This window comes from Kocuria carniphila, assembly GCF_004136555.1.
In the GTDB taxonomy this organism is placed as follows: Bacteria; Actinomycetota; Actinomycetes; order Actinomycetales; family Micrococcaceae; genus Kocuria; species Kocuria carniphila.
On the sequence record NZ_NOIT01000002.1, the window covers coordinates 170,589 to 227,419 of the forward strand.

The 56,831-nt window shown below is 64.5% G+C and carries 54 protein-coding genes (2 of these 54 cut by a window edge); 33 read left to right on the plus strand and 21 right to left on the minus strand.

The genetic code is table 11. The annotated features are described in order from the left end of the window. Window positions 1-88, minus strand: the beginning of a protein-coding gene (aroQ, locus tag EWV37_RS02220; protein WP_095796440.1) for a type II 3-dehydroquinate dehydratase. 377 nt of this gene lie to the left of the window's left edge; only the first 88 of its 465 coding nucleotides appear in the window; its start codon is at window positions 86-88; its stop codon lies beyond the left edge, outside the window. A gap of 98 nt (window positions 89-186) precedes the next feature. Beyond that, window positions 187-2,139, minus strand: coding sequence for an acetate--CoA ligase (gene acs / locus EWV37_RS02225; RefSeq protein ID WP_129699604.1), 1,953 nt, complete (start codon window positions 2,137-2,139; stop codon window positions 187-189). A 203-nt stretch (window positions 2,140-2,342) separates the two neighbouring features. On the opposite strand from acs, the gene nth reads away from it, so the two are divergent. Together nth and EWV37_RS02235 are read left to right on the plus strand one after the other, a co-directional pair. Continuing rightward, the gene (gene nth / locus EWV37_RS02230; RefSeq protein ID WP_129699644.1) at window positions 2,343-3,206 is read left to right on the plus strand and encodes an endonuclease III; all 864 of its coding nucleotides are present in this window, start codon (window positions 2,343-2,345) and stop codon (window positions 3,204-3,206) included. A gap of 17 nt (window positions 3,207-3,223) precedes the next feature. Beyond that, a complete protein-coding gene (locus EWV37_RS02235; RefSeq protein WP_095796443.1) occupies window positions 3,224-3,991 on the plus strand; it encodes an NUDIX hydrolase in 768 nt (255 codons plus the stop codon). Window positions 3,992-4,059: 68 nt separating this feature from the next. Here EWV37_RS02235 and EWV37_RS02240 read toward each other — a convergent pair whose 3' ends face one another. The 3 genes from EWV37_RS02240 to EWV37_RS02250 form a co-directional block, all read right to left on the minus strand. Beyond that, the gene (locus EWV37_RS02240) at window positions 4,060-5,826 is read right to left on the minus strand and encodes a bifunctional 3'-5' exonuclease/DNA polymerase (protein WP_095796444.1); all 1,767 of its coding nucleotides are present in this window, start codon (window positions 5,824-5,826) and stop codon (window positions 4,060-4,062) included. Between the two features lie 96 nt (window positions 5,827-5,922). Continuing rightward, window positions 5,923-6,477, minus strand: coding sequence for a DUF1697 domain-containing protein (locus tag EWV37_RS02245; RefSeq protein WP_129699605.1), 555 nt, complete (start codon window positions 6,475-6,477; stop codon window positions 5,923-5,925). Between the two features lie 9 nt (window positions 6,478-6,486). After that, a complete protein-coding gene (locus EWV37_RS02250) occupies window positions 6,487-7,902 on the minus strand; it encodes an aldehyde dehydrogenase family protein (RefSeq protein WP_129699606.1) in 1,416 nt (471 codons plus the stop codon). A gap of 84 nt (window positions 7,903-7,986) precedes the next feature. Between EWV37_RS02250 and EWV37_RS02255 the strand changes: the two genes are divergently transcribed. Then, the gene (locus EWV37_RS02255; RefSeq protein ID WP_016996314.1) at window positions 7,987-8,661 is read left to right on the plus strand and encodes a peptidyl-tRNA hydrolase; all 675 of its coding nucleotides are present in this window, start codon (window positions 7,987-7,989) and stop codon (window positions 8,659-8,661) included. A 33-nt stretch (window positions 8,662-8,694) separates the two neighbouring features. Here EWV37_RS02255 and EWV37_RS02260 read toward each other — a convergent pair whose 3' ends face one another. Further along, entirely contained in the window at window positions 8,695-9,393 is a 699-nt protein-coding gene (locus tag EWV37_RS02260) for a Type 1 glutamine amidotransferase-like domain-containing protein (RefSeq protein WP_095796447.1), read from the minus strand. 278 nt (window positions 9,394-9,671) lie between these two features. Between EWV37_RS02260 and ssd the strand changes: the two genes are divergently transcribed. The 7 genes from ssd (at window position 9,672) to EWV37_RS02295 (ending at window position 14,567) form a co-directional block, all read left to right on the plus strand. Next, entirely contained in the window at window positions 9,672-10,682 is a 1,011-nt protein-coding gene (gene ssd, locus EWV37_RS02265) for a septum site-determining protein Ssd (RefSeq protein ID WP_238663008.1), read from the plus strand. After that, window positions 10,679-11,893: a TadA family conjugal transfer-associated ATPase gene (locus EWV37_RS02270; protein WP_129699607.1), complete on the plus strand. Its 1,215-nt coding sequence runs from the start codon at window positions 10,679-10,681 to the stop codon at window positions 11,891-11,893. The genes ssd and EWV37_RS02270 overlap by 4 nt, the downstream gene beginning before the upstream one ends. After that, window positions 11,890-12,681, plus strand: a complete 792-nt coding sequence (locus tag EWV37_RS02275) for a type II secretion system F family protein (RefSeq protein ID WP_129699608.1) — start codon at window positions 11,890-11,892, stop codon at window positions 12,679-12,681. The genes EWV37_RS02270 and EWV37_RS02275 overlap by 4 nt, the downstream gene beginning before the upstream one ends. Further along, complete coding sequence (locus EWV37_RS02280) at window positions 12,678-13,271, plus strand: type II secretion system F family protein (RefSeq protein WP_095796450.1); 594 nt, start codon at window positions 12,678-12,680, stop codon at window positions 13,269-13,271. The genes EWV37_RS02275 and EWV37_RS02280 overlap by 4 nt, the downstream gene beginning before the upstream one ends. An 80-nt stretch (window positions 13,272-13,351) precedes the next feature. Further along, window positions 13,352-13,600, plus strand: a complete 249-nt coding sequence (locus EWV37_RS02285) for a DUF4244 domain-containing protein (RefSeq protein ID WP_238663009.1) — start codon at window positions 13,352-13,354, stop codon at window positions 13,598-13,600. Window positions 13,601-13,777: 177 nt separating this feature from the next. Beyond that, entirely contained in the window at window positions 13,778-14,113 is a 336-nt protein-coding gene (locus EWV37_RS02290) for a TadE family type IV pilus minor pilin (RefSeq protein WP_238663010.1), read from the plus strand. Continuing rightward, the gene (locus EWV37_RS02295) at window positions 14,100-14,567 is read left to right on the plus strand and encodes an Rv3654c family TadE-like protein (protein WP_256382219.1); all 468 of its coding nucleotides are present in this window, start codon (window positions 14,100-14,102) and stop codon (window positions 14,565-14,567) included. Before EWV37_RS02290 ends, EWV37_RS02295 begins: the two co-directional genes overlap by 14 nt. A 57-nt stretch (window positions 14,568-14,624) precedes the next feature. Here EWV37_RS02295 and EWV37_RS02300 read toward each other — a convergent pair whose 3' ends face one another. Then, entirely contained in the window at window positions 14,625-16,973 is a 2,349-nt protein-coding gene (locus tag EWV37_RS02300; protein ID WP_129699610.1) for a DEAD/DEAH box helicase, read from the minus strand. A 251-nt stretch (window positions 16,974-17,224) separates the two neighbouring features. Between EWV37_RS02300 and EWV37_RS02305 the strand changes: the two genes are divergently transcribed. The 7 genes from EWV37_RS02305 (at window position 17,225) to proC (ending at window position 25,744) form a co-directional block, all read left to right on the plus strand. Next, complete coding sequence (locus tag EWV37_RS02305; protein ID WP_095796455.1) at window positions 17,225-17,689, plus strand: pyridoxamine 5'-phosphate oxidase family protein; 465 nt, start codon at window positions 17,225-17,227, stop codon at window positions 17,687-17,689. 3 nt (window positions 17,690-17,692) lie between these two features. Next, a complete protein-coding gene (locus EWV37_RS02310; RefSeq protein ID WP_129699611.1) occupies window positions 17,693-19,423 on the plus strand; it encodes a DUF7059 domain-containing protein in 1,731 nt (576 codons plus the stop codon). A 10-nt stretch (window positions 19,424-19,433) separates the two neighbouring features. Further along, window positions 19,434-19,868 (plus strand): pyridoxamine 5'-phosphate oxidase family protein, encoded by a 435-nt coding sequence (locus tag EWV37_RS02315; RefSeq protein WP_095796457.1) that lies wholly within the window; start codon window positions 19,434-19,436, stop codon window positions 19,866-19,868. Between the two features lie 120 nt (window positions 19,869-19,988). Then, window positions 19,989-22,871, plus strand: a complete 2,883-nt coding sequence (gene topA, locus EWV37_RS02320) for a type I DNA topoisomerase (protein ID WP_095796458.1) — start codon at window positions 19,989-19,991, stop codon at window positions 22,869-22,871. 41 nt (window positions 22,872-22,912) lie between these two features. Continuing rightward, window positions 22,913-23,890 carry a Ppx/GppA family phosphatase gene (locus EWV37_RS02325; RefSeq protein ID WP_095796459.1) on the plus strand — a complete coding sequence of 326 codons (978 nt, stop codon included), beginning with the start codon at window positions 22,913-22,915 and terminating at the stop codon, window positions 23,888-23,890. Beyond that, entirely contained in the window at window positions 23,890-24,696 is an 807-nt protein-coding gene (locus tag EWV37_RS02330) for a sugar phosphate isomerase/epimerase family protein (protein WP_129699612.1), read from the plus strand. Before EWV37_RS02325 ends, EWV37_RS02330 begins: the two co-directional genes overlap by 1 nt. Window positions 24,697-24,904: 208 nt before the next feature. Continuing rightward, window positions 24,905-25,744 carry a pyrroline-5-carboxylate reductase gene (gene proC / locus EWV37_RS02335; RefSeq protein ID WP_129699613.1) on the plus strand — a complete coding sequence of 280 codons (840 nt, stop codon included), beginning with the start codon at window positions 24,905-24,907 and terminating at the stop codon, window positions 25,742-25,744. A 6-nt stretch (window positions 25,745-25,750) separates the two neighbouring features. Here the strand turns inward: proC and EWV37_RS02340 are convergent, their stop codons facing one another. From EWV37_RS02340 to EWV37_RS02350, 3 genes are all read right to left on the minus strand, one after another. Then, a complete protein-coding gene (locus tag EWV37_RS02340; RefSeq protein ID WP_129699614.1) occupies window positions 25,751-26,551 on the minus strand; it encodes an alpha/beta fold hydrolase in 801 nt (266 codons plus the stop codon). Window positions 26,552-26,620: 69 nt separating this feature from the next. Beyond that, window positions 26,621-27,289, minus strand: coding sequence for a potassium channel family protein (locus tag EWV37_RS02345; RefSeq protein WP_095796463.1), 669 nt, complete (start codon window positions 27,287-27,289; stop codon window positions 26,621-26,623). After that, complete coding sequence (locus EWV37_RS02350; RefSeq protein ID WP_129699615.1) at window positions 27,282-28,730, minus strand: TrkH family potassium uptake protein; 1,449 nt, start codon at window positions 28,728-28,730, stop codon at window positions 27,282-27,284. Before EWV37_RS02350 ends, EWV37_RS02345 begins: the two co-directional genes overlap by 8 nt. Window positions 28,731-28,866: 136 nt before the next feature. Between EWV37_RS02350 and EWV37_RS02355 the strand changes: the two genes are divergently transcribed. The 11 genes from EWV37_RS02355 to ccsB all read left to right on the plus strand — a co-directional run bounded on the left by EWV37_RS02355 (window position 28,867) and on the right by ccsB (window position 39,039). Next, complete coding sequence (locus EWV37_RS02355) at window positions 28,867-30,078, plus strand: acetoin utilization protein AcuC (RefSeq protein WP_238663011.1); 1,212 nt, start codon at window positions 28,867-28,869, stop codon at window positions 30,076-30,078. Window positions 30,079-30,122: 44 nt separating this feature from the next. Next, entirely contained in the window at window positions 30,123-31,067 is a 945-nt protein-coding gene (locus tag EWV37_RS02360) for an ArsR/SmtB family transcription factor (protein ID WP_095796465.1), read from the plus strand. Between the two features lie 42 nt (window positions 31,068-31,109). Continuing rightward, complete coding sequence (gene gdhA / locus EWV37_RS02365) at window positions 31,110-32,450, plus strand: NADP-specific glutamate dehydrogenase (protein ID WP_095796466.1); 1,341 nt, start codon at window positions 31,110-31,112, stop codon at window positions 32,448-32,450. A gap of 87 nt (window positions 32,451-32,537) precedes the next feature. Continuing rightward, window positions 32,538-33,323: a FadR/GntR family transcriptional regulator gene (locus EWV37_RS02370; RefSeq protein ID WP_095796648.1), complete on the plus strand. Its 786-nt coding sequence runs from the start codon at window positions 32,538-32,540 to the stop codon at window positions 33,321-33,323. Between the two features lie 153 nt (window positions 33,324-33,476). After that, entirely contained in the window at window positions 33,477-33,575 is a 99-nt protein-coding gene (locus tag EWV37_RS02375; protein WP_005504750.1) for a 30S ribosomal protein bS22, read from the plus strand. 65 nt (window positions 33,576-33,640) lie between these two features. Then, window positions 33,641-33,940 (plus strand): glutaredoxin family protein, encoded by a 300-nt coding sequence (locus tag EWV37_RS02380; protein ID WP_095796467.1) that lies wholly within the window; start codon window positions 33,641-33,643, stop codon window positions 33,938-33,940. 152 nt (window positions 33,941-34,092) lie between these two features. After that, window positions 34,093-34,764 carry a histidine phosphatase family protein gene (locus EWV37_RS02385; RefSeq protein WP_095796468.1) on the plus strand — a complete coding sequence of 224 codons (672 nt, stop codon included), beginning with the start codon at window positions 34,093-34,095 and terminating at the stop codon, window positions 34,762-34,764. A gap of 34 nt (window positions 34,765-34,798) precedes the next feature. Then, on the plus strand, window positions 34,799-35,446 hold the full coding sequence (locus EWV37_RS02390) for a TlpA family protein disulfide reductase (RefSeq protein ID WP_095796469.1): 648 nt from the start codon (window positions 34,799-34,801) through the stop codon (window positions 35,444-35,446). Next, a complete protein-coding gene (locus tag EWV37_RS02395; RefSeq protein ID WP_095796470.1) occupies window positions 35,443-36,201 on the plus strand; it encodes a cytochrome c biogenesis CcdA family protein in 759 nt (252 codons plus the stop codon). Before EWV37_RS02390 ends, EWV37_RS02395 begins: the two co-directional genes overlap by 4 nt. Further along, window positions 36,198-37,880, plus strand: a complete 1,683-nt coding sequence (gene resB / locus EWV37_RS02400) for a cytochrome c biogenesis protein ResB (protein ID WP_095796471.1) — start codon at window positions 36,198-36,200, stop codon at window positions 37,878-37,880. The genes EWV37_RS02395 and resB overlap by 4 nt, the downstream gene beginning before the upstream one ends. Before the next feature lie 7 nt (window positions 37,881-37,887). Continuing rightward, window positions 37,888-39,039, plus strand: coding sequence for a c-type cytochrome biogenesis protein CcsB (gene ccsB, locus EWV37_RS02405; protein ID WP_238663012.1), 1,152 nt, complete (start codon window positions 37,888-37,890; stop codon window positions 39,037-39,039). A 150-nt stretch (window positions 39,040-39,189) separates the two neighbouring features. On the opposite strand, the gene EWV37_RS02410 is transcribed toward ccsB, so the two are convergent. Beyond that, the gene (locus tag EWV37_RS02410; RefSeq protein WP_129699616.1) at window positions 39,190-39,783 is read right to left on the minus strand and encodes a PLDc N-terminal domain-containing protein; all 594 of its coding nucleotides are present in this window, start codon (window positions 39,781-39,783) and stop codon (window positions 39,190-39,192) included. Between the two features lie 212 nt (window positions 39,784-39,995). Here EWV37_RS02410 and EWV37_RS02415 point away from each other — a divergent pair, with 212 nt between their 5' ends. Beyond that, window positions 39,996-40,274 carry a DUF4229 domain-containing protein gene (locus EWV37_RS02415; RefSeq protein ID WP_095796473.1) on the plus strand — a complete coding sequence of 93 codons (279 nt, stop codon included), beginning with the start codon at window positions 39,996-39,998 and terminating at the stop codon, window positions 40,272-40,274. A gap of 81 nt (window positions 40,275-40,355) precedes the next feature. Here EWV37_RS02415 and EWV37_RS02420 read toward each other — a convergent pair whose 3' ends face one another. The 4 genes from EWV37_RS02420 to EWV37_RS02435 form a co-directional block, all read right to left on the minus strand. Beyond that, on the minus strand, window positions 40,356-41,237 hold the full coding sequence (locus EWV37_RS02420) for a 1,4-dihydroxy-2-naphthoate polyprenyltransferase (protein WP_095796650.1): 882 nt from the start codon (window positions 41,235-41,237) through the stop codon (window positions 40,356-40,358). A gap of 74 nt (window positions 41,238-41,311) precedes the next feature. Next, window positions 41,312-42,514 (minus strand): AMP-binding protein, encoded by a 1,203-nt coding sequence (locus EWV37_RS02425; protein ID WP_129699617.1) that lies wholly within the window; start codon window positions 42,512-42,514, stop codon window positions 41,312-41,314. After that, window positions 42,514-43,470 (minus strand): 1,4-dihydroxy-2-naphthoyl-CoA synthase, encoded by a 957-nt coding sequence (locus tag EWV37_RS02430; protein ID WP_129699618.1) that lies wholly within the window; start codon window positions 43,468-43,470, stop codon window positions 42,514-42,516. Before EWV37_RS02430 ends, EWV37_RS02425 begins: the two co-directional genes overlap by 1 nt. Window positions 43,471-43,480: 10 nt before the next feature. After that, window positions 43,481-44,002 (minus strand): DUF805 domain-containing protein, encoded by a 522-nt coding sequence (locus tag EWV37_RS02435; RefSeq protein WP_129699619.1) that lies wholly within the window; start codon window positions 44,000-44,002, stop codon window positions 43,481-43,483. 271 nt (window positions 44,003-44,273) lie between these two features. On the opposite strand from EWV37_RS02435, the gene hrpB reads away from it, so the two are divergent. Beyond that, entirely contained in the window at window positions 44,274-46,919 is a 2,646-nt protein-coding gene (gene hrpB, locus EWV37_RS02440) for an ATP-dependent helicase HrpB (protein WP_129699620.1), read from the plus strand. Between the two features lie 27 nt (window positions 46,920-46,946). On the opposite strand, the gene EWV37_RS02445 is transcribed toward hrpB, so the two are convergent. Continuing rightward, on the minus strand, window positions 46,947-47,537 hold the full coding sequence (locus EWV37_RS02445; RefSeq protein WP_095796479.1) for a TetR/AcrR family transcriptional regulator: 591 nt from the start codon (window positions 47,535-47,537) through the stop codon (window positions 46,947-46,949). A gap of 595 nt (window positions 47,538-48,132) precedes the next feature. Between EWV37_RS02445 and EWV37_RS02450 the strand changes: the two genes are divergently transcribed. Together EWV37_RS02450 and EWV37_RS02455 are read left to right on the plus strand one after the other, a co-directional pair. Beyond that, window positions 48,133-49,071 (plus strand): HpcH/HpaI aldolase/citrate lyase family protein, encoded by a 939-nt coding sequence (locus EWV37_RS02450; RefSeq protein ID WP_129699621.1) that lies wholly within the window; start codon window positions 48,133-48,135, stop codon window positions 49,069-49,071. Window positions 49,072-49,248: 177 nt separating this feature from the next. Further along, window positions 49,249-50,217, plus strand: a complete 969-nt coding sequence (locus EWV37_RS02455) for an L-lactate dehydrogenase (protein WP_095796482.1) — start codon at window positions 49,249-49,251, stop codon at window positions 50,215-50,217. 128 nt (window positions 50,218-50,345) lie between these two features. On the opposite strand, the gene EWV37_RS02460 is transcribed toward EWV37_RS02455, so the two are convergent. The 3 genes from EWV37_RS02460 to gluQRS form a co-directional block, all read right to left on the minus strand. After that, on the minus strand, window positions 50,346-51,032 hold the full coding sequence (locus EWV37_RS02460) for an FMN-binding negative transcriptional regulator (protein WP_129699622.1): 687 nt from the start codon (window positions 51,030-51,032) through the stop codon (window positions 50,346-50,348). 109 nt (window positions 51,033-51,141) lie between these two features. Next, window positions 51,142-52,683, minus strand: coding sequence for a sodium/proline symporter PutP (gene putP / locus EWV37_RS02465; protein ID WP_129699623.1), 1,542 nt, complete (start codon window positions 52,681-52,683; stop codon window positions 51,142-51,144). A gap of 104 nt (window positions 52,684-52,787) precedes the next feature. Further along, window positions 52,788-53,747, minus strand: a complete 960-nt coding sequence (gene gluQRS, locus EWV37_RS02470; RefSeq protein WP_371514522.1) for a tRNA glutamyl-Q(34) synthetase GluQRS — start codon at window positions 53,745-53,747, stop codon at window positions 52,788-52,790. Window positions 53,748-53,824: 77 nt separating this feature from the next. Here gluQRS and EWV37_RS02475 point away from each other — a divergent pair, with 77 nt between their 5' ends. Beyond that, the gene (locus EWV37_RS02475; protein ID WP_129699624.1) at window positions 53,825-54,718 is read left to right on the plus strand and encodes an MBL fold metallo-hydrolase; all 894 of its coding nucleotides are present in this window, start codon (window positions 53,825-53,827) and stop codon (window positions 54,716-54,718) included. On the opposite strand, the gene EWV37_RS02480 is transcribed toward EWV37_RS02475, so the two are convergent. Both EWV37_RS02480 and EWV37_RS02485 read right to left on the minus strand, forming a co-directional pair. Next, window positions 54,636-55,826, minus strand: a complete 1,191-nt coding sequence (locus EWV37_RS02480; RefSeq protein WP_238663013.1) for a phosphatase PAP2 family protein — start codon at window positions 55,824-55,826, stop codon at window positions 54,636-54,638. The genes EWV37_RS02475 and EWV37_RS02480 overlap by 83 nt on opposite strands. A gap of 166 nt (window positions 55,827-55,992) precedes the next feature. Beyond that, window positions 55,993-56,831, minus strand: the 3' portion of a protein-coding gene (locus tag EWV37_RS02485) for an acyl-CoA dehydrogenase family protein (protein WP_129699625.1). Its footprint extends 364 nt past the window's final position; the window shows 839 of its 1,203 coding nt (coding positions 365-1,203); its start codon lies off the right edge, out of view — the gene reads right to left on this strand; its stop codon occupies window positions 55,993-55,995.

Sequence of the window (56,831 nt, forward strand, 5' to 3'; positions counted from 1 at the left end):
GGGTGGTGTGGCCGTAGATCTCGGGCTTGCGCGTTCCGAGGGTGTTCAGGTTGGGGCCGTTCAACACGAAGATCGGGAGCTCGCTCATGCTCCCATTCAACACGACTTCAACGCGACGACGCCGCTCGGCGACCGTTTCGGACGAAAGGTCACCGAGCGGCGTCGGCGGTGGGTGAAGGCGATCGGCTACTTGGTGCCGAGCGAATCCACGATCTGCTGCATGACCGTCTGGTCCGCGAGCGTGGACACGTCGCCCACGGGACGATCCTCGGCCACGTCCTTGAGGAGGCGGCGCATGATCTTGCCGGAGCGGGTCTTGGGCAGCTCGGGGACGATCAGGACTTTCTTGGGCTTGGCAATCGGGGAGATCTCCTTGCCCACGTGAGCGCGGATCTCTTCGGAGAGTTCAGCCTGGTCGCGGCCTTCGGAGGTCGCCTGGTCCGAGAGGATGACGAACGCGAACACTGCCTGACCGGTGGTCTCGTCCGCGGCACCCACCACTGCGGCCTCGGCCACGGACGGGTGGGACACCAGAGCGGACTCGATCTCCGGGGTGGAGAGACGGTGGCCGGACACGTTCATGACGTCGTCCACGCGACCCAGGATCCAAACGTCGCCGTCGGCGTCGCGCTTGGCGCCGTCACCGGCAAAGTACTTGTCGCCGAACTGGGCCCAGTAGGTGTTGACGAAGCGATCGTCGTCACCCCAGATGGTGCGCAGCATGGACGGCCACGGCTTGCGGACGACCAGGAAACCGTCGGTCTCGTTGGGCAGGGAATTGCCGGCGTCGTCCACGACGTCCACGGCGATACCCGGCAGCGGGATCTGTGCCGAACCCGGCTTGGCCTCGGTCACGCCCGGCAGCGGGGAGATCATGATGGCGCCGGTCTCGGTCTGCCACCAGGTGTCCACGATGGGGCACTTGCCGCCACCGATGTGCTTGTGGAACCAGGTCCACGCCTCCGGGTTGATGGCCTCGCCCACGGTCCCCAGCAGGCGCAGGGTGCTGAGGTCGAATTCGGCGGGGATGTCCTCGCCCCACTTCATCATGGTGCGGATGGCGGTGGGGGAGGTGTAGAGGATGCTCACGCCGTACTTCTGCACGATCTCCCAGAAGCGGCCGCGGTGCGGGGAATCCGGGGTGCCTTCGTAGATCACCTGGGTGGCGCCGTTGAGCAGCGGACCGTAGGCGATGTAGGTGTGGCCGGTGACCCACCCGACGTCTGCGGTGCACCAGTACACGTCCGTCTCGGGCTTGAGGTCGAAGACGTTCTTGTGAGTGAAGGCAGCCTGGGTCAGGTAACCGCCGGTGGTGTGCAGGATGCCCTTGGGCTTACCGGTGGTGCCGGAGGTGTAGAGGATGAACAGGGGATCTTCAGCACCCTGCTCGGAAGGGGTGTGCTCGGTGCTTGCGGCTTCGAGAGCCTCGTGCCACCACACGTCACGGCCGTTCTCGAAGGGAACGTCGCTGCCGTTGCGCTTGACCACGAGCACGTGCTTGACGGACTCGCCACCCTTGGACAGGGCCTCGTCCACGGCGGGCTTGAGCTGGGTGGGCTTGCCACGGCGGTAGGAACCGTCCGCGGTGACCACGAGCTTGGCCTCGCCGTCGTCAATGCGGGAGCGCAGGGCGTCTGCGGAGAAGCCGCCGAAGACCACGGAGTGGATGGCACCGATACGGGCGCAGGCCAGCATGGTGATGACGGCTTCCGCGATCATGGGCATGTACACGGCCACGCGGTCGCCCTTGGAGACACCCAGAGCTTCCATGGCGTTGGCGGCCTTGGAGACCTCGTCCTTGAGCTCCGAGTAGGTGTAGGACTTGCTGTCACCGGGCTCGCCCTCGAAGTGCAGGGCCACGCGATCGCCGTTGCCGGCCTCCACGTGACGGTCCACGGCGTTGTAGGCGGCGTTGAGCTTGCCGTCCTCGAACCACTTGGCGAACGGCGGATTGGACCAGTCCAGGACCGAGTTGAACGGGGTGGACCAGCTCAGTAGATCGCGGGCCTGGTTCGCCCAGAACTCCTCACCCTGATCCTCAGCCTGCTGGTACAGCTCTGCGGTGGCGTTCGCCTGCGCGGCAAATTCCTGGCTGGGCGCGTACGTGCGCTGTTCCGATGCGTTTGAGTCCTGAGACATGGCACTCCTTCGTGTGTCGCTACATGGCCATTGACCGCGCAAGTACTCCCTGCGTGGCGCAGTTCACATTTGATCCCAGCGTAGTGGACTTCTCGTTGCCACACCCAACCGAACCGCGGGCGTGAAAAATCAAGTCGTGCTGTGACATCCCGGGCCTCGAAACGCGTTTGACCCGGGGTGCCCGGCCCAGCATGATCGAGACTATGGACAACCCCGTAGCTGCCGAGCACATCCGCCACGTCACGCCGGATGAGGCAGCCAAGGCGGCAGCGCGGCGTCGTCGGGCCGGGGAGGAAAGCTCACTCTCCGTGACCCGCCGAGCGCGGAAGATCCAGCGGATTCTCGCCGAAACCTACCCGTACGCCGTGGCCGAATTGGATTTCGACGACGCCTGGCAACTTCTCGTGGCCACGGTGCTGTCCGCGCAGACCACCGACGTGCGCGTGAACTCGGTGACGCCCATCCTGTTCGCGACCTACCCCGGGCCGCAGGAACTAGCCGAGGCCGAACCGGAATCCGTGCAGGAGATCGTGCGGCCGCTGGGCTTCTACCGCTCCAAGGCACGATCAATCCAAGCGCTCGCCAATCGCGTGGTGGACGAATACAACGGCGAGGTGCCCGGGAAACTCAAGGATCTGGTCACGCTGCCGGGGGTGGGGCGCAAGACCGCGAACGTGGTGCTCGGCAACGCGTTCGGGGTTCCGGGCGTCACCGTGGACACGCACTTCGGGCGGCTTGCCCGCAGGCTGGGATGGACCACCCAGGAGGACCCGGTCAAGGTGGAAAAGGACGTCACCGCCCTGTTTCCGCCCAAGGTTTGGACGGAGCTGTCCCACGAGCTGATCTACCATGGCCGCCGCATCTGCCATTCGCGGAAGCCCGCTTGCGGAGTGTGCCCGATCGCGGATTTGTGCCCCTCCTACGGAGAGGGCCCCACCGATCCGCAGGTGGCGCGCAAGCTACTCGCCTATGAATTGAAACCCGGCCGCGAAGAACTGTTGGACCGGTACATGAACGGTGCCACGCGGCGAGAGCTGCGGGCCGAGGGGCACACGCTCAGCGCGTGAGTCGTGAAAGGACACCCATGAAACCTACGTCGCCCGGAACCGTTCACGCCCGCGAACAATTGTTGAAGTTGGCCCAAGAGGGGCACACGGTCTACATGGAGGACCGCGAGCCGTGGCGGATCGGAGAGCTTGCCGAGGACTACCGGCAGTCTGCCGTGCTGATCCTGTTCGGTGCGCTGGACCAAGTGCCCTCGGAATACGAGGAGCACGGTGAGGGGCCGGGGCGCGACTTGGACGTGTTGCTCGTCCAACGCTCGGCGAACCTGCGCTCGCACCCCGGTCAGGTGGCGTTCCCAGGCGGTCGCCTGGATCCACCGGACGGTGAGTTGGGTGAACTGATGACCGTTCCCGGTGGCGAGGTGAGCGCTCCGCACGTGCGCGGTGCGCTGCGGGAGGCCCATGAGGAAACGGGACTGGACCCGGACGGCGTGGAGGTGCTCGGAACCTTGCACCCTGTTCCACTGCCCATCAGTAATCACATGGTTACACCCGTCATCGGGTGGTGGCAGAGCCAGTCCGAGGTGGATGTGGTCGACCATGCCGAGTCCTCGCTGGTGTTCCGGGTTCCGGTGCTGGATCTGATCAACCCCGCGCACCGTTACTACGCGACTGTGACCCGAGGGAATCAGACCTATAAATCTCCGGCCTTTGACGTGCGGGTCAACGAGACCGGCGAAACCGTCACCGTGTGGGGGTTCACCGGCATTGTGATCGATCGGATCTTGGAATGGCTTGATTGGTCGGTCGAATGGGACCACAACGACAAGCGTCCGGCTCCGCTGTAAACCCGTGACGACCTGCCCGGGAAGGCTCAGCAAGTAGCGGGCAGGAGCATGTTTGCTCTGGTCGCGGTCTACTTTGCGTCCGCGTAACTGGTGACCACGCTCGTGGCCACCGGAACTTCCACCGGTACACGGCCGAACACGGTGCGCACCGCCTGATCGGCGGCGTCCAGAACCACTTGCTTGACCTGTTCGGCTTGTTCTTGAGCGCAGTGAACCATGACCTCGTCATGCAGGAAGAAGACGAGGTGCGCGTCCAACCCTTGCCGGTGCAAGCCCTGGCGGATGTGTCCGAGCCAGGCCAACGCCCACTCGGCAGCTGATCCCTGCACCACGAAGTTCCGGGAGAACCGGCCATGGGTCCGCGCCGCTTGGGTCGCGCGGCGCTCACCGGCGGCGGTTTCCGTGGCACGTTGGATCTCGAACCACTCTGGTTCCGGAAGTGGCGACCAACGCCCGAGATAGGTGCAGACCTGTTCTCCGCGTTCACCCACGCGGGCAGCGTGTTCCACATAGCCCACGGCCCGCGGGAACATGCGGGTGAGGTGCGGCATGAAACGGCCGGCCGCTCCCTGGGTTGCTCCGTACATGGCACCGAGTAGTGCGACCTTGGCGTGGGGCCGTTCCTTCAACTCTGAGCCGCGCTCCTGTCCCTGTTGGGCGATGGATTCGTACAGATCTCGATCCCTGGAGGCCTGAGCCAGGGCATCATCGCGGGCCAGGATGGCCAGTACGCGGGGTTCCAGTTGGGCGGCGTCGGCAACGACCAGGGTGCGACCGGGATCCGCGCGCACCGCATCGCGAATGAACTTGGGGATCTGCAACGCTCCGCCGCCGCGTGCGGCCCAGCGGCCGGTGACCACGCCGCCGACCACGTATTCGGGGTGGAAGCGGCCGTTGGTGACCCACGTGTCGAGCCAGTGCCAGCCGGTTGCAGAGAAAATGCGCGACAGTTTCTTGTACTCGAGGACGGGGGCCACGATCTCTTGTCTGCGAGGATCCGGTTGCCCTGCCACCACGGTCCACTCCTTGATCACCCAGGCACGTGTGGAATCGATGTCCACACCGGCGGTGCGCAGCGCCTTGAGGAGCTCGGGAGGAGAATCGGGATTGAGCGTGGGGGCAGCCAGGACTCGGCGAATCTCCTCGGCCAGCTTCTGCATGCGGATGGGGCGTTCGCCCTCTTTCGGGCGGGGGCCCATGGCGTCGGTGAGAATCTGTTCGTGGATTCCTGGATTCCACGGGATTCCCTGGTGACGCATGGTGGCTGCCACCAGCGCACCCTGCGATTCGAGACCCAGCAGCATCTCCAACCGTTTGGGGTTGCGTGCCGTGCTCACGGCGCGGATCTGTTCGGCCAGTTCTGCGACCAAGTCATCCAGGCCGGGACCGCGGTCCGTGGCCATGGCGAACAGCGAGGTTTGTGAGTCCTCCACCGGACGAGGACGTGGACCGGGAACATGTCGGGGGTCTGCCGGTTCGATGACTGGGGTGTACTGCATAGGCCGTGACTCGCCGGAATCGGGGTCCGGTGCTCCGGACCCCGGAGCGTCAGACGCGGTGGCCAGGATCGTTGCGCACAGTCCCAAGTCCCGGCATTTGGTGGCCCACACATCTGCTTCGCACAGGAGCGCGGCGGGCACGGACGTATCCATCCAGGTCCAGACGGGCGGCTGCACGCCTGCTTCCAACGCGGCGGCTTCGCGTGTGGAGACTATGCCAGGGAATTCCTGGTCCGTGACCGTCAGTGGTTGCCCCGCCCGCTGACCGTTGGCCGTGACCACCTGCAGGGTCCAGCCTCCGGCCCCGGTTTCCGCGGGAGCCACCACTATGTGCATGCGCTCATTATCGCGTGGGGCACTGACATGCTCCGGGCGGGCTCAGCGCTCCGCAATGAGTTCGAGTTCGAAGCCGTCCGAAACGCACACACTTTTTCAGTCCGGCGCCGCCACGTCCAGCAGTTCCGCGACCTTTCGAACCGTGCGCATGTTCCGGGCGGTGATGGTCATGTCCGGCAGTTGTTTACCGAGAGCGACCGGCAGTTTGGAAGCATGGATTCCCTTGTCACTGCCGTACCAAATATAGATTTCCGATCCGTCAACCACGATGCGTTCGTCGTCGTGGATCGGTAGCGCGGCCAGATCCAGCTCGGGGACGGGACGGTCGCAGAAGTGCACTTGATACAGCTTGTCGTCGGTGGCGATGTCGCGCAGCGGATCTGCGGCCAGCACCGCCGACAGTTCTTCGAACGTCCGGTGAACGACCGGGCTCAGGACACCGAATTCCGATTCGATGGCCGCTGACAACGTTTTGGCGAACTCCGCGGGGTCGCCTTGACGAACACAGATTAGGTTGCCGCTCTGCAGGTAAGTCTTCACCTCTTGAGCGCCGAGCTGTTCCGTGAGGAGGGCACGCAGCTCTGCCATGGGAACCCTGTTGTTGGCTCCCACATTGATGCCACGCAAGAAGAAAGCCGTTGGTCGGTTCATGGTCAGATCCTACGACCCAGGTGCCCTCCGCTTCTTGTCTCCGACCGGTGAGGTGGCCCGGTCCAACACGGATTTCACCGCGCCGTGGATGGGCGGATAGATCACACCCAGCGTCTCCGGTTTCAAGGGTTTGGAGAGCACCGCCCGCTGATGAGTGAACGTGTCGCGTGACCATTTACCGTGGTAGGTCCCCTGGCCACTGGCACCCTTACCGCCGAAGGGCAGATAAGGACTACCCACATGAGCGACCGGGATCCCGATGCTGACTCCACCGGAGGGCACCTCGTCCATGATGTAGTCGCGAACGGACTTGTCCGTGGCGAAGATGTACAGGGCCAAGGGAGCGTCCCGTGTGAGCATTCGCTGCACGGCTTCCTGAGGACCGCGCACCGGCAGGATGGGCAGGACCGGGCCGAAGATTTCCTCGCTCATCACGGGATCGGATTCGGCCACGGGGTACAGGACGGTGGGCGCGATATAGCGATCCTCCCGATCCACGTCACCGCCGCACACGATCTGCTCCGAACCCTTGGCCGGGAGCATGGCACTCACGCGATCCACCGCGCCGGTGTGGATCATGCGCCCATAGTCTTCCGATTCCTGCGGCCGAGCTCCGAAACTCTCGCGCACGGCTCGCGCGAGTTCCTCCGCCAATGACGCCGCAATGTCCTGGTAAGCATAGATGTGATCCGGTGCCACACACGTCTGGCCGGCATTGACGAACTTGCCCCACACGATCCGGCGTGCGGCCGCATGAAGGTCGACATCGTTGTGCACGTATGTGGGGGACTTCCCACCCAGCTCCAGGGTCACGGGAACGAGATGGCGAGCTGCGCGTTCGGCCACCGCGGTGCCCGTGGCGGTGGAACCCGTGAAGAACACGTGATCGGGGCGGGCATCGATGAGGGCAGTGGCGGCGTCGGCCTGGCCGGTGACTACGGCGACGGCTTCTTGGTCGAAGTAGCGCGGGACCAGCTCGGCAAAGAGCTGTTCGACGGCCGAACTGATCTCACTGGGCTTGATGACCACGCAGTTACCCCCGGCCAGCGCGCCCATGAGCGGAGAAAACTGCAATTGCAGCGGGTAGTTCCACGGCGAGATGATCACCACGACACCCAGCGGGTCGTACCGCACCCACGAACGGGCGGGAAAAAACTGCAACGGCGTGCGAACCGGCTGGTCCTTGTGCCATTTCTTGAGATTGCGACGTGTGTGTTTGAGCTCGGTGATCACCGGATAGATCTCGGTCATTGTGGCCTCGAACGGAGATTTCCCCAGGTCTTCGCCCAGCGCCCTTTGCCACTGCTCCTTGTGATTGAGCAGCATCGCTTCGAGCGCGTTGAGCTGTCCCCTGCGCCATTCCACAGAGCGGGTCCGCCCGGTACGGAAGGTGCTTCGGAGCCTGGCCACAACGTCAGCGTTCATGGATTCAGGTTACGGGTGGCTCCTGACATGCACAGCAGAACACCGGTTGTGGGGAGCGCGGATGCCGCGTGACACAGTAGAAAGATGTCCGACCAGATTCCCGATGATCACGACATCCCCTGGGCCATGCAATTGGTGGTCTACAGGGATCGGCAGTCTCCTGCGCGGCAGGTGGACGTGGCCGAGACCGCCGCGCGCGCCGTCGTCGCCCTGCTTGCGGACCCGCGATCCGCACCTGACGGCCCCTGGTACCCGGCCGTGAAGCACTGGCGCGACGCGCGTATCCGCAAACTGGTGCGCCGCGCGGACGGCAAACGCTGGACCGACGTTCAGGAACTCGACGGCGTGACGGTCACCCAGGCAGGTAGCGGGGAATTCGGCGACGCCGCCGTGCGCGCCTTTGTGCCCGGCCCGGTCAAACCGCTGCCCAAGGAACTGAACAAACTTCAGGTTTCGGGCACAACTTTTCCCGACGACGGCGCTTCAAACGTTACTGACGCGAAGGTCACCGTTGAGGTGCGGCCGGGGCTCGAGATGACCAGTGGCAAGCTTGCGGCCCAGTGCGCCCACGCCGCGCAATTGGCATGGGAGGCCATGTCCGAAGCCGAGCGGGAACAGTGGCGGGCGGACGACTTCAGGGTGCGGGTCGATGAACCGCGTGAGGCGGAGTGGGCAGCTGCCACTCGGCCGGTTGCCGTGGTGGACGCCGGGCTCACCGAACTCGACGGGCCCACCGAGACGACTCGTGCGTGGTGGTAGTGGGACATCAACCGGAACGTTTTCGTGAGCGGGCTACTGTGGCTCGGCGGATTGAAGCCTGACTCCTACGTGATCCCCGGCAGGAGTAATCCACCAGGCCAGCCCAGATCCCAGGACACGAGGATACCGCGCGTCATCCAGGTGGAGGGCAGTGTCTTCGTCCACGGCGACGGCGGATGACACGCCACCGGACGCCACCACCGCAATCGCCCGAGTCAGCGTGCCCGCCTGCGAGGCGTGAACGTCAACGGTCCACGGCACGATACCGATCCCCGCTTGCACGGTGAGGGCCTCCAGATCTTCTGAACATTCGGATGCGCACACCTCAATGCCGTCCATCGTGTATCCGCCGAGAATTGCGTACTCCGCGGCAATCATCGCCCCCGCAGAGAAACCGAGGTAGGGCGCACCCTTGCCGACCAGGTCACGCAGCTGTGGCATCGAAGCCGCGAGCGCAGAGTGATAATCGGGGGTTCGTCCACCGCCCACGATGATCGCGTTGAATCGTTGCAGGTCGCCGACGTCGCCGCTGAGCGGGAGGAGATCGATCCGGTCACGCACGGCGTGAAGGAGTTCGAGGTACGGGCCAGCGCTGTGCTCAGTGGTGACGGCATCACCGGTCAGGAACAAGCCGATGCGGCCGGAGCCGAGGGCGAGGCACTTCTCGAGAAAGGGAGCCACACAGCCTGGACTCGTGGAATCGGGACCCCCACCGACGAGTGTGATGTTCATGGTGCAAGTCTGACTCGTTGACGTCCGCCTGGCGAGGGTGCACTCGCGGTGACGTAACTGCACAGGCCTGATGACTGCCGTGGAGGGTTGGTCCTGACTCCACAATCGGGACCCAAGGTGGTCCTCAAAGCGGGTGATTCGACGACCGTAAGGGCATGACCCCTCCAGCGCACAGGTCCCCGAACACGGCGGTGATTCCGCGGACGCGCAGAGCCCAGCGCACCGACCCTGACCGTGCGACCGTCGATCGACGTAGCCGCGACTTACTGGCAGCAGCCTTGACCAGAACGGTCCATCTTCTGAGCACTGATCCGCAGCTCATCGAATCCGTAGAAGCCGTGTGCGTGAGCTGTCGCGTGGAACTGACGGTCACCGACAGCCTCGCCGACACGAAGGGCGCGGACACCTTGCTGGTCGATGCGGCGTCGGAGGTCGAACGCGTTCCCAACGGAGCGATCATCGTCGCCTTGGCTTCCCACCAGTCAGCGTGGGAACTCGCGGCCCGCAGCGCGGCGAGCGCCGTCGTCGTGCTCCCCGACGCCGCCGAATGGCTGGCCGAGATGCTCGCGCGCTCCGAACACGAAACAGGCGCGATCGAGCTCGGACGTGTCCTCGGCGTGGTGGGTGCAACGGGTGGTGTGGGCGCTTCGACGCTTGCGTGCTGGCTCGCCCAAGAATTCTCGGAGACCGGTGCGCCCACCGCGGTGGTCGATGCCGACCCCGGTGCAGCGGGCCTGGACTTGGTGCTCGGAACGGAATCCGAGGACGGCCTGCGCTGGCCCGAGTTGCACCAGTTCTCGGGTGCTGTGGCGGCGGATCAGTTGTGGGCGGCCATGCCGAGCGCGGGATCTCTGCGTTACCTCTCCTGGGACCGCCAGGGCACGCACGCCTCCAGTGTTCCGGTGGGCACCGTGATCCACGCGCTGAGAAGCGCGGCGACCTATCTGGTCGTTGACCTGAATGCGGACCGCCTCGAGGAGCAGGCTCAGTGGTGCTCAACGGTGCTAGTGCTCACTCCGCGCACCGTCAGGGGAGTTCTGGCGGCGACACTGGCAGTCCAGCGCTGCGGCGAGATCCCAGTGATGACCGTCCTGACCGGGCTCAACGTGGCGGACGTGGATGCAGCCATCGTGGAATCGGCAACCGGAGTCGGTTGTGCCGGCTCCCTCACATTCGACCCACGCCTCCCTCAAGAGCTCGACAACGGTGCCGTGTTGCAGCGGGGCAAACGCGCGAAACATGCGAAAGCCGTCCGTGCCATAGCCCAGCAGGTGGAGGCGCGGTCATGAGCGGCACGGAACTCGACACTCAGTTCACGGAAGACGTCCGCAATCGTTTACTGCAGGAAGGTGGTGCCCTCACTGACGCCCGGATTGCCCGCGCCATCCAGGACACCGGCCGCGTGCTCGGAGCGGTGGGATCTATCCGGGCGGTACAGCACATCAAAGCCGAGCTCACGGGACTCGGTCCGCTCGAACCGCTCCTGCCCACCGAAGGGCTCAGCGACGTGTATGTCAACGGGCACGAGAACGTGTTCGTGGAGACCCTCGGCGGCGTGACCCGGGTGCCATCTCCTTTCGCGAATGAGGCAGATGTTCGCGCGCTCGCGGTGCGTCTCATCACGGCGGCCGGTCGTCGGCTCGACGACGCCAACCCATGCGTTGACGTGCAGACCGCCACTGGACTACGTGTCCACGCCGTGATCCCACCGGTGTCCACGAGCGGCACGTTGCTGTCCATCAGGTTTCAGGCTCCTCAGCGGTTGTCCCTGACCGACTTGGTGTCCTCGGGATCCATCCACCCGTTCATGGCGGACGTGCTGTGTACGGCCATCTCCGCAGGGGCCAACTTGATGATCAGCGGGGCCACGGGGTCCGGGAAAACCACCGTCCTATCCGCGCTGTTGTCGCAGTGCGATCCGTCCGAGCGTCTGGTACTCATCGAGGACGCAGCCGAACTGAACCCGGAGCATCCTCACGTGGTGGGGATGCAGGCCCGGCACGACAATGTGGAGGGCAGCGGCGCCGTGGACCTGGCAGCGCTGGTGCGCCAAGCCCTGCGGATGCGCCCGGATCGTCTGGTGGTCGGGGAGTGCCGCGGGGCCGAAGTCCGTGAGCTCCTCACGGCGTTGAACACCGGACACGCCGGCGCCGGAACCGTGCACGCGAACTCTGCGCAAGCTGTTCCCGCCCGCTTGGCGGCGCTGGGCTCGCTCGCCGGGATGAGCCGCGAGTCCGTCGAGTTGCAGGCTGCCAGCGCCCTTGACTTGATCGCCCACGTGAGCAGGGGAGTGGACGGCAGACGCTTGGAGACCCTGTGCACGCTCGAGCTGTCAGGCGATCAACTCATCACCCTGGCGGCGTTGAGCTGCGATGGTGGAGAACCGGTCAAGGGCCCGGGATGGCCACGTGTGGCGGAACTGTTGTCACGCCCCGCAGCTCGCGCGAGCGCATCTGACTCTGCATTTGTCGGCGCAGCACACCCGCAGGGTGCGTCATGATCCTCGCCCTGTCCGTGGGAAGTCTCATCGCCGCGGCGGGCCTGATGTGGGCCGGGGGAGCGGGTAGCCGCGCCCTCGTCGTCCACAGCGTCGGGGTCGCACGGAGCCATGACCCAGAACGCCAACGGACTTCGCTGGCCACGGTGTCCTTCGCATCCCGCCACTGGCGACGGGACCGCGCGGCGGAAGCGGCCCAATGGGTCACTCTGATCCGACGGCTGGCGGCTCTGCTCAACGCCGGTCGCAGTCCGTCCCTCGTATTCGGCCAGGCCTCCCGGGCCACGAGCCAGAGCCCCGCCAACCCCACAGCCGCCTGGATCGAACGTTTGTGCCGCGACGTACATGCGGCGTCGGAGCTGGGTGTCCCAGCCTCCGTAACCCTGGGCCGGATCGCGCAATCCACTCCGGACGTGTCTGACCACGAACTCGCTCGCTGGGCCCGCTCCGTCAGCGTGCAGCTAGCCGCGTGTTGGGAGATCTCGGAACGCTCCGGAGCATCTCTGTCGAAGACCCTGAACGGCTTGGCTGATTCTGTCGAATCACAGATCGATGCCCAGGCCGCTCGCGACAGCGCGCTCGCCGGTCCCCGAGCCACGGTGCGTGTCCTTGCGTGGCTGCCGGTCCTCGCACTCGGTCTCGGAATGCTCATGGGGACCGGCCCGATCACCACCCTGATCACCACACCGTGGGGCCGAATCGCACTTATTGCGGGAGCTGTCCTCACGGTGGCCGGTCGGTTGTGGACCCGCCAGCTCATGCGGCACGCCGAGGGGGTGGACGGACCATGACCATTGCCCTGGCCACTGGACTCTTAGTAGCCGTAGCGTTTTTCGTCTGGTCATCGCCGCGCGCGGTCGCGTTGTCCTCAACGGGTCCCGCTGGCTCGATCTCAGCACCGACCGACGACGCCGCTCTGTTGGCTTCGCACGGCAGCTCGCCCGGGTTACCCGCCGCCACACTCGTCGAGCTGACAGCAACTCAGCTTGACGCTGGACTACCTCTCGCGGAGGCAGTCTCCGTGCTGGCCCACAGCACTGCCGGGACCGGTCATCCCGAGCTTCAAAGGGTTGCCGCAGCACTTCGACTGGGTCTGGACTGGGACACCGCGTGGTCATCGGCCAACGAGTCACCCAGAGCGTTACTGGACTACCGCGATGCGCTCGAATTCACGGCGACGTCCGGGGCGGCGTCGGCGACGGTCTTGCGGGGGCAAGCCGAGCAAGTAAGGCGAGCCCAGTTCCGTCGAGCGGAACGTGCCGCAGAAGCGCTATCAGTTCGACTGGTGCTGCCGCTCGGACTGTGTTGTCTACCCGCCTTCATGTGCTGGGGCGTGCTGCCCGTGCTCATGAGTTTGCTGCCCAAGGTGTTCGCCTCATGATCCGCGGCCGAGCGCCGCCCGCGGGCCGCGACATCAACCCCAGATCCCCGCTCGAATCACCCACCACACAGGAGAACACCATGTCCCACACCACCGTCACCATCGTCCCCGCAGCTCCGCAGGTCATCCAGCCCGATGCCGTGCTGGAAGCCCACAGCACCGAACTCGTTCTTAGCTCGGATCACCCGGATCTCGGCGCATCCACCGCGGAATACGCAGTGATCGTCCTGGCAGCCGCCGCGTTCGGCGGCGTCATGGCCGCAGTGCTGTCCTCTGACTCCGTATCGGGTCTGCTGCTGGGCATCATCCAGAAGGCTCTGTCGGTGTAATCCGATGGGAGCAACACCGTTGGGTGCGCCTCGATGGTGAGGCGTGCCCAACGGACCCACCTGAGTTCTCGGAAAGGCACCGACGTGAGAACAGAGCAACCTTGGACCTCTTTTTCCACCGCTGGCTCACGGTCAGGCAGAGAGTCCAAAGACCCCTGCGATAGGGGTGCCGTCACCGTGGAAACCGCGGTCATCATGCCCGCTCTGGTGTTATTGCTTGCGGTCATGCTGGCCGCGGCGGCAGCCGGGATGACACTGGTCCGTTTCGAAGAAGCGGCTCGAGCGTCTGCCAGGGCCGCTGCTCGAGGGGAAACCGTGGCCGTCGCCCAAGAGCGAGCACGAGAGATCGCAGGGGATGATTCCACGGTGACCGTTGCCGCCGGCTCCGACCGGGTCAACGTGACGGTCAGCGGACCGGCACCGGGGATCCTGGGCCAGTGGAGTAGCTGGACACTTCAAGCTGATGCCATGGCCGTGACCGAAGGAGCGAGGAACGCAGATGTGGGCCCGTAGTGTTCCGGAAGCGGACAGGTGTCGTTCGGTCTGGTCGAGTCCGCATCGGGATCGCCAGACGGCCGCACGTGGGAGTTCCAAGAGTCGGAACCACCCCGATGAAGGGTCAGGAACTGTCCACGGCATGACCATCGCCGTGCTCATGTGTGCGCTGCTGATCGTGATCCTGTTGCTCGGGCAGGCGGGCATCTCGATGCACCGGGCCGCCAAAGCCGCAGACCTCGCCGCGCTCGCTGCAGCCGACACGGCCCGGGGCTTAGCGAGCGGCGTGCCTTGCGACGTGGCCCGGGCCGTAGCCCAGGAGAACGGCGCGGTCATGGATCACTGCGACCTGGTGAGTCCCGAACAAACCACCGTGGATGTCCGCACGAGCATCGCGCTGTTCGGCCCATTGGAACCGCTGGGCCCGGCCATTGGAATATCACGGGCCGGACCGCCGCCGGGAGAGCCGTGATGCAGTTCGATATCGGTGAGGTGAGTTATCCGTACGCCCTCGGAGACTGCTTAGCGCTCATTCCGCTGATGTGGCAGCCGGAGCGAACCGCAGCAACCCGTTCAGCAGCTTGAGCGCGTCGGCTTTATCCAGCGGATTGTTGCGGTTTCCGCACTTGGGAGATTGCACGCAGGACGGGCAGCCGGTCTCGCATTCGCACGCGGCAATGGCATCACGGGTGGCGGTGATCCAGCGGTGAAACATGTCGTAACCGCGCTCGGCGAAACCAGCACCGCCGGGGTGGCCGTCGTGCACGAAAATGGTGGGGAGCTCGGTGTCAGCATGCAAGGCGGTCGACAGCCCACCCACATCCCAGCGGTCACACGATGCCAACAACGGGAGCAGCCCGATCATGGCGTGCTCGGCCGCGTGCAGGGAGCCGGGGATGTCCGGTTCCTCGATTCCCATGGCGGCCAATTGAGGCTGGTCCACGGTGAACCACGTGGCTGTAGTGGTCAATTGGCGCGGGGGTAACTCCAACGGTTCTTCGCCTACCACTTCGTTGGAGGCGGTGAGTTTGCGCTGGAAACTGATCACCTGGGTTGTCACGTCCACGCTGCCGCGGTGAATGGTGATGGGACCCCAGCGTTGGGTGTCAGCCACGGAACGCACTCGAACTTCCGTCACATCGCGGGCCACAGTATAGAAATCCGGGAACGCGTGCCGCACGGAGGCCACGCTGAGTTCCTCGTCCAAATCCTCGACCAGGTACGTACGGCCCTGATGCACGTACACGGCTCCGGGATGTGCTTGGTAGTGGGACTGCGGAGCACCCATGGTTCCCAGCACCGCGCCGGTCTCGGATTCGATGATCTGCACGGGCCCGCCGTCCCCGGAACGGATGGACACCATGTCCGCGGGCCGTTCGGAACGCGTCCAGAACCAGCCGCTCGGGCGCCGTCGTAAGTGGCCGGCGGCCTCAAGGGATTGCACCACATCGTGGGCGGTGGGCCCGAACAACTCGAGTTCAGTGGTCCGGATGGGGAGCTCGGCCGCCGCGGCGCACAGGTGCGGTGCGAGCACGTACGGATTGGACGCCTCGAACACCGTGGCCTCCACGGGCACGTCAAAAATCGCCTCGGGGTGGTTCACCAGGTAGGTATCGAGCGGATCGTCTCCGGCGATCAACGTGGCCAGTGCATGTTGACCAGCACGCCCCGCGCGGCCGATCTGCTGAGTGAACGAGGCTCGGGTGCCGGGCCACCCGGCGACCAGGACGGCGTCGAGCCCGGTGATGTCGATTCCCAGCTCGAGCGCAGAAGTGCTTGCAACCCCCAATAGGCGACCGTCGCGCAGGGCCTGTTCCAGTTCCCGACGTTCCTCCGGGAGGAAACCCGCCCGATACGCCGCGACTCGGTGCGCCAGCGACGGGTCAACCTCTTCGAGTTGCCGGTGCGCGATCTGAGAAATCGTCTCGGCACCCCGGCGCGACCGAATGAACGCAATCGTGCGGATCTGCTGCAGCACCAAATCAGTGAGCATGTCCGCTGACTCGGCGGTCACCGTGCGTCGTGAGGGCGCGTTGTTATCGGACCCTCCCGGCGACTGCTCCGGCTCCCACAACACCACGGTGCGCGAACCATGCGGCGAGGTATCGCGCTCCACGGCCGTCACCTCGTCAGGTGAGGCACCGATTAATCGCGCAAACGATTCCTGCGGTGATGCACTGGTCGCGGAGGCCCCCACAAAGACCGGGTCCGCCCCGTAATGAGCGGCAATCCGCTTGAGGCGCTTCATGAGCACGGCCACGTGCGAACCAAATACGCCCCGATAGGAATGAGCCTCATCGATGATCACAAAGCGCAGCCGCCGGAAGAATCGCGACCAGCCCGTGTGATTGGGCAGGATGCCGTGGTGGAGCATGTCCGGGTTGCACAGGATCACGTCCGCGTGGTCGCGAATCCAGCGGCGCTCGCCGGTGTCGGTGTCACCGTCGTAGGTGGCCGCGCGCACGTCGTCGAAACCCAGCGACCGAAGGGACATCAATTGATCCGCCGCAAGTGCCTTGGTGGGCGACAAGTACAGCGCCGTGGCTTCCTCGGGGTGGTGTAACAGTCCAGGTCGGGAGGCGATGGCAAGTTTCCCACGATGAACGGCGTTGAGCACCAGCGACTGATACACCAGTGACTTGCCGGAGGCCGTTCCGGTGGCCACGATCGCGTGCCGAGGCGCCGTCATCGCCGCGACTTGATGAGCGAACGGTTCATGAATCCCCAGCCGCTCGTACGCCCGGCGGACGGCCGGGTGGATCCACTCGGGCCACGGTGCATATTCGGCCTCGCGCGCGGGTAGTTCGCGGACATGACGAACCTGCTCGGGCTGCGGTCCGCGGCCGAGCAAATTGACCATGTCCTGGGAAGAACTCACCGTCCTATTCTTCCGTACGCAGCAACACGCATAAGCCGCCCGAAATAGTCGTCTCGCTTCCCCCGGCCATCGACGGCGTCACACGGAAACGTCCCCGACTTATAACGATCCCGTCTTGCAACGACGCCGCCGCGACCAGCCCCCGTGCCGCTCGCCCTCCACAACGGGCGCGGTTTCGTCATACGGCAGTGATCTGCGCCAATTTAGCGGTGGTCTCCCCGCTGACACGGCGCGCATGGAATTATGGGGATATGAGCACTCCGGAGCAGGGACACCCCATGAACATTGCCAAGTCACACGATCAGCAGGACGAGGCCAAGCAGCCGCCCATTCAGGAGCTTTCCGAACAGGAGAGCTGGGACCTGCTCAAGCAGGCACGTTTCGCCCGGCTGGCTACTCGCGACGGCGATGAAATCGACATCACCCCGTTGAACATCGTGACCGACGGTGAGCGCTTGTACTTCCGCTCGGCCAAGGGCACCAAGGTGCTGCAATTGCAGCTGAACCCGCACGTGACCGTGGAAATCGATCGCGCGACCGGCTCCGAGGCCCACTCAGTGGTCGTGCGCGGGACCGCACGCATGTTGACCGAGACCGAAGACATTGAGCGTGTGGAGTCGCTGGGTCTGCGCCCGTGGCTCGAGACCGAAAAGCTAGAGTTCGTGGAGATCACCCCCACCCGCGTCACCGGTCGCAAGTTCCGCCTGGGTCACTGAGCATTGACTGATTTGCCCGCTGCCGCGCCATTTAGCGCGGTGGCCGATGCGCCGCGCTCGCAGGACCCTCAGCTCATTCAGGATCTCCACCGAGACCTGGCAGACAGCAATTTCACCGTGGACGGTGTCACGGACATGCTCGGAGAGCGCGCCATGGACGCGTGGCTGCGGGAGCAACCGGTTCCTGCGCGCGTCGCCCGCGACCGCGCGAGCGAGACACAGCCGCGCCTGGCCGCGGTGATCGCGCTGTTCCTCCTGGGGGACGTCGTTCCCGCTGCGGACGTCGACGCCGCTCTGCCCACCGTGGGTGCCTCGGGGCTTGGGCGCCTTGGCCTCCTGGAATACGAGGGCGGCGGGACCAGGAGCAGCGAGCCGGACAACCTCAGCACCGCCAACGACGACACAGCCAGCAACGGCACCCCCAACGATGGGGCTGCGAACACCGACCTGGTGCGTGCGTCCGTGGATCTGCGCCCCTATTCCACCGATGTTGCGGGCGAGCTCTACGTGGTCAGCGACCTGGGAGCCTTCCAACGCCCCGGTGTGTTGCGCCGTGATCATGTGCTGGGCATTGGCGGAGCCTCACTGACGTTGGTCCGTTCCACCGAACGGCGCGACGTAGACACCGCGCTGGACGTGGGTACCGGCTGCGGCATTCAGACCTTCCACCTGCTCTCCCACGCTCGTCACGTCACGGCCACAGACCTTTCCGATCGGGCCCTGGCCACCACACGGTTCAACCTGGTGCTCAACGCCCGCGCGCTGGATCTGGACCCGTTCGACCTCGAAGCTCGTGCCACCCTGGTACAAGGCAGTCTGCTGGAACCGGTAGCGGGCCAGGAATTCGACCTGGTCGTCTCCAACCCGCCGTTTGTGATTACTCCGCGCCGCAGCAACGAAGCCGACGAGGAGCGTTTCACCTACCGCGACGGTGGCAAGGCTGGCGACCGGCTGGTCTCCGAACTGATCACCGCGCTGCCCGCCGTGATGGCTCAGGGTGCCACCGCTCATCTGCTGGCCAATTGGGAAATCCCCGACACGCCGGACACCGACCCGGAGAAGATTTGGTCCGAACGCGTCGAGGAATGGATCGCCCCGGGCGTCGGCGCATGGGTCATTCAACGCGAGATTCAGGACGTGTGCGAGTACGCGGAAACCTGGTTGCGGGACGCTTCACAGCAACGAGATATCGAAGCCTACGACGCCGCTTATCGCGACTACCTCGCGGACTTCACCTCGCGTCACGTGGGTGCGGTCGGTTTCGGCATGGTCCGCCTCGCGCGTCCGGAGCAACCCGGCGCCGAGACCGAGATCCTCCGGATTTTCGAGCACATCGACCACCCCATTCAGCAACCCATCGCGGCCACCCTGGCGGCGGAGTGGTCACGCGCGGAGGCGATGTTTCGCGGAGAGGCCGCGAGCGGCGTCGTCGCCGATGACGCCTGGCAGGACAAGCATTACTACGTCGCTCAAGACGTCACCGAGGAACGGCACGGCCGTCCCGGGGCCGAGGACCCGGCCCTGATCCTGTTGCGGCAGGGCGGTGGATTGCGCCGCACCGTGGTGCTCAGCAGCGAGGCCGCCGGTTTCGTGGGCGTGTGCGACGGCGAGCTGACGGCCCGCCAGATCCTGACCGCCCTGGGCACGCTGTTGGGGTGGGACGGCGGCCCATCGGAGCAATTGTTACGTGAAATCAGGGCACTCATCACCCACGGCGTGTTGGTGGAAGTGTAAGACTGAAGTTATGAGCACCGGCGAAACCTTTAATCCGATACTGCCCCTCGACACCACTGCCGTGTGGGAGCTTCTGGGGGAGCTTCCGTTCGGCCGCTTGGCCGTGCAGGCCGCAGGCATGGTGGACATTTTCCCAGTCAATTATGTGGCGAAGGACCGTAAGCTGTATTTCCGTACTGCACAGGGCACCAAGCTCGCGAGCCTGGTGGTCAACAATCACGTGGCTTTCGAAGTGGACCGTGTGGTCGGGGATCACGTGCAGTCCGTGGTGGTGCACGGCCGCGCACGTCGCCTGGAAACCCAGGCCGAACGCGACGCCGCCGAGCAGTTGCCACTGAAGCCCTGGGCGCCCACGTACAAGTACCACTTCGTGGTGATCGATGTTGACTCGGCCACGGGCCGTGAGTTCACCATGACCACGGAACCGGATCACGATCCGGCCTGAGCACCTGAACGAGTGGTAAAACCTCTCTTGTGAGACGGTGTGTAACCACGGGGGATTTCGTGCAGCCCCCATTGGAAGGACCAGACCCGCTCGAATCCACGGGTCATGACGAGGAGTACCGTGCCAACCAAGGCCACCAAGAACGCTGAAACCGGCAAGAGCCTGTTGATCGTGGAGTCACCATCCAAGGTGAAAACGATTGCGGGTTATCTCGGCGACGCCTACGAGGTCGAATCCTCGATGGGCCATATCCGAGACCTGCCGCAGCCTTCTGAGTTGCCCACGGACATGAAGAAGGGTCCGTACGGCAAGTTCGCGGTGGACGTGGAACACGGTTTCGACCCGTACTACGTGGTGAACCCGGACAAGAAGAAGAAGGTCACGGAGCTGCGGCGGAAGCTCAAAGATGCGGACGCCCTTTACCTCGCAACCGATGGGGATCGCGAAGGCGAGGCCATCGCGTGGCACCTATTGCAGGTGCTCAAGCCCAAGGTTCCGGTCTACCGTCTGACCTTCCCCGAAATCACCCGAGAGGCCATCGAGCGTGCCTTCGGTCAGCTGCGCGAGCTCGACAAGGATCTCGTGGACGCCCAGGAGACCCGCCGCATCCTGGACCGGCTCTACGGTTACGAGATCTCCCCGGTACTGTGGCGCAAGGTGTCCTCGGGCCTGTCAGCGGGTCGTGTGCAGTCGGTGGCCACCCGCCTGGTCGTGCAGCGCGAACGTGAGCGCATGGCCTTCGTCTCCGCCGACTACTGGGATCTCACGGGCACGTTCGCGCGTCCCGAGGGACAGGACGCAGGCCGCGGCTTCACTGCTCGCCTGTCGTCCCTGAATTCTCAGCGTGTGGCCACGGGCAAGGATTTCTCGGATCGCGGCGAACTGAAGTCCGCTCGCGACGGCGCTCTGGTCCACTTGGACGAGACCTCAGCCACCTCGCTGGCCGCCGGCCTGCAGGACGCGGAGTTCACGGTTCGGTCTCTGGAGACCAAGCCCTATACCCGTCGCCCCGCGGCGCCATTCACCACCTCCACGCTTCAGCAGGAGGCCGCGCGCAAGCTGCGCTTCACCTCCCGCACCACCATGCGCGTGGCCCAGCGGCTGTACGAGAACGGTTACATCACCTACATGCGTACGGACTCCGTGGCGCTGTCCGACCAGGCGATCAACGCTGCCCGCCGGCAAGCGAAGGAACTCTACGGCGAGGACTTCGTTCCCGGTAAGCCGCGCGTCTACTCCTCCAAGTCCAAAAATGCGCAGGAGGCCCACGAAGCCATTCGCCCCGCCGGTGACTCTTTCCGTACGCCCTCGCAGGTGCGTTCGCAGCTGTCCGTGGATGAATTCAAGCTCTACGAACTGATCTGGAAACGCACCGTGGCCTCCCAGATGCAGGACGCCAAGGGATCGACCGCCACGGTCCGGCTGGGTGCCGCTGCGTCTTCGGCCGCGGGTGAGCTTTCCGGCGCCGACGCCGAGTTCTCGGCTTCCGGTACGGTCATCACGTTCCGCGGTTTCCTGGCCGCGTACGAGGAAGGTAAGGACGAAAACCCGGAGGCGGCGGCGTCGTCGGCCAAGGCCAAGGACGAGGACAAGCGACTTCCGGTCATGGCAGAAGGTGACGCCCTGGATGCCACGGACGTCACCGCGGACGGCCACACGACCACCCCTCCGGCCCGCTATACCGAGGCTTCTTTGGTGAAGACCCTGGACGAGCTCGGCATCGGCCGCCCGTCCACCTACGCGGCCACGATCTCCACGATCATGGACCGCGGTTACGTGCAGGTGCGTGGCTCCGCGTTGATTCCATCGTGGCTGGCCTTCTCCGTGGTGCGCCTGCTGGAGGACCACTTCACCGATTACGTGGACTACGACTTCACGGCCGAACTCGAAGAGGATCTGGACCGTATCGCCCGCGGCGAGGAAGAACGGGTCAAGTGGTTGACCGGTTTCTACTTCGGCGATGGCCAGGCCGAGCACGGGCTCAAGCCCATCGTGGAGGACCTGGGCGAGATCGACGCCCGCGCCGTGAACACGATTCCCATCACGGACGAGATCATGCTGCGCGTGGGCAAGTTCGGTCCCTACCTGGAGGTGGGCGGCACGGTGGACCCGGAGACCGGTGAGATCACCGACCCGGTGCGCGCCAACGTGCCCCTGGATCTGGCTCCGGACGAGTTGGACGCCGCCAAAGCCCAGGAGCTCATGGAAATCGGCAAGGCCGACGGTCGTGAACTCGGCATCAACCCGGACAGCGGTCGCATGATCGTCGCCAAGGATGGTCGCTACGGCCCCTATGTGACCGAGGTGATCCCCGAGCCCACCCAGGAGGAGCTCGACGCGATCCCCACGGAGTACTACAAGAACGGTAAGCCCAAGCCCAAGAAGATCGAGAAGCCCAAGCCCCGCACGGCGTCCTTGTTCTCGTCCATGAAGCTGCAGGACGTGACCCTGGACGATGCACTCAAGCTGCTGTCACTGCCCCGCGAACTGGGTGAGGACACGGACGGCGAAACCATCACCGTGCAGAACGGCCGTTACGGTCCGTACCTCAAGAAGGGCTCGGACTCCCGGTCGATTGGTTCCGAGGACCAGATTTTCACGATCACCCTGGACGAGGCCAAGACCATCTACTCCCAGCCCAAGCAGCGTGGCCGCCAAGCGGCCAAGCCGCCGCTCGCAGACCTTGGAACGGACCCCCTCACCGAGAAGCACATGGTGATCAAGGACGGCCGATTCGGCCCGTACATCACCGATGGCGAGACCAACGTGACGGTGCCGCGTGCGGAGAACATCGAGCAGATGACCAACGCCCGCGCCTCGCAACTGTTGGCCGAGAAGCGCGCCAAGGGGCCCGCTCCCAAGAAGACCACCACGCGCGCCCGTTCCACCAAGACCGCAACGAAGTCCAAGACGGCGACCAAGTCGAAAACCGCGAGCAAGGCTACGGCCGGTACCAAGACCAAAGCCACGACCACTCGCAAGGCGTCGACCACCAAGAAGTAGTCCACCGCGGGCCTTGGCCTGCGGCTCAGCAAAGGAACCACATGCGGCTCTCAGTCCTGGACGTCGGATCCAACACGGTCCACCTGCTCCTGTTGGACGTCTACCCCGGTTCCAAACCGGAACCGTACGCCTCCCACAAGATGGCGTTGCGGCTCGTGGAACACCAGGACGAGCAGGGCCGGATCACCGATCACGGACGAGACCTGCTGACCTCGTTCGTGGTCGAGGCCCGGGATTTCGCGGTCGAGCACGACGCCGAGGACCTCCTGGCGTTCGCGACCTCCGCAATCCGCGAGGCCACCAACGGCGCAGACGTCCTGGACCACGTGCAGTCTCGCTCAGGGGTCACGCTCACCGAGATCTCCGGGGACCAGGAATCGGCCATCACCTTTTACGCGGTGCGCCGTTGGTTCGGGTGGGGCGCCGGTCGCATCATGGACTTCGATATTGGCGGCGGTTCCTTCGAAATGGCGGTGGGCACCAACGCACTGCCCACCGTGGCCACCTCGGTTCCGTTGGGCGCCGGGCGCATGTACCGCACGTTCTTGGGCGGGAGCGACGTCGCGTCCCCGGCTGACGTGAAAAAGTTGCGCAGGCACGTGCGCACCACGTTGAAGCCCGCTGTGGAGAAGATCGAGAAGGGCGGTCGGCCGGATCTGGCCGTGGGAACGTCCAAGACGTTCAGGTCACTCGCGCGCATTTGCGGCGCGGCGCCATCGGCCCAGGGGCCCTACGTTCCACGCATCATGCATGCCGAGGATCTGCGGTTGTGGACCCGGCGCATGGAGGCGATGACCGTGTCCGAACGCGCCGAGCTGCCGGGTGTTTCCGAACATCGCGCGGCCCAAGTGCTCGCGGGCGCTATCGTGGCCGAAACTGCGATGGATATGCTGGACATCGGAACCCTGCGCATCTCGCCGTGGGCGTTGCGCGAAGGGCTCATTCTGCGCCGACTGGACCGGTTGACCACCGGGGCAGCGATCCACACCGTCAACCCCAAGAATTTGGTGGCCAAGTGATGTCCCAAACCGAGGGTCCGTACCGACCGCACGTGGCACTGTCCACCAGTTCGCTCTACCCCAAGGGCGTACCCGAGACGTTCGATGCCGCTCGACGCCTGGGCTACGACAGCGTGGAAGTGCTCGTCACCCATGAGCGCATGAGCCAGCTGACCCACCAACTCCTGAACCACATTCAGGAGTATCAGGTGCCCATTTCCACCATCCATGCGCCCACGCTGTTGTTCACCCAGCAAGTCTGGGGCAAGGCCTGGACCAAGATCCAGATGGCCGCCAAGCTCACGGAACAGGTGGGTGCCGAAGTCGTGGTAGTGCACCCGCCCTTCCGCTGGCAGACCAAGTACGCGCGCAATTTCGTGCAGGGTGTGCGTGAGGTGTCCCGGATGACCGGTATCGAAATTTCTGTCGAGAACATGTACCCGTGGCGGGTGGCTGGTCGCAAGGCCGTGGTGTACTCACCCCACTACAGCCCTTTGGGTCAGGACTACGACTGGGTCACGTGGGACTTCTCCCACGCCGCCACCGCGCACATGGACTCCCTGGCTGCGGTGAAGGAACTGGGCTCCCGCCTGGGCCACGTGCACCTCACGGACGGCTCCGGGAAGACCATGGCGGATGAACACATGTTGCCGGGGCACGGTGTCCAGCCGGTGGCGGAAACGCTGGAATACCTGCGCGATACCCGCTGGCAGGGCGTAGTGGGCGTGGAGGTTTCTACTCGGAAATCCAAAGATGCCGACGAGCGGGACGCCTGGTTGTCCGAATCCTTGGCGTTCGCTCGTCGGCACATGGAGGAAACGGGCTAGGGGACCGTTCCCTGTTATTCACTCGCACCAATTGAGGTGTGATCAGCATAAGAACCCAGGTGGGGAACGAGCAGGGTAGAGCCTGAAGAACAACTGGCAGTTCTTTTCCGCCGGGGGCCCGCCACGCGAGGGTCGAGCGTTTTCATTGCTTCTGCGGGCGCGATACGGTCGAGAGAAGCCCAGATTCGCTATCGAAAGGAGCTTTCGCATGAGCGAGCTCGTCCTGTCTTTCCTCGGTTCGGGATCCATGAACGGATCTATCCTGCGCGGCGTCCTCGCCGGCGGCACGCCCGCCGGGCGCGTCCGCGCGACCACCAAGTCCGCTTCGTCTGCGGAGAAGCTGCGCGAGGACACCGGCGTCACCGTGCTCTCCGGCGAGGAGAACGAGAAGGCCAACCTCGAAGCCGTCAAGGGTGCAGACGTGGTGCTGCTGGGCGTGAAGCCCTACGCCATTCTGGATCTCGCTCGTGAGATCGCGCCGGCGCTGGAGCCCAAGACCGTGGTCGCTTCCGTGGCCGCGGGCATCACCCTCGAAGCCCTAGAAAAGGCACTCCCCGAAGGCCAGCCGGTGGTGCGCACCATGCCCAACACGCCCTCGAGTGTGGGCCGCGGCGTCATCTCCGTGACCCCCGGAACTCACACCACCAAGGAACAGTTGGAAGCCGTCAAGGAGGTGCTGTCCTCTGTGGCCACCGTGGTCGAGGTCGAGGAGCACCTGGTCCGCGCGGTCACCGGTGTCTCCGGTTCCGGCCCGGCCTACGTCTTCTACCTGGCCGAGGCCATGCAGCAGGCGGGCGAGAAGCTCGGGCTCCCCAGCGACGTCGCGCGCGTCCTGGCCAAGGAAACCGTCGCGGGCGCGGGTGTCCTGCTCAGCCCCGACGACGCCGATCCCGCCGCCCTGCGCAAGGCCGTCACCAGCCCCGGCGGTACCACGGAGAAGGCCATCAACACCTTTGACGACCAGGGTCTGCGCGACGTTATCGCCGCCGGTGCCACGGCTTCGGCCGAGCGCGGGGACGAGATGGAACAGGAATACTGCGGCGACTGATTCTTATCAGTCCGCGGACCGGGCACGATGGATCGGGAAGTACGTGACCGGCTCCGCACCCGCCAGGAAATTGCGAATGATGTCCGTGACCACCTGGGGCTTCTCGAACATCAGCATGTGGGAGGTTCCCGGGACCACGGCGAGTTCGCCACTCCGGAGGGACCTGTAGAGGGCGAGCTGGCTTTCCAAGGTGACCAGATCGTCGTCGGCGCTCATGATCAGCACCCGCCCCGGGTACGTGGCCAGCGCGTCCGCGGGCGCGACGTCCCGGGCCGCAAGATCGGAGACCTTGCGCACGAGGACCGGGAAGTGCTCCGGCCCGTCGGGCGAGAGTTGGGCGTAACGGTCCACGATCACGGCGGGGTAACCGGCATCCGGAGAGTCTCCGGAGGGTGGTTGAGGTCGGATGATCCAGTCCTCCGCACCGAGCGCGGAACTGATCACGGTCAAGGACCGCACCAGATCGGGGTGCTCAAGGGCCAGGCTCGTGGCCACCATCCCGCCCGCGCTGTAGCCGATCACGTGCGCCGGGCCACCCCCAAGCGACTCAATGACCGCGGCAGCGTCGGCGGCCATCTCGGTGAGGGTGAAATCCCCTGTATCGGCGGTGCGCCCGAATCCCCGGCGGTCGTAGCCGACCACACGAAACGTGTCCGCGAGACCGAAAAGTGTCGGTTCGAATTCGTCGACGTCGCTCATGCCGCCGTGGAGGAGGAGGACGGGATCGCCTTCTCCTCGGTCCTCCACCCACAGACTGGCGTCTCGAATGTTGCGGTATTCACCCATGGTGATCAGTCCCTTGCCCATCGAGCGGCGTCGGATCCGGCGCCGGAGTTCCAGCTTAGATTTATCGTGGCTGGCCGACCTAGACCCGTGCTAGGGACGCGCGGCGAAACGTTCGATGAGGTCCACGTGCCCGGAGACGATCAACAGGTCTCGTGAGGTCACCATGGTTTCCGGGCGGGCGTAGGTGAAATCCTCGCCCGGTGACTTCACGCCCACCACGGTCACGCCGTACTTGGAGCGCACGTCGGATTCACCCAGTGTGAAGCCCTGGGTCTCGCGGGGCGGGTACATCTTGACGATTGCGAAATCATCGTCGAATTCGATGTAGTCCAACAACCGCCCGGATACCAGGTGCGCGGTCCGGCGGCCGGCGTCCGCCTCGGGGAAGATCACGTGGTGGGCACCGATGCGCGCCAGGATCTTGCCATGGGCGGGGGAGATGGCCTTGGCCCAAATCCGGTCAATCCCCAGGTCCACCAGGTTGGCCGTGATCAGAACGGAGGACTCGATCGAGGTACCGACGCCCACGACCGCAGCGGTGAAGTCGGTGGCTCCAACCTGACGGAGAGCGTCGATGTCGGTGGCTTCGGCTTCGACCACGTGGGTGAGCTGACCGGACATCTTCTGGACCAGAGCGGCGTCGCGCTCGACTCCCAGAACCTCGTTGCCCTGACGGACCAGCTGCATGGCGGTGGCGGACCCGAAACGGCCCAGACCGATCACCAGGACCGGCGCGGAATGGGAGGAGTTCTTAGCCAATGATGGGCCTTTCTTCCGGGTAGGAATACAACCTACGCCGTGATCGCAACGCGAGTGCCGTGGCCACCGTGTTGGTGCCGATACGGCCGATGAGCATGATGATCGCCAGAACGTATTTTCCCGCGTCTGTGGCGTCCGCGGAAACTCCCACGCTGAGACCGCACGTGGCGTACGCGGAGATGACCTCGAACAGCACATGGTCCAGGGGACGGCCGGTGAGGCCGACCAGAATTGCGGAGCCCGTGAGCACCACCGTGGCTCCCATCATGATCACGGAAATGGCGATGCGCAGCACCGAATCCGGGATGGTGCGGAAGAACGCGATCACGGACTTGTCGCCGCGGGCCTCGGCCAGGATCGCCAGGAAGACCACGGCCAGGGTAGTGACCTTGATGCCACCGGCGGTCGATGCCGAACCGCCGCCCACGAACATCAGGGCGTCCGTGAGCAGCAGGGTGACCGGGGACGTATCGGTCATGTCCACCAGGTTGAAACCGCCCGAGCGCATCATGACGGAGGCGAAGAAGCCGTGGAAAATACGTTCACTGACCGGTTTCTCGCCGATCGTGGCCTGGTTGTCCCACTCGAAGCTTGAAAACAGCAGCCACCCGATCACCAGCAGGACACCCGTGGTCAACAGCGTCAACTTGGCGTTGAGGTTCCAGCGGGTGAAGCGGAACCCCGCCTCTCGCAGCACCAGGATCACGGGAAAACCCAGCGAACCGATGAACACGCCGATGCAGATGGGGAACAGGATCAGCCAGGAATCCAGCCCGGTGTGATCGTAGGGCACCAGGCCGTCACTGTGGGGGGTGAACCCCGCGTTGTTGAAGCTCGAGATCCCGTAGAAGACCCCGTGCCACAGGGCGGTATGAATCGGTTCCCCGGACACCAGGAAGCCCAGTGTCAGCACCACGGTCAATGCGGCCTCAATGGAAATGGAGGTCACCACGATGATCCGCAGCAGCGAACCCACCTCACCCAGGCGACCGATGTTGAGGGCCTCCTGGGTGATCAATTTGGACTTCAGGCCCAGTTTCCGGCCGATCGCCAGCGCCAGGAGCGAGGTCATGGTGAGGGTTCCCAAACCGCCGATCTGAATGGCCACGAGGATGATCACCTGACCGAACAGGGACCACTGGTCGGCCGTGGACACCGTGGTCAACCCGGTCACGGTCACGGCAGAGGTCGCGGTGAACACGGCGTCGGCCACGCTTGTTTGTTTCCCGGGTGCCGCGGACATGGGTAACCAGAGCAGAGCGGCAAAGGCCAGGTCCACGATGACGAACACGATGACGGCCAGACGTGCCGGGGAGGAGTTGGCGATACCGTCCACGAAATCGCGCACGCCGCGTGCCACGCGCGTGACGAACGGATCCCTGGTGACTGCGGGGTGCTCCGGGTGGTCGGGGACCGGATCGGCTTCTTCCAGCTCGCTCACCGCACCTCCTCCAACGACACAACTGACGAATCCATAGTGGCTGCACGCGGTGGCAGTCAGGACATTATTGCCCTAATTTCTCCGTCACAGTGCAATACGCGGCCCGGCGGGGCGTGGTCAATGATCTAATGGGAGTGTGAGCCCTGCAACAAACGGTAAAGGCGCCGTGTACCCCACCAGTGTTTATTGGGATCCCCAGTTGCTCAAGTACAACTTTGGGGATTACCACCCCATGCGCCCGTCCCGGCTGGACGCGACCATTCGGCTCGTACAGCAGCTGGGCCTTGACACCGCGGAAAACGTCCGCGTGGAGGTCCCGGAGGTTCCTGACGACCAAGTGTTGCAGCTGGCTCACAGTGCGGAGTACGTGAAATCGGTGCACGCGGTGTCGGAGGACCCCAGCATCGAAATCCCCGAGTGCGGTTTGGGTACCGAGGACACTCCCGGGTACGAGGGCATCCACGAATCCAGCGCCCGTCTGGTGGGCGGCTCCTACCAAGGCGCCGTGGACATTCTGGACGGTAAGGCCGTGCACGCCGTCAACTTCGGCGGCGGCATGCACCACGCGGCCCGAGATAAGGCCAGCGGTTTCTGTGTGTACAACGATTGTGCCGTGGCCATTCAGCACCTCCTGGACAACGGTGTGCAGCGCGTGGTTTACATCGACGTGGACGGCCACCACGGTGACGGCACGCAATCCATTTTCTTCGACGACCCGCGCGTGATGACCATCTCGCTCCACGAGACCGGCCTGTCCCTGTTTCCGGGAACGGGCTTCGCCAACGAGATCGGCGAGGGTCAGTGCGCCGGCACCTCGGTCAACGTGGCCATGCCCACGCGAGCGGACGATTCCCAGTGGTTGCGCGCCTACGACGCCGTGGTGCCGCCTCTCGTACGCGAGTTCCGTCCCGAAGTGATCGTGTCCCAGCACGGCTGCGACTCCCATTTCCAGGACGAACTGACCCACTTGCGGGTCAGCATCGACGGGCAGCGTCAGATCGCGTTGGCCGTCTCCGAACTTGCGGACGAGGTCTGTGAAGGTCGCTGGATCGCGACCGGCGGTGGCGGTTACGACTGCCACGACGCCGTTCCGCGTTCGTGGGCGCACCTCGTAGGAATCGCCAGCGGTCACCCCGTGGCGGTCACGACACCCGTTCCGCAGGAGTGGCGGACCTACATGAATGACAAGTACGGCGGGCACGCACCCGAAATGATGGGTGACAACGTGGACCTTTGGTGGCGGTCGTGGGAGATCGGCTTCGACCCCAATGACGAGACCGACCGGTCCATCATGGCCACCCGCAAGGAAGTCTTCCCCCAATGGGGCTTGGACCCCTGGTACGACTGAGCCTGATTGGGGCCTGATCAGGATTCACGTTTAGGGTGATTCCTATGGCCAATGATTCATATTCAGCTCTCTCAGACCCCACCCGTCGACGGATCCTGTCCGCCCTGCGCAACGGCTCACGTCCGGTCGGAGAGTTGGTCGAAGAGTTGGAGGTCTCCCAACCCACGGTGTCCAAACACCTCAAGGTGCTGCGCGACACGGGTCTGGTGGCAACACGGGCTGAGGGCCAGAAGCGCTTCTACAGCGTGGAGTCGCAACCCCTGAGAGACGTATCGGCGTGGATCGAGGAACTGCTGACCGCGGCCGTCGAGTCTGCGACGACTGCCGAAGTCGAAGCCGAAGACGCGCCTGGGAGGGCCGACGCGGTGGAAACCGCGGAATCGTCAACGACGGAAGCGGCGGAGGCGGCGGAGACGCCACCGGTCGAGGAAGCGTCCGAGGTGGTTGAGGTCGATCGGGACATTGCGGAGGATGCCCCGGAGATCACCGAGAACGACGAACCGGTCACCGCGCCCTTGCACGCGGAGGAGCCTCGGAACCTTCCGTGGTTCACCTCTGCCCAGGCCGTGGAGGAGCATGAGCAGGATCGAGTGGAAGCCGAGGTCACCGAAATCTCCGAGCCAATGGAATCCGAACCCGGGATTGCAGAACCACCCGCATTTGATGTGATTTCGGACGAAGAATCCGAAATCGGTCACGAAAATCTGCAAGAACTCCTGGAGGACTCCGAGGTATCAAACATTTCGACCCTGCCGGATGCTGTTGCCTTGGACACAGAGGTCGAGGTCACAGGCACTAGTGTGGGGGCTAACACCGACGTTACTTCCGCTGAGTCCAGCGCGGATTCTGACGAGTTCGCTGATCCGAACTCCACGAAACCCGAGTTCGGGATTCCCCCTGCTCGCAGCGGAGGCGCACACCGACGCCAAAGTGGTCTGCTGTCCACTCTGACCGGGTTCCGGCGGCGCGGGCGCAGCTCGCGACGCTGATCGAGCGGTGAGCACCTACAACCGAGAGACGGCAGGAGACCCATGCACGAGAATTTGATTCCGGTTAGGCAGGCAGTCATTGCTCGCAACCCCGGCGAGTCCGAGTTCCATCAGGCAGTGGACGAAGTTTTCGAGTCGTTGGGCCCCGTGGTGGCACGCCACCCCGAGCTGCTCGAGTCGGCCATTCTGGAGCGCATCTGCGAGCCCGAGCGCCAGATCATTTTCCGTGTGCCCTGGACCGACGACAACGGCCGCGTGCACATCAACCGCGGTTTCCGTGTGGAGTTCAATTCCGCGCTCGGCCCCTACAAGGGTGGCCTGCGTTTCCATCCCTCGGTCTACCTGGGCATCGTCAAGTTCCTGGGTTTCGAGCAGATCTTCAAGAACTCCCTGACTGGCATGCCCATCGGTGGCGGTAAGGGCGGCTCGGACTTCGACCCTTCCGGTCGCTCGGACGCGGAGATCATGCGTTTCTGCCAGTCCTTCATGACTGAGCTCTACCGCCACATCGGTGAATACACGGATGTGCCCGCCGGCGACATCGGCGTGGGTGGCCGCGAGATCGGTTACCTGTTCGGTCAGTACAAGCGGATCACCAACCGCTACGAATCCGGTGTGCTCACCGGTAAGGGCCTGGCCTGGGGCGGTTCGCTCGTGCGCACCGAGGCCACCGGCTACGGCACCGTGATGTTCGCCGAGGAAATGCTCAAGACCCGCGGCCAGGACATGGACGGGCGCGAAATGCTCGTGTCCGGTTCGGGCAACGTGGCGATTTACGCGATCGAGCGCGCACAGTCACTGGGAGCCAAGGTGTTGACCGCCTCCGACTCGAGCGGTTACGTAGTGGATCCCGACGGTATTGACCTTGACCTGCTCAAGCAGGTCAAGGAAGTGGAACGCGCTCGCATCAGCCAGTACGCCGAGCGCAAGGGCGGCCGCGCACGCTTCATCTCGGACGGCTCCGTGTGGGACGTACCGGGTTCTGTCGCTCTGCCGTGTGCGACCCAGAACGAGCTCAACGGCCGCCAGGCCAAGAAGCTTCTCGCTAACGGCGTGGAGGTCGTGGCCGAGGGCGCCAACATGCCCACCACCGCGGAAGCGGTCCGAATCTTCCGGGACGCGGATGTTCTGTTCGCCCCCGGTAAGGCGGCGAACGCAGGCGGCGTGGCCACGTCCGCACTGGAAATGCAGCAGAATGCTTCCCGCGACTCGTGGACTTTCGACTACACCCAGCAGCGTTTGCAAGAAATCATGCGCGGTATTCACCACCGCTGTGCTGAAACCGCGGATGAATACGGCATGCCCGGCAATTATGTGGCCGGTGCGAATATTGCTGGATTCATCAAGGTGGCACGGGCAATGTCAGCCCAGGGTCTGATCTGATTTCCCAGTCGTACGCAGTAAGCTCGTGAGTCGAAGCATCTGCTGAGGTTGGCACGTGCTCGACTGACGATTTTTAGGCTGGTGACCATGGCAACTCATCGTGAGGTTCTGCAATGGCTCGAGAACGAGCTGTTTGACGGCAACCTTGTGCTGGGTCAGCAATTGCCCACTGACAAAGACCTCGCTGCAATCTTCAGGGTCTCGCGTAACTCCATGCGGGAGACCCTGAAGGTGCTTGAGTCCCAGGGAATCATCAAACTGTTCGACGGACCGCACCGGTCCATCCTGCCCATCCTGGTCCGTGAACCGGCCGCCTCCGCAGGCCCCGCCTTGCAGCTGCACATGGCTACTTCTGAGTATCCGTTGCGGGATATTGTTCAGGCCCGTACGGAATTGGAATCCTGGGCCCTGGAGAATGCCTCGGAAAAGCACGTTCCGCTCGCGGAACTGCACGCCATCATGGCGGAAATGGACCGCGACGATCTGGGATTGAAGCGGTTCCACAATTTATACGTAAGCTTTCATATTGCACTGGTGAAGTCCTCCGGCAATACGGCCATCGCGGCGTTGTTCACGGCACTGCGCGATTCCGTGTACGAATACACCATGGCTCTCGTGGGTCATGTGCCGTTATGGACCACCACCTCCAGCAGGATCCGCGCCGAACACCGAGCGATCTGTAGTGCCCTGGAAGCCGGCGACTTCCAGATGGCCTCTCGTCTGACCGTGGAACACATCACCTATCAGTACCAGGAGGCCGGAGTTGATCCCGATCGCGGCCGCAACGGTGAGGCTGAGGACCACGGTGATGCGGCGGCGTCGGCGGAGCGTGCCCCGGTTGGCTTGAAGGGTCGTAGACAGGCCAGCGCCTGACCCCTCATTTTCAGGGATTAGCCCCACAGGCGGTAAGGTGGATCAATAGTTTGCCGTTCATCGGATTTTGCCGCCTGGTTTGACCGGCGGCGGGGTCGTGTTCACGCGCGACCCGTACAAACAGCCAACGTCTACAACAATGCGAGGGATCCTATGGGTTCAGTCATTAAGAAGCGCCGCAAGCGTATGTCCAAGAAGAAGCACCGCAAGCTGCTTCGTAAGACTCGTCACCAGCGTCGCAACAAGAAGTAAGCGACTTCGCGGTAGGCCTCGTTCCACACGGAACGGGGCCTTTTCCGTACCCGTAGCATGGGCTCATGAGCCCGCCGCAGAATGTCAAGAAACCGTTGTTGTCCGCCGGAAACTGGGCAAACCAACCACCGGCTCACCGGGTGACATTGCTCACCAAGGACGGTTGTCACTTGTGCGAGGATGCCCGCGCGGTGGTTACCGCGGCGTGCCGAGACACGGGGAGTGAGTTCACGGAAGTGGACATCACCACCGATTCGGCGCTGCTGCGTGACTACGCGAATTACATCCCGGTCGTGTTCGTGGACGGCGCTCCGTGGGATCAGCTGCGCATCGACGAGCAGCGACTGCGCAACATGCTGGGTTGAAGGGCCAGCCCAGGCCGAGCCGATTCGGTCGATGAAGTGCGGGGGAGCGGGGGCGGAGAGCCGGGTCAGCGGCAATGAAACTGTGCGGCTCGGGTAGTTCCCTAGGAGCCCCCTGAATTGGGCGGGAGCCGGGCTTTTGAGAGACTGTAACCATGCCTTCTGCGACCGTTCATTTGCTGCGCCATGGCCAGGTTCACAACCCTGACGCCATCGTCTACGGACGCATGCCGGATTACCACCTGTCCGAGCTCGGCGCGCGCATGGCGGAAGCGGCCGCCGCCGATTTCAGGGAGCGGGTGAATCAGGGTGACCGCTACGTCCTGCTGGCCTCGTCGCCGCTCACCAGAGCCCGCGAAACCGCAGAACCCGTAGCGCGCGAGCTGGGGTTGGACGTGGTCACCGAGGAGCGCATCATCGAACCCCGCAATCACTTCCAGGGATTGCACGTGGACGAGAAGGTGTTGTCGAATCCCAGGCACTGGCCGTTCATGCTCAATCCGCTACGCCCCTCGTGGGGTGAGCCGTATCGGGGGCAGGTCGCCCGCATGGCGGAGGCCACGCGCGATCTCGCCCGCCGCGCGGTCGAGATCGGCGGCGACGGCGCTCAGGCCATTGCCGTATCGCATCAGTTGCCCATCTGGCTGACACGCTTGTCGGTCGAGGGCCGCCCGCTGCCCCACGATCCCCGACGTCGCCAGTGCAACCTGGCGTCCATCACGTCCCTGACCTTCGACGACGTGAACGAACCGGCCGTTCCGCGGGTCAGTTACCGGGAGCCCGCGGCGCGCTACTACACAGGCGTCAACCAGCTTCCCGGCTCATAATTGCTCCCGAATCCACCCCATACCGTCAGGTGACATGCCCGTGAAATTGGCCCGAGTCCGTTCCTCTCAAACTGCTCGTCCCCGCCGCTCGCGCACCCGCGTCGCGGCGGCGTCGTTGTCCGTGTGCGCCGCGCTGGTACTGACCGCGTGCGGCGGCTCCGAATCGGACAATCTGGCACAGCAGGCCAGCGAAGGCGGCAACAAGGGCTATGTGGCCGGCGACGGTTCCGTGAGTGAATACGCACCCGGTGAGCGCGGCGAACCGGTCGAGTTCGAGGCCAAGATGTTCGACGGTTCCACCGTTTCCGCTGAGGATTTGCGCGGCGAAACCACCGTCCTGAACTTCTGGTACGCGGGCTGCGCGCCGTGCCGCGCGGAGGCTCCCGATCTGGTGAGCCTCGCAAAGGACTACGAGGGTGACGCCACATTCATGGGCGTGAACCTGCGCGATCAGCAGGCCACCTCCGAAGCCTTCGAGCGAACCTTCGAGATTCCTTACCCCTCCGCCTCGGACCTCAACGGTGAAGTGTTGCTGGCGTTGAGCGATTACGTTCCGCCGCAGGCCGTTCCCACCACCCTGGTGCTCGACTCCGAAGGCCGTGTGGCGGCTCGCGTGCTGGGCAAAGCCGACCACTCCACTCTGAACGCCCTCATCAAGGACACGGTGGCCGAGACGGTATGAGCGGCAATCCCTTCGCCGAGGTCATCCTCGACGGTTCACTGATTGCCGCGCTACCCGTGGCGCTGCTCGCGGGACTCGTCTCTTTCGCGTCACCGTGCGTGCTGCCGTTGGTCCCCGGGTACCTGGGATACGTGACCGGCCTGACCGGTGTGGACCTGCAGGACCAGAAGCGCGGCCGCGTGTTCATGGGCGTGCTGTTGTTCGTGCTCGGCTTCTCCGCGGTATTCGTGGTGATGTCCGTGGTGCTGGCCCAACTGGGTGCGTTCGCCTGGTTCCTGGGGCAGCAGTGGATCATGGTGGTGCTGGGCATCCTGGTGATCCTCATGGGTGTCGTGTTCATGGGCGGTTTCTCGTGGTTCCAGCGGGATCGCAAGATCGAGCGGAAACCACCGCCCGGATTATGGGGCGCACCCTTGCTCGGCATGACCTTCGGCCTGGGGTGGGCACCGTGCATCGGGCCGACCTTCGCTGCGGTGCAAGCGCTGGTTTACGTGGACGGCGCCTCCACGGGTAAGGCTGTGATTCTCACGACCGCCTACTGCCTGGGACTGGGCATCCCGTTCGTTCTCATTGCCCTGGCCCTGCGCCGGGGTATGGGTGCCATGAAATTCTTCCGCCGTCACCGCCTCACGCTGCAACGCGTGGGCGGTGCTGTTCTCGTGCTGATCGGTCTGGCCATGGCCACGGGCGTATGGTCCGCGCTGGTCTCCTGGATTCAGGCCGAGTTCGTAACCGATTGGGTGATGCCGATATGACGCAGGTGCGCGATCAACGCGACCAGAAGGGCAACCGCAACGATTCCGTAGCGGTGCCCGCACTCGGCCCCCTGGGGATGCTCCGGTGGGCGTGGACCCAGCTGACCAAGATGTCCACGGCACTCGTGCTGCTGCTCTTGCTGGCCATTGCCGCGGTGCCCGGATCGATGTTCCCGCAGCGCATCCAGGACCCGGACGCGGTCAACAGTTACATCGAGGCCAACCCAACCTCTGGCCCGTGGTTGGACCGGTTCCAGTTGTTCGACGTCTTTTCGTCCTACTGGTTCTCCGCGATCTACCTGCTGCTGTTCATTTCCCTGGTTGGCTGCGTGCTCCCGCGTGCGGCCCAGCACTACAAGGCGTGGCGCTCCAAGCCGCCGCGCACCCCCAAGCGGCTCACTCGCCTGCCCCAGTACCGCCGCGTACTGTTGGGCGGACGTGACGGCGCCGAAGCGCCGTCGCCGTCGGAAGCGATCCAGGAGGCGACCAAGGCGCTCAAGAAGCGCGGCTACCGCGTAGAGGCCCGCGATCTGGACGGCGAGACGCCGTCCGTGGGTGCCGAGCGCGGCATGTGGAAGGAAGTGGGCAACATCCTCTTCCACGTGGCGCTGCTGGGTGTGCTGATCTCCGTGGCCATTGGTTCGCTGTTCGGTTACAAGGGTCAGAAGATCATCATCGAGGACGAATCCTTTGTGAACACGCTGGTCGCCTACGACTCGTTCACCCCGGGTACCAACTTCAGCGCGGACTGGCTCAACCCGTTCTCCGTGCGCTTGGACAATTTCCAGGCCGATTTCCACCGCGACACCACGGACCCCGCGCAGTACGGAGCCCCCACGGACTTCGAGGCGGACGTGACCGTGACCGAAGAACCCGGCGCGGAGGAGAAGAGCGAGAAGCTCAAGGTCAACGAGCCCCTCAACGTGGGCGGCACCAAGCTGTACCTTGTGGGCAACGGCTACGCACCGGTGATCCGAGTGACGGACGGCCAAGGAAATCTGGCCTACGAGGGCCCCGTGGTGACCATCCCCACCGACTCCGTCTACACGTCCTCGCTCGTGCTCAAGGTGCCCGACGCCGCCCCGGACCAGCTCGGCTTCGTGGGCCTGTTGCTGCCCACCGCGGTCATGGACGAGGGCTCGATGCCCCGCTCCGTGGACCCGGGACTGAGCAATCCGGTGCTGATCATGTCTTCGTACTTCGGTGACTTGGGCCTGGACAACGGTGAATCCCAGAACGTCTACGTGCTGGACGTGGATTCGCTGACCGAGATGAATTCGATGATGTCCGACAACGGCGCCATCACCTTGGACGGCGCCAACCGCTCGGCGGAATTGCCGGACGGCAAGGGCACCATTGAGTTCGTGGACGTCAAGCGGTATGTGGGATTGGACATCCACAACGACCCCGGACGCATCCCCGCGTTCATCTCGTTCGTGGCCGCTTTCGTGGGACTGATCATGTCCCTGTTCATCGCCCGTCGCAGGGCGTGGGTGCGCGCGTATGTGGGCCAGGACCACAATGGCGTGCAGTGTACTGTTCTGGAATACGGACTGTTGGCTCGCGGTGAGGATCACCGCCTGGGCGCGGAAGCGGAAAAGCTGACAAGTTTGTGGACCTCGCTGTGGGAAGACCGCGGTGTGCGCGACTTCCCCCTCAACTCGTCAGATAAGGCGTGAGTGATTTATGGGTAGCAATATCAACGAAACGTTAGGTGTCTGGAGCGAGTGGTTCATGCTCCTGGCGGCCTTCACCTACTTGGTCGCGTTCGTGGCCTTCGTGTGGGACATGGCCTCGCACTCCAAGGCCATCGGCAAGGCTCAGCGTGAGGCCGAGCGTCACGGCGCGGACAGTCGCGAGGACTCCCGGGAGCTCGTGGGCGCCGGTTCGCGCGGCGGTTCCGTGAGCGCCTCGGCGACTTCCTCAGGTTCCACCGCGGGTGACGACGGCGCTCGTGACAGTGCCGCTGGCCACGGCCCCTCTGGCCGCGGTCCCGTGGCCGGCGAATTCCGCACCACCGCGGACGCGCGCTCCAAGGGTGCCGACGAGTTCGAGGCCCTCAATTACAAGGACTCCATCAGCCGCCCTGCCGCCCGTGCCGCCGTGGTGGTCATGGCCATCGCGTTCCTGCTGCACACCTTTGCCGTGGTCGCTCGTGGCATTGCCGCGGATCGTGTGCCCTGGGCCAACATGTACGAGTTCTGCTCCACGGGTGCACTCGTGGTGGCCGGTGTCTACCTGATCACTTTGATTTTCAAGGATCTGCGTTTCGTGGGTCCCATGGTCACCGGCTTGGTGCTGCTCATGCTGTGCGCGGCCACCATTGCGTTCCCCACCCCGGTCTCGCCGCTGCCTCCGGCGCTGCAGTCCTACTGGCTGATCATCCACGTCTCCATCGCCGTGGCCGCCTCCGGCTTGTTCACCATCACGTTCGCGATGGCCGTGCTGCAGTTGCTGCAGTCACGCCGGGAGAAGAACCTGGCCATGGGCGAGGAAACCAAGCTGGGCTTCCTGCGCGTTGTACCCAACTCGACCACCCTGGAGAACTTCGCGTTCCGCCTGAACTCCGTGGGCTTCGTGTTCTGGACCTTCACCCTGGCCGCCGGTGCCATCTGGGCCGACCAGGCCTGGGGCCGCTTCTGGGGCTGGGACACCAAGGAGGTCTGGACCTTCGTGATCTGGACCGTCTACGCCGCTTACATGCACGCCCGCGTAACCCGCGGCTGGAACGGCAACCGTTCCGCGTGGCTGTCGATCGTCGGCTACCTCTGCGTGGTCTTCAACTTCACCGTGGTCAACGTGTACTTCCCGGGTTTGCACTCGTACTCGGGTCTGTAAGCGCGTGATTTAGGGTTCCCTAGTACCGATTCCGTGGTGAAAATCGGGCATAGCTAACCACAAATCGAAGGAAGCCCCGTACCTCTCGAGAGGTACGGGGCTTCCTTATGAGTTCTGGGCCACCGCGGGTTTGCTTGCCTCTGCAGGGGGCTAGGCGCGGGGGCCGGGTGCGGCGTCCGGTTCCGGACCGTTGTCCGGATCTTGCGGATCGTCAGTGTCAGTGCCAGTGCCAGTGCCAGTGCCAGTGCCAGTGCCGGCTGCGGTGCTGCCGCCGTCCTTGGGGGAGTCGGTGCCGGGGTTTTTCTGGCCCGGGGCGTCAGGCTCGGGGGCGCCGTCGGCGTCTTTCAGGACTTCTTCGCTCAGACGGGGATCGTCCGGGTCCAGCGGCTGGGGTTTCTCTCCCGGGGGACGTCCCGTGCGTTTGAGCTCGTTCTCCCATTCCTGGAGCCTGCGCTCGTGCTCTTGTTGACGACGCCGCTCTTCCAAGTTCCGCAGGAACTGCGGGTCATCGTCGGGGCCGCGACCGCGCTGCGGTTGAGTGGTCGGGTCCGCTTTTTTGGGGCGGCCGAAGAATAACCACAGGACCGCGCCAATGATGGGCAGCAACAGGATCAACAGGATCCACGCACCCTTGGGGATGGACCTGACCTTGTACTTCTCTGTTTGGGCGCATTCGATGAGTGAATAAATGATCACACCCACGGCGAGGGCGCCTGCTCCGATAATGAGTATCGCTCTGCCCATGGCCACAATCCTAGGGGAGCATGCTGATCACTTGCGCATCGGTGTCTGAGCGTTAAGTCATGGGCGTATCTGACGGTGACAAGTTGCGATGACGATCGGGTGCCGGAGCGAAGCATGGCCCCCACATGCGGTGTGGGACGGGGCAACGGGCCGGATGAATCACGTGAACGGCATGGGGCGGGCATCCAGGGCATGTCAGTAGACTGGGCCGCGTGAATTTCCTCAAGTACTCCCTGCTGCGGTTGGGCATCCTGATCGTAGTGTTCGTGATCTCCATGTACGTGGGTGCGGGACTGATCCTGTCCGGCATCGCGGCCGTGGTGGCTGCGTTCGCGATCTGCTACATCTTCTTCCCCAAGCTGCACTTGGCAGCCAGCCAGGACTTCCACCGCTGGATCGACCGCTCTCCCAAGCCCAAGAACCGGGTGGCCATGGAGGACCAGGAGGTCGAGGATTCCTACACGGATCAGCAGGCCCGCAAGGACATCTGAGTCTCTGAGTCCTAGGCGAGGTCGTAAGCCAGCCCTGAACATACTTGTCGGGCCGTGCTCGTTGGACCTAGCTCGCAGACCCTAGACGTACTGGTAGACCAACACGGCCAGTGCGTACAGCACCGTGAATCCGAGGTTGACCAGCCCACACTGTTTGAGCACCGGGATCAACGCCCGGCGTTCCTTGCTCTTGAGGACCGTGATACTCGCGGCCAATGCCAACGGGGTCATCGCGTAGACGAGCAGCACCCACGGGTTGTAGGGCACCAACAGCAGCGGCAGCAACATACCCACGGCCATCTCCGCGGCGAACGTCAAACGCGCCGTGGAATCACCCAGGCGCACTGCCAGGGTCTTCTTGCCTACCTCCCGGTCACCCGGGATATCGCGCACATTGTTGGCCATCAACAGGGCACACGCGAACAAGCCCGTGGAGATTGCCATGATCCAGGCATCGAGGTTCAACCGACCGGCCTGCGTGAGCGTGGTGCCCAGCGTGGCCACGGGGCCGAAGAAGATGAACACGAAGATGTCACCCAGGCCCAGGTAGCCGTAGGGTTTCTTGCCGCCGGTGTAACCCCACGCGGCGAAGACGGCGGCGACACCCACGATCGCGAACCACCACTGCTGGGAGACCACGACGAGTGCCGCACCAGCCAGCGCCGCGAGCCCGAAGCACAAGAACGCCGCGCGCTTCACATGCGAGGGCTTCGCCGCTCCGGAGCCGGTGAGTCGCAGGGGACCCACTCGCTCGTCGTCGGTGCCGCGCACGCCGTCCGAATAGTCGTTGGCGTAGTTCACGCCGATCTGGAGGAACAGCGCCACGAGCAGCGCCAGCCCGGCGTGACCCAGGTGCACCGCGTGCATCTGCTGGGCAGCGGCGGTACCGGCGATCACGGGAGCAGCGGCCATGGGCAGGGTTCTGAGACGTGCGCCCTCTACCCACTGTGCTGGCGTGGCCACGGACATACCTCCGAAAACTGGTGAATTGAACCGCGTTATTGTCTCATGCGTTGGAAAGTTTATTGAAAGCCCAGCTAGCGGAAGATCCGGGTTGCGGCCTGTCGATCCGGTTTGCCCGTGGCGAGCATGGGGATTTCACTGACTTCGCGCCAGTGCTTGGGAACTGCGGCGGAACCGTGCTGTACACGGATCAGATCACGAAGTTCTGCACGTAGCTCGTCAGAGAGTGCACCCTCGCGGGGTACCACCAGCGCTGCGACGGCCTGGCCCCACTCGGCGTCCGGAACCGGCACCACGAGCGCCTGCCGCACTCCCGGGTGCGAGGCCAGGGTGGCGGTCACGACTCCTGCGGAGACTTTGATGCCGCCCGTGTTGATCACGTCGTCCGTGCGACCCAGCACGCTCAACGATCCGTCCTCGTTGGTTCGCCCCAGGTCATCCGTGCGGTACCAGCGCCGTCCGTCGATCACGCGGAAGTGCTCGCCGGTCTGCCGGGGGTCCTCCAGATAGCCTCCGGCAACGACGTCGCCGCCCAGCCAGATGCGCCCTTCTTTCGGCCCGTGGCTAGGCGGGGAAGTGAAGTGCGAGAGGTCGAGAGCGGCGTCGTCGGGGACGGTGCGAATCTCGACGGCATCCAGGGGCCGGCCGTTGTAGACGCAACCGCCACACGTTTCGGACATGCCGTACGTGCTGACCAAGGCGAGGCCTGCGCTGTCGGTTAGCTGGGCGAGGGTGGGCGAGAGTGCGGAGCCTCCCACGAGAATCGCGTCGAATCGTGCGAGGGCGGCCACGGCTTCCGGGTGGGGAGCGGCGTCGGCGGGATCTAGGATGCGTTGCAGCTGGGTGGGGACCACGGACACGTAGCGCGTCTCATGACTCATGCCCGCCGCGGCCCGCGCGAAACCGTCCGGTGTGAACGGCCCGGGACCCATGACAACGGGCGTGGTGCCCGCGAGTACGGACCGGGCGAGCACCTGAACGCCCGCGACGTAGTGCGAAGGGAGACACAGGAGCCACTGACCGGGGCCGAACGTGGCGCGTTCGGTGGCGCGGCCCGATGCCGTGAGCGCCTCGGTGGTCAAGACCGTTTTCTTGGGGCGGCCCGTGGAGCCGGAGGTGGAAACGACCACCGCCGGTCCGGGGCGGGACAGCGCCTGTTTCAGCGGTCCGAGGAGACCCAGCGGGTCGCCCGCCACCGGACCGTTGAATATGACCGTGTCCGGCGGCAGGTCCGCCGTACTGGGTACGGGCAGTGGTTCTCCGGGAAGCTCAGGCATCAGAAGTAGTAGGGGAACGCGGACCAGTCCGGGTCGCGCTTCTGCAGGAACGCGTCGCGGCCTTCGACGGCCTCGTCGGTCATGTAACCCATGCGCGTGGCTTCGCCGGCGAAGACCTGCTGGCCCACCATGCCGTCGTCCGGGAGGTTGAACGCGTACTTGAGCATGCGCACGGCCTGCGGTGACTGAGCGGTGATCTTGCGAGCCCATTCCAGCGCGGAGGTTTCGAGGTCGGAGTGGGGGACCACCTTGTTGACGGCGCCCATGCGGAACATGTCCTCGGCGGAATATTCATCGGCCAGGAAGAAGATTTCGCGAGCGAACTTCTGGCCGACCTGGCGTGCGAGCAGAGCGGAACCATAACCGGCATCGAAAGAACCGACGGTGGCGTCCGTCTGCTTGAACTTGCCGTGCTCGGCCGAAGCAATGGTCATATCGCACACCACGTGCAGCGAGTGACCGCCGCCGGCAGCCCACCCGGACACTGCCGCGATGACCACCTTGGGCATGGTGCGGATCAGGCGCTGCACTTCCAGGATGTGCAGTCGGCCGGCGCGAGCGGGGTCGATGGAGTCCGCGGTCTCACCCTCTGCGTAGTGGTATCCGTCGCGGCCGCGGATGCGCTGATCGCCGCCGGAGCAGAACGCCCAGCCGCCGTCCTTGGCGGAGGGGCCGTTGCCCGTCAGGATGACCGCGCCTACGTCCGAAGACATGCGGGCGTGATCGAGGGTGCGGTAGAGCTCGTCCACGGTGCCCGGGCGGAAGGCATTGCGGACCTCGGGACGATCGAACGCGATACGCACCCACGGCAGATCCTTGACCATTTCACCGTTGTCGTCTCGTTCGACGCCGCGGTGGTACGTGATGTCCTGCAGGTCCTCGAAGCCCTGCACCTGACGCCACTGCTGGGGGTCGAAGATCTCGGATACCTGCTCGGGAAGCTGCGCGTTGGTCATGGGTACCACTTTAGGCGGGAGTGCGAGCTGCCGTGGCACCCGGTGGGTCGTAGCGGACTCCCCGAGGGTTGGACGCGGTCAGCGCATAGATAAGAACGATGACCAGGCCCGCGATCGGGATGATCAGGGTGAAGAGCAAAACGGCGCTGGAATCAGTGTCGTGGAACCTGCGAGCGAGCAACGTGATGCTTGGAATGAGGTTCACCAATTGCCATGCGAACGGGAACATTCCGACGAACATCATCGTTTGCGTGAGAAGTTCCGGGGTGTCATTGGTAACGAAATGCGGCCCACCGATTGACAGCAGACGGCCAGCCAAAGTCCAGGCACCAGCAACGAGTGCCTGAAACAGAACCAGCCACCAAAACTCAGCCCGAGTGGCTCGCCCCCTGGTCCGAAAATAGTTCCGATAAAACAGCCGAACGGCCGTGGTGAACTGCCGCCACGGGGAGAGATCCATCCCACCCGACGGTAGATCATGGAACGACCGCGCATCTCGGTCCACGGAGGCATTTTTAACGGAGCTCGCCATCAGAACTCCTGGACGTCGCGGCCTCCTGGGGGCCTCGTCGATTGGCCATGACAACCGCGCATGCGCCGGTAACCATGGTCGTGAGGCTTAAGAATCCAGTCGCTAGGTTTCCTGCCCCGGTCAGCAGCATCATCAGGATGATTCCGGCCCCAACAATGATCGCCGCAACGCCCAATACACGGCCGAGTCTTGCGGTGGAGTCCATCCGTTCCTCCTTTTCGGGGTTTCCACCGTAACAACCGTGTCCGAGGTCTCGGCAATACTTGGAACCATGAGTGCCGCCCCCTTTGACCTGGACCGGATTGGTCACGGCCTGCCTTTCGCGGAGTCCGTGTCCGATCTGGAGAGTGCGCTCCAGCAGCGTGTCGCGGTGGTTCAGGCACCTCCGGGGACGGGTAAGACCACCTTGGTTCCGCCGGTGATCGCTAACGTTCTTGCCGACGACGCTCCCGCCTCCCAGCCTCACGGTCGCGTTGTGGTGGTGCAACCGCGCAGGGTAGCCGCCAGGGCAGCCGCTCGCCGACTGGCTGCGCTGACGAGAACGCAACCGGGCGACGTCGTCGGCTGGAGTGTTCGTGGTGAAAGCACCACGAAACCGAGCACGCGCATCGAGTTCGTGACCCCCGGGATCATGCTGCGGCGCCTGCTGAGGGACCCGGATCTGCCCGGGACGGCAGCGGTGGTTCTGGACGAGGTCCACGAGCGAGGTGTTGAGTCAGATCTGCTCGTGGGGATGCTCGCGGAACTGCGAGAACTGCGCGATGACCTGACCGTGGTGGCGATGTCCGCGACCGTGGATGCCGCCCGTTTTGCCGAATTACTGGGCGCAGATGAACCCGCGCCGGTCGTCGATTGCCCGTCCGCGTTGTATCCGCTGAACGTTGAATGGGCCCCGGGGCCGCAACGCCTGGACGATCGCGGGGTGACTCCCGCGTTCCTGTCGCACGTGGCTCGCAAGGCTGCGGAGGCCCATTCGAAGGCTCTCAAAGTCCATGACGGCTCGGACGCCCTCGTGTTCGTGCCTGGCGCGCGCGAAGTCTCGCGCGTGGCATCCGAACTCCACAGGCTGTCCGACGCCGAAATTTTGGAACTGCACGGTCAGCTCTCGCCCCGGGAGCAGGACCGAGCGGTCGCTGGGCGCCAACCGGGGGATCCGCCGCGAATCGTGGTCACCACATCGCTTGCGGAATCGTCGCTGACGGTCAACGGGGTACGGCTGGTGGTCGACTCAGGCCTGGCGCGCCAGCCGCGGCGCGACGCGGGGCGCGGGATCTCGGGGTTGGTGACGGTCTCGGCATCGAAGGCCTCGGCCGAGCAGCGGGCCGGTCGTGCCGCTCGCCAGGGGCCCGGCACCGTGGTCCGCTGCTACGACGACGCCACCTGGGGCGCTATGCCGGCGCACACCGTTCCCGAGGTGCGCACCGCCGACCTCACGTTTGCTTGCCTGGCGCTCGCGGTGTGGGGCGCACCGGGCGGTGATGGACTGCGATTGCCGGATCCGTTGCCACCACGTGCTCGCGCGGACGCCGAAGCCGAGCTCATCCGGCTGGGTGCCATCGATGAGCACGGCCGCACTACTGACCTCGGTCGCGTCTTGGTGGACATGCCTGTGGAGCCCCGATGGGGGCGGGCCTTGCTGGACGGTTCGGCTCTGGTCGGGCGGCGTGCCGCTGCGGAGGTTATCGCCGCAATCGCCGACGGCGCTCGCATTCCGGGGGCAGACATTCCCGCGTTCGTGAGGCGGTTGCGTTCCGGCGGGGGAGCGGAGTCCGCACGGTGGAAGCGGGAAGTGTCCCGGTTGGAACGGATCTCTGGGGACCACAGTTCCGTGGCTGAAGCGGGCGCTGTACGCGCTAGTGCTGTGAGTAGTGCTCCTGTGGAGGGCAGCTCGCACGGCGAGGTGGCTCGCGATGTGCGGGAGGGCGCCGTCGTCGGCCTGGGGAAACCCGAGTGGATCGCCAAGCGGATGGACAAGGCAGGAGAGCAGTGGCTGCTGGCATCGGGAACTCGCGCGGGGCTCGAGCCGGGGAGCCCGCTGCGACAGCACGAGTGGCTCGCTGTCGCGGAGCTCAGCCGCGCCGCAGGGAAAGTAGCGGCGGGCACCGGAGCGGTGATTCGTGCGGCCGCGCCACTGGATGAGCCCACGGCGTTGCTCATTGCGGGGTTGTTGGCCACCGAGGAGACCCGCGGAACTTTCGAGAACGGCAAAGTTCGAGCGCGCCGAGTGCGAGCCATCGGAGCAATCGAGCTTTCGTCCACGCCGGTCGCTGCCGATCCCACAACCGCACTGCCCGCCGTGCGGAGCGCACTGCACAGTCAGGGCCTGGAACTACTGCCCTGGGACGACGCCCCTCGCTCACTCCGCGCGCGCCTCGCCTTGTTGCACCGGCAACTGGGTGATCCGTGGCCGGCCATGGATGATTCGGCACTGCTCGACCGGCTCGACGAATGGCTGAGCGTGGAATTACAAGAAATCGCTCGAGGAGCGTCGCTGCGGTCGATCAAAGTGGCTGATGCGCTCCGCAGGCTCTTGCCGTGGCCGGAAGCCAGCCGGCTGGAGGAGTTAGTGCCGCAACGGTTGGCGGTGCCGAGTGGGAACACGGCGCGGATCGACTATCCGAAGGTCTATTCGCTGGACGAACCCGAGCAGCCTCCCGTGGTGGCCGTGAAATTACAAGAATGCTTCGGTTGGGCAGACACGCCGCGATTGGTGGACGGTCGGGTGCCCGTGCAGTTCCATCTGTTGTCTCCAGCGCGGCGGCCGTTGGCGATCACCGACGATTTGAAGTCGTTCTGGTCCGGCCCGTACCAGCAGGTTCGCTCCGAAATGCGCGGCCGCTACCCGAAGCATCCCTGGCCCGAAGACCCCTGGAACGCGGTGGCCACGGCTCGAACCAAGAAGCGAAGTGGTGGGTGAAGGTCGGCCGACAAGGTCATGAATTCGCTAGCGGTCGCCCAACGCTAGGATTGCTTGGGAAGAGGCCCGAACGGCGTCGTCCATCCAATCCGGAATGGTTTGGCGGGAAGCGATGTATGGGCGGACCAAACCGTAGGGGCTCTCTTCGCAGGCCGTGAGCATCAGAGTTTGATGGAACTCATCTGACGTGCCATATCTGCGAACGGCGAGCTCTTTCAGGGCAGCTATAACCGGGTGGTTGATCCGAGACACGTCATCTCGGAGTTCCTCGGGTCCGTGGGTGACCAGTTCGTGCTGTCGATAGAGAGTCATGGCAGCTGCGTCATGCGGGTGCTGTCGGCAGAACACAGGAATATGCACGGCACAGTCGATCGCGGCCTGGGCGGGATCCTCGCCGGCTGCTGCTGCCAGGAACCCCTGATGGAAGCGGCGGATGGATCGGATCCACAGATTCACCAGCAGAACGTCACGGGACGAGAAGCGGTGATACAGCGAACCGGTAGGTCCGCCCAGCTCGCTGGCAATCTGCACGAGGGTGACATCCCGGCCACGGTGGGCCACCGCGCGCGCGGCAGCGTCAAGAATGTCCTCCGTTGTGAACTTGGAAGGTCTTGCCACGCGTGCACCTCAGGTCTAGTTTTAAAATATGAATTCTAAAATGGGGATCGAGCCCAGCTCTCCACTCAGTCGAACCCTATCCAATGCCGCATTTCGCGAGTATCACTGCGCGGTCATCGATTCGTCGGTTGACAATGTGTGGGTCGAGCTACATGACCTTCGGTGGCTGGACCTCACTGCCGCCAGGCCACTCCTGTTGGCTCGCGGATTTGGGATTGCCGGACTTATGCGCGCCGGCTGCCTGGAGATGTTCATGCTCAACGGCGCGAGTGAGGAATCAGCACCACGCCGGTTCACTGTGGTGATGGTGGGTAAGCCGTGGAGCCCAGCATGTCCCGCGAAACCGCCCAAGTTGAGTCTTGATGTGATCTTGGTTACGGTAGCCCTACCGCTTTTGCCCGGCGTGCCATCTCTCACGCGTAGGTCATCAAAGCACTGAACTGGTGCCGCTTGTCCTGGGGCTCTCTACTGGCAGCTGACCCGCTCCGACCGCTTCATCTCTCAGGTTGGTTCAGGCGCTCGGCTGACCCGCGCTTTCACCGCACAGCAGCTGCGGAAGCGTGTCCGTTCTTAGACACAGATCGAGAAGTGAATCATGTCCACCACCCTGTCAGAAACCATCGAAATGACCATTACGACCACTGAGAATCCCAAGGTTGGTCCGGAGCTGGCCCGTTCGTGGCTGCTCGTCAACGGTGCGCAGCCCGCGCGCTTCGACGTGGCGGCGAACAGCGCAGCGGATGTCGTGGTCCTCGATGTCGAGGACTCGGTGGCACCGGCGGACAAAGCCGCAGCCCGTCAGAACGTGATCGAGTGGCTGTCCTCGCGCAACGAACGCCACGAACTCAACCACGGGTGGGTCCGCATCAACGGTTTCGGCACCGCATGGTGGGAGGAAGACCTCCGCGCCCTGCGCGAAGCTCCCGGGCTGGAAGGCGTCATGTTGGCCATGACCGAATCCCCCGAACACGTGACTCGCACCGCGGAGATGCTGCGGGGAACCCGCATCGTTGCACTCGTGGAAACAGCCCGTGGCGTGCAGAACCTGCAGGACATTGCCACGGCGCGCTCCACCTACCGCCTGGCGTTCGGCATCGGCGACTACCGCCGTGACACCGGTTTTGGCGAGAGTCCCATGGTGTTGGCCTATACCCGTTCGCAGTTCACCATTGCCTCGCGTGCGGCCAATCTGCCCGGCCCGATCGACGGACCGGCCGTGGGCGCACTCGGTGCCAAGCTCGCGGAGGCCACCGGTGTGACCTCCGAATTCGGCATGACCGGCAAGCTGTGCCTCATGCCGGAGCAGACCGCCACGGTCAACGAAGGCCTGTCCCCGAGCCTGAACGAGCTGTCCTGGGCCACCGACTTCCTACAGGAGTTCGAGGCCGACGGCGGTCAGATCCGCAACGGCTCCGACCTACCCCGTCTGGCTCGTGCCCGTAAGGTGTTGGGCTTGGCCACCTCGTTCGGCATGAGCATCCCGGAGGGCTATGACGTGCACTCCGAGGCTCCCACCGATACCTATCACTGCTAGTCACCGAGCGCTCGGCCAATAACGCGCCGAGAAACACGAGGTGGTTGACCTCATCACACGAACTATCCCCGGTGCGGCGGATACGTCACAATGGACTGTGGCAAGACCACATGACCCACTGCAGCTCAGACACCACGTGAGCCTGCGGGACGTATCCGCCGTAACCGGGGAGTTTCCATGACCACCAGCACTGAAGCCACCGTCCGTAGAACCAAGATCGGCATTGTGGGAGCGGGGTCGGTGGGAACCTCGCTGGCGTACGCGGCCATGATCCGCGGCACCGCGACCGATATTGCCCTGTACGACCTCAACACCGCCAAGGTTGAAGCCGAGGCCCTGGACCTCTCCCACGGCCAGATGTTCGCTTCCGACACCCGCGTGGAGGGCTCGGATGACGTGGCCGTGCTCAAGGACTCGGACGTCATCCTGATCACCGCCGGCGCCAAGCAGAAGCCCGGCCAGACTCGCCTGGACCTGGCCGGTGCCAATACCGAGATCCTCAAGACGCTCATGCCGCAGCTCCTGGAGCACGCGCCCAACGCGATCTGCGTGCTCGTGACCAACCCGTGCGACGTGCTCACCGTGGTCGCTCAGAAGATCACGGGGCTGCCGTACCGCCAGGTCCTGAGCTCCGGCACCGTGCTGGACACCTCCCGCCTGCGTTGGATGATCGCCAACGAGGCCCGCGTGAACACCACCAGCGTGCACGCATACATCATCGGAGAGCACGGCGATTCCGAGTTCCCGGTGTGGTCCTCCGCTTCGATCGGTCAGGTGCCGCTGCGGGATTGGGAGATCGACGGCCGCAAACCCTTCACCGAGCAGCGCCTGGCGGAGATGACCGATCAGGTGGTCAACGCGGCCTACAAGGTGATCGAGGGCAAGGGCGCCACCAACTACGCGATTGGTCTGTCCGGCATCCGCATTGCCGAGGCCATCTTGCGTGATCTGCGCTCAGTACTGCCTGTCTCCTCGATCCTGGACGACTTCCACGGCATCAGCGGGCTTGCGCTGTCCGTCCCGTCCATCGTGGGCCGCCGCGGTGTGGAGCAACCGCTCGCGATCCCCATGGGTGAGCACGAGGAACAGCAGCTGCGCGATTCGGCCCAGGCCATGCGCAAGGCCCTCGCCTCGCTCGGCTTCTGAGCCTACTTAGCGGACCACGCCTCGGTGTGTTCCCCGGCCACCCGACCAAGGCGCGTGATGGACGACGACGCCGCGAGCGCCGTCGTTCTCGAAAGGTCACGGGCTAGAAGGGGCACGGAAGGACCCGCTCACCCGTCGGTGGGTGGGTCCGTATCGTCACGGGGCACGGTCACGCGTTTCATGAGATCGGCAAGGTATCGCGCATCCGGGTGCCGCATGAGGGACAGGTGCTGCGCGGTGATCGGAACCTCGTCCGCGAGCCGGTTCTGGCCGATCTTCGACTTGAACTCCACGGACCGGGGACGCAGCCGGAAACCCGCGATGACTCTGAGAAGCCGATGCATTGAATCCTCCGCGCTGTCGTTCATCCGCCACGGCCCGGAGGAACTGCCGGGCGCCGCGGTATCGGGCCCCTCCTGGCGCGGGCGCACTCGGTTCTCATGATGGTCGATGAGCCGCCGCAGATGATCCTCCAGCGCGGGCTGGTCCATCATGGTGGCTTGGCCGCGAATATGGACGGGCTCGAAATCGTAGGTGGGTAATCCGGCGTGGGTATACCAGTCCGGGCTGATGTATGCGGAGGGCCCGGGGAAGATCAACAACACCTCCCGGCCCGCGGCCAGAACCGTGTGCAACGGATCTGCCAAGGGGATGTGGCTTTCGACGACCACGGAACCATCGGGCTCCCGAACCGCCAGCATCGGCATATGTGTGGCCACCAGCTCGGAACCCACAATGATCCCCAGAGGGTAGTCGGCAATGAGATCGGCGAAGTCATGACCGGCCACGGGTTGGTAGAGCGGATTGATCAGCATGACTGCATTAACTCTGTGATCGGGGCATAAAGCAAGGGGCCCGCTCACCGTGTGGTGAGCGGACCCCTTGCTTCATCGGCGGGGAAGGAGCCCCGACAACGGGTGGAACTTAGCGGCGACCGGTGGCGACGTCGGACTCGACGCGGGTGGACGTAGCGGCTTCCGTGGGTGCCTGGTGAGGGGAGTTGGCCAGGCGCACGGCCTCGTCGAACTCGGCCTCGATCTCAGGATCACGCTTGTACGTGGCCAAGGAACCGACGATCGCGGCGAACATGCCCAGGAAGAAACCGGGGATGATCTCGTAGAGTTCGCTCCACGGGGTGTACTGCCACACGAACACGGTCACGGCGCCCACGATCATCGCGGTGATCGCGCCGGTGTTGGTGAGCTTGCGCCAGAAGAGGCTCAAGACGACCACGGGGCCGAACGCGGAACCGAAGCCGGCCCACGCGAAGCTCACGAGCTCCAGGATGGTGGCGTTCTGTTCCCACGCGAGAGCGGCAGCGACGATGGCCACCAACAGCACGCCGGCGCGGCCCATCCACACCTGTGCCTTGGGAGAAGGGGTCTTCTTGGAGGCCAGGTTGTACAGGTCCTCGACCAACGCGGAGGAGGAAACAATCAGCTGCGAAGACACGGTGGACATGATGGCGGCCAGCACGGCGGCCAGTACCAGGCCGGCCAGGGCGGGGTGGAACAGGATCTGGGACAGATCCAGGAACACGGCCTCGGGGTCGGTGGGCTCCTGATCCGGGCGGTTACCGAAGTAGGCGATACCCACCAGGGCGGTGGAGATTGCGCCGATCACGGTGAGGATCATCCAGCCCACACCGATGCGGCGGCCGGACTTGGCGTCGGCCGGGCTGCGCAGGGCCATGAAACGCACAATGATGTGCGGCTGACCGAAGTAACCCAGGCCCCAAGCCAGTGCGGAGATGATGCCCACGGCGGTGCCGCCGGCCAGCAGGGACAGGGCATCCGGCTGGGCGCTCTGGATACGGTCCACCATTTCGGCGGGACCGCCCACCATGAACAGGCCCACAATCGGAACCATGAGCAGGGCCAACAGCATGAGCAGACCCTGGAAGAGGTCTGTGTAAGAAGCGCCCAGGAAGCCACCGAAGAAGGTGTAGAGCACGGTCACGCCCGCGATCAGCAGCATGCCGACCAGGTAGGAAGAACCGAACGAGGACATGAAGAACACGCCGCCAGCGACCATGCCGGAGGAGACGTAGAACGTGAAGAAGACCAGGATGATCACACCGGACACCACGCGCAGCACGCGGGTGTTGCCCTTGAGTCGGTTGTCCAGGAAGGACGGGATGGTGATCGAGTTGTTGGAGACCTCGGTGTACGCGCGCAAACGCGGCGCCACGAACTTCCAGTTCAGCCAGGCACCAATGGTCAAACCAATGGCGATCCAGGCTTCAACCATGCCCGCCAGGTACACAGCACCGGGCAGACCCATGAGCAACCAGCCGGACATATCCGAAGCGCCCGCAGACAGTGCGGCCACGCCGGGCTTGAGGTTTCTACCGCCCAACATGTAATCGTCGAGGTTCTTTGTCTTACTGTTGGCCCACAGGCCAATCGCGATCATGCCTAAGAAATAGATCACAATCGCGATGAGTTGATACGCCTGGTCGGACATAGGTGTACCTTCCGGTGCGAGAAATTTGGACGGCGTCCACTGTATGGGACGTTATTTAGCTACCCAAAGCTGTTAAGTGTCATCGCTCACCCTTAGGGGTGGTTTCAGGCCTGTTTCTGAGGCCATTCGGTGAAGGTGGCGGGGTTCGTGTTCCAGACCCCGGGGTTCCAGTCCTTCAGCAAGTCAGCCGTGGTATTGAGGGGGTCGTTGACCCCCAGCGAAGCACCGAGCCACAGCAACACGTCGCGCGCGCTGTAACCCAGTGCGTGTAATTCCTCAAGTGTTACAGCTCCGTCCCGTTTAGCCAACCGCGCACCCGTTGGCCCCAGCACGAGGGGCACGTGAACGTACTCGGGCGCGGGGTATCCCAACAGCCCTGCCAGGTAGGCCTGCCGCGGCGCGGAGGACAAGAGGTCGTCGCCGCGCACCACCTGATCGATGCCCTGGTGGGCGTCGTCCACGACCACCGCCAGGTTGTAGGCGGGGGTGCCGTCGTTGCGCACCAACACCATGTCGTCCACCGCGCCCGTGTACGCACCCGCAAAGTAGTCGTGCACGGTGAATTCGCTCACGTCCGCGCGCAGTCGGATGGCCGGCGGGCGCTCTTGCCGACGCCGCTCGCGAGCCTCCTCGTTCAGCTCCCGGCACGTACCGGGATAGGCCCCGGGGATCCCGTGCGGTGCCGACGCCGCGGCGTGAATCTCCTTGCGCGTGCAAAAGCATTCGTAGGTCAGTCCGGCAGCCGTGAGACGTTGCACCTCTCGCGAGAACTGCGGAATACGGGGGGCCTGGTAATCAACGGGCCCATCCCAATCCAGACCGATGGCCGCCAGATCCGCGATATTGCGCTCCGCGGCGCCCTTCTTCACACGGTCCAAGTCTTCAACCCGCAGGATGAACTTTCGCCCCGTGGCGCGAGCGAATCCCCACGCGGCCAACGCGGTGCGCAGATTGCCCAGGTGAAGGTCTCCCGACGGTGACGGCGCGAACCGGCCGGCGGGCGGCAGAGCGGCGTCGTTGGGAGAGGGTTTCGGGGAGGGCGAGGCAGGGTGGGAGGCGAACACGCGGGTCAGGCTAGCATTGCGTAACCTCAATCGTTGGGTGGATGTGGAGGGGTTCGGGTCCGGTTAGGCTGTTCGGCATGGCACGCATCCACGAGCTGCGCGACGGCGTTCACGTGATTGGCACGGAGAACTGGAGGTTGAACTCCGGACTCATCGTGGGATCTCAGCGTGCCCTGGTGATCGACACGGGTGCGGGACCGCGCCAGGGTCGCGAGATCCTCGCGGCCGTTCGTGAGGTGACCAACCTTCCCCTCACCGTGGTCAACACCCACGCGCATTACGACCACTACATGGGTAATGCCGTGTTCCAGCGTGCCGGTGTCGAGGAATTCTGGGCGCACAAGGCATGTGCGGTGGCCATGCGGGAGCACGGCGACTACCAGCGCAGTTTTGTGGGGACTCAAGAACCCGAAATGGGAGATGCCGAGGGTCTGGATACCCAGCTCGTGTTGCCGACCAACACCTTGCCCGGCAACGGTCGCCGCCCCTCGCTCACGCGTATCGAATTGGGCGACAAGCCCGTGACGCTGTTCTTCTTGGGCCTCGGTCACACCGACAACGACGTGTGCGTGGGCGTGGAGGACATTGTCTTCTGCGGTGACCTGGTCGAAGAAGGTGCGGATCCCAGCTTCGAGGATTCCTACCCGCAACGCTGGGTGGAAACGTTGCGCTCACTGGCGACGCTCGAGCGCTACAAGGTTTTCGTGCCCGGCCACGGCAGCCCGGTGTCCAACACGTTCGTGCTGCAACAAGCGGACACCATGGCGCTCGCGGTCAAGCGCGCGGAACAGGCCGATCCCACCTCGGCGGGCACTGTGACCGCTTCCATGTTTCGGCTCCCGTATCAGGCGGGGGTGGCCCGGGTCTTCCTGGACCGGTTGGCCACCGTCAGGATAGAGACCGCAGCCAGCGCGCCACGGACCGCCAGCTCAGAGCAGCCGCAGCCGCAATCCCAAGGTATCCCGCAATAACGGTCGCCCGCCCCGCCCACGTGCCTGCCACTGCGGGCGATGGCATCAGCGCCACGGTCACCGCCAGACCGATTGCCAGCACCAGCAGCGTGATGACCGTGCCCCGGCGGGGGCGCACTGGCGCACGATGGCCATGACCCGGTCCGTTGTACTGCGCGTACGGGTTCTGTTGGAATCCCGTGGGCGGGTATGGCTGCTGAGCCTGCGGGTACGGCGCGTTCACATATGGTGCGTTTGAGTACGACGCCGCCGCGGGGCCTTGGGTGCCGAAGCGCGGGTTTCCGTCTCCCCGGGGTCCTGGTTGTCCGATGCCCGGTTGGTGGGGGTTGTGCTGTTGCTGGTGAGATCCGGCGGGCGGGGTGAATGCGCTGTCGCCGCGGTCCTCCCGGCGCTCAAGGTTCTCGCGACGGGCGTCCATCTTCTGTCGGACCCGGCGGTATACGTCGCTGGGGTGAGCTCCGGGACGGGACAGGGCGGCGTCGGTGAACCTGATGGCAATGACCGCGAGCACACCCCAGGCGCCCACGATGAGAAGGGCGGCGGCGGCGTCGGACGGGCGGTGCCAGCCGTTCAGCACGGTGAGCATGCCGGTGATCGCGGCCAGGAGCCATCCCCAGGTGGCTGTTTTGGCGCGCAGATGCGGGGGAGCGACCAGCAGAAGCGCCACGAGAATCGTGGCCGTGGCTGTTGTGTGACCGGACGGGAACGAATTGTGGACGATCTGCTGAATGCCGTAGTCGGGCTTGTTTAGGAGCACGCGCTTGAGGAACTGCGTGGTGAAATTGGCGCCCAGGATCATGCCCAGCCCCGCGAGGGCGGGGATCCAACGACGCGTGCGCACCGTCCACACGAGAGCCAGAACGGCGGCGGCGATCGATACCAGTTCCGGTAGGTGCTGGGCCGCGGCCAGGAAGATCCACGGGAAGAAATCGTTGCGATCGGCCTTGGCCTGCGCGAGAGCCTCGTCATCCAGGGACTGACCCGTCATGGTCATGAGGCTGATGTAGGACGCGATGCCAACGCACACGCTCAACATGGCCACGGTCATGAGCGGACGGATCACGGAGCGGCGGGGCATGGAACGCGCGGGCGCGGGAAGGAATGACAACGGGCAGCCTTATCGGGGGAAATCGACGAGCGCGGCCGGATCCGGATGATCGGCCATCGCAATATCTTGCCACGGGAGGCTTTGGTGGGGCTGAGAGAGGGCGCTCCGGCATGAAGGGGCCCCGGCACGGGGTGCGTGCCGGGGCTCAAACGGTCGTGTCTATCGGTTACTTGCGCTTGCGAGTGAATGCCGAGATACCGGTGATCTCGCGGCCCACGATGAGTGCCTGCATCGAGTCGGTGCCCTCGTAGGTGGAGACGACTTCCATGTCGGTGAGGTGGCGGCCGATGTGGTTTTCCAGGAGGATGCCGTTGCCTGCGAGCATGTCGCGGGCGGTGCGGCACATGTCCAGGGCCTTGCGGGACGTGAACATCTTGACCATGGAGGCCATGGCGTCCGTGAGTTGGTCGTTCTCCGCCAGGTGGGCCATGCGGGTGCACATGAGCTGCATTGCGGTCAGGTCCGCGAGCATGGTTGCGAGCTTTTCCTGGACGAGCTGGAAGCTACCGATGGGGGCGCCGAACTGTTCGCGGTCCAGGGCATATTGCGCAGCGATTTTGAAGGCCGCCATGCCGTGGCCCAGGGCTTCCCATGAGGCTCCGCCACGGGTGGCCTTGAGGACCAGGTTCACGTCCTTGAAGCTGCTGCAATTGGGTAGGCGGTTCTCATCGGGGATCTTGAGGTTCTCGATCACGATGTCCGCCTGGTTGATGGCGCGCTTGGCGATCTTGCCCTTGATGACTTCGGGACGGTAACCCTCGGGGTACTCGCCGTTGTCCTGCTTCTCGACCACGAAGGCCTTGACCTGGCCGTCGGCCTCGTCGCGGGCGTACAGCACGATCACGTTGGCAGCGTGGCCGTTGCCAATCCACCGCTTGTGACCGTTGATGACCCACTGGTTGCCCTCCTTCCGGGCGGAGGTCTCCAGCGACACGGAGTCGGAACCGTGGTCCGGTTCGGTCAGAGCGAAGGCGCCCGTCTTCTCGAGTTTGGCCATTACCGGAA

What these genes read in the sequence shown, in the direction of transcription:
- acs (WP_129699604.1), bottom strand. Translation starts at nt 2,139, where the DNA reads ATGTCTCAGGACTCAAACGCATCGGAACAGCGCACGTACGCGCCCAGC.
- nth (WP_129699644.1), top strand. Translation starts at nt 2,343, where the DNA reads ATGGACAACCCCGTAGCTGCCGAGCACATCCGCCACGTCACGCCGGAT.
- EWV37_RS02235 (WP_095796443.1), top strand. Translation starts at nt 3,224, where the DNA reads ATGAAACCTACGTCGCCCGGAACCGTTCACGCCCGCGAACAATTGTTG.
- EWV37_RS02240 (WP_095796444.1), bottom strand. Translation starts at nt 5,826, where the DNA reads ATGCACATAGTGGTGGCTCCCGCGGAAACCGGGGCCGGAGGCTGGACC.
- EWV37_RS02245 (WP_129699605.1), bottom strand. Translation starts at nt 6,477, where the DNA reads ATGAACCGACCAACGGCTTTCTTCTTGCGTGGCATCAATGTGGGAGCC.
- EWV37_RS02250 (WP_129699606.1), bottom strand. Translation starts at nt 7,902, where the DNA reads ATGAACGCTGACGTTGTGGCCAGGCTCCGAAGCACCTTCCGTACCGGG.
- EWV37_RS02255 (WP_016996314.1), top strand. Translation starts at nt 7,987, where the DNA reads ATGTCCGACCAGATTCCCGATGATCACGACATCCCCTGGGCCATGCAA.
- EWV37_RS02260 (WP_095796447.1), bottom strand. Translation starts at nt 9,393, where the DNA reads ATGAACATCACACTCGTCGGTGGGGGTCCCGATTCCACGAGTCCAGGC.
- EWV37_RS02270 (WP_129699607.1), top strand. Translation starts at nt 10,679, where the DNA reads ATGAGCGGCACGGAACTCGACACTCAGTTCACGGAAGACGTCCGCAAT.
- EWV37_RS02275 (WP_129699608.1), top strand. Translation starts at nt 11,890, where the DNA reads ATGATCCTCGCCCTGTCCGTGGGAAGTCTCATCGCCGCGGCGGGCCTG.
- EWV37_RS02280 (WP_095796450.1), top strand. Translation starts at nt 12,678, where the DNA reads ATGACCATTGCCCTGGCCACTGGACTCTTAGTAGCCGTAGCGTTTTTC.
- EWV37_RS02285 (WP_238663009.1), top strand. Translation starts at nt 13,352, where the DNA reads ATGTCCCACACCACCGTCACCATCGTCCCCGCAGCTCCGCAGGTCATC.
- EWV37_RS02295 (WP_256382219.1), top strand. Translation starts at nt 14,100, where the DNA reads ATGTGGGCCCGTAGTGTTCCGGAAGCGGACAGGTGTCGTTCGGTCTGG.
- EWV37_RS02305 (WP_095796455.1), top strand. Translation starts at nt 17,225, where the DNA reads ATGAGCACTCCGGAGCAGGGACACCCCATGAACATTGCCAAGTCACAC.
- EWV37_RS02315 (WP_095796457.1), top strand. Translation starts at nt 19,434, where the DNA reads ATGAGCACCGGCGAAACCTTTAATCCGATACTGCCCCTCGACACCACT.
- EWV37_RS02325 (WP_095796459.1), top strand. Translation starts at nt 22,913, where the DNA reads ATGCGGCTCTCAGTCCTGGACGTCGGATCCAACACGGTCCACCTGCTC.
- EWV37_RS02330 (WP_129699612.1), top strand. Translation starts at nt 23,890, where the DNA reads ATGTCCCAAACCGAGGGTCCGTACCGACCGCACGTGGCACTGTCCACC.
- proC (WP_129699613.1), top strand. Translation starts at nt 24,905, where the DNA reads ATGAGCGAGCTCGTCCTGTCTTTCCTCGGTTCGGGATCCATGAACGGA.
- EWV37_RS02340 (WP_129699614.1), bottom strand. Translation starts at nt 26,551, where the DNA reads ATGGGCAAGGGACTGATCACCATGGGTGAATACCGCAACATTCGAGAC.
- EWV37_RS02360 (WP_095796465.1), top strand. Translation starts at nt 30,123, where the DNA reads ATGGCCAATGATTCATATTCAGCTCTCTCAGACCCCACCCGTCGACGG.
- gdhA (WP_095796466.1), top strand. Translation starts at nt 31,110, where the DNA reads ATGCACGAGAATTTGATTCCGGTTAGGCAGGCAGTCATTGCTCGCAAC.
- EWV37_RS02370 (WP_095796648.1), top strand. Translation starts at nt 32,538, where the DNA reads ATGGCAACTCATCGTGAGGTTCTGCAATGGCTCGAGAACGAGCTGTTT.
- EWV37_RS02375 (WP_005504750.1), top strand. Translation starts at nt 33,477, where the DNA reads ATGGGTTCAGTCATTAAGAAGCGCCGCAAGCGTATGTCCAAGAAGAAG.
- EWV37_RS02380 (WP_095796467.1), top strand. Translation starts at nt 33,641, where the DNA reads ATGAGCCCGCCGCAGAATGTCAAGAAACCGTTGTTGTCCGCCGGAAAC.
- EWV37_RS02385 (WP_095796468.1), top strand. Translation starts at nt 34,093, where the DNA reads ATGCCTTCTGCGACCGTTCATTTGCTGCGCCATGGCCAGGTTCACAAC.
- EWV37_RS02390 (WP_095796469.1), top strand. Translation starts at nt 34,799, where the DNA reads ATGCCCGTGAAATTGGCCCGAGTCCGTTCCTCTCAAACTGCTCGTCCC.
- EWV37_RS02395 (WP_095796470.1), top strand. Translation starts at nt 35,443, where the DNA reads ATGAGCGGCAATCCCTTCGCCGAGGTCATCCTCGACGGTTCACTGATT.
- resB (WP_095796471.1), top strand. Translation starts at nt 36,198, where the DNA reads ATGACGCAGGTGCGCGATCAACGCGACCAGAAGGGCAACCGCAACGAT.
- ccsB (WP_238663012.1), top strand. Translation starts at nt 37,888, where the DNA reads ATGGGTAGCAATATCAACGAAACGTTAGGTGTCTGGAGCGAGTGGTTC.
- EWV37_RS02410 (WP_129699616.1), bottom strand. Translation starts at nt 39,783, where the DNA reads ATGGGCAGAGCGATACTCATTATCGGAGCAGGCGCCCTCGCCGTGGGT.
- EWV37_RS02425 (WP_129699617.1), bottom strand. Translation starts at nt 42,514, where the DNA reads ATGCCTGAGCTTCCCGGAGAACCACTGCCCGTACCCAGTACGGCGGAC.
- EWV37_RS02430 (WP_129699618.1), bottom strand. Translation starts at nt 43,470, where the DNA reads ATGACCAACGCGCAGCTTCCCGAGCAGGTATCCGAGATCTTCGACCCC.
- EWV37_RS02435 (WP_129699619.1), bottom strand. Translation starts at nt 44,002, where the DNA reads ATGGCGAGCTCCGTTAAAAATGCCTCCGTGGACCGAGATGCGCGGTCG.
- hrpB (WP_129699620.1), top strand. Translation starts at nt 44,274, where the DNA reads ATGAGTGCCGCCCCCTTTGACCTGGACCGGATTGGTCACGGCCTGCCT.
- EWV37_RS02450 (WP_129699621.1), top strand. Translation starts at nt 48,133, where the DNA reads ATGTCCACCACCCTGTCAGAAACCATCGAAATGACCATTACGACCACT.
- EWV37_RS02455 (WP_095796482.1), top strand. Translation starts at nt 49,249, where the DNA reads ATGACCACCAGCACTGAAGCCACCGTCCGTAGAACCAAGATCGGCATT.
- EWV37_RS02460 (WP_129699622.1), bottom strand. Translation starts at nt 51,032, where the DNA reads ATGCTGATCAATCCGCTCTACCAACCCGTGGCCGGTCATGACTTCGCC.
- putP (WP_129699623.1), bottom strand. Translation starts at nt 52,683, where the DNA reads ATGTCCGACCAGGCGTATCAACTCATCGCGATTGTGATCTATTTCTTA.
- EWV37_RS02475 (WP_129699624.1), top strand. Translation starts at nt 53,825, where the DNA reads ATGGCACGCATCCACGAGCTGCGCGACGGCGTTCACGTGATTGGCACG.